General features: G+C 67.0%; 60 protein-coding genes and 1 tRNA gene (2 of these 61 only partly in view). 35 read left to right on the forward strand and 26 right to left on the reverse strand.

Annotated elements, in window-relative coordinates; all coding sequences use genetic code 11:
• Positions 1–87, reverse strand: partial view of a histidine phosphotransferase family protein gene (locus tag CRJ03_RS02260; RefSeq protein WP_104017290.1) — the 5' portion only. Its footprint begins 543 nt before the window's first position; 87 of the gene's 630 nt are visible here — the first part of the coding sequence; its start codon is at positions 85–87; its stop codon lies beyond the left edge, outside the window.
• Positions 88–113: 26 nt separating this feature from the next.
• Here CRJ03_RS02260 and CRJ03_RS02265 point away from each other — a divergent pair, with 26 nt between their 5' ends.
• From CRJ03_RS02265 to CRJ03_RS02315, 12 genes are all read left to right on the forward strand, one after another.
• Positions 114–296 (forward strand): DUF3553 domain-containing protein, encoded by a 183-nt coding sequence (locus CRJ03_RS02265; RefSeq protein ID WP_104017291.1) that lies wholly within the window; start codon positions 114–116, stop codon positions 294–296.
• A 121-nt stretch (positions 297–417) separates the two neighbouring features.
• Positions 418–1,185 carry an L-ornithine N(alpha)-acyltransferase gene (gene olsB, locus CRJ03_RS02270; RefSeq protein WP_104017292.1) on the forward strand — a complete coding sequence of 256 codons (768 nt, stop codon included), beginning with the start codon at positions 418–420 and terminating at the stop codon, positions 1,183–1,185.
• Positions 1,182–2,018, forward strand: coding sequence for a lyso-ornithine lipid O-acyltransferase (gene olsA, locus CRJ03_RS02275; RefSeq protein ID WP_104017293.1), 837 nt, complete (start codon positions 1,182–1,184; stop codon positions 2,016–2,018). Before olsB ends, olsA begins: the two co-directional genes overlap by 4 nt.
• 136 nt (positions 2,019–2,154) lie before the next feature.
• Positions 2,155–2,451 (forward strand): DNA primase, encoded by a 297-nt coding sequence (locus tag CRJ03_RS02280; RefSeq protein WP_104017294.1) that lies wholly within the window; start codon positions 2,155–2,157, stop codon positions 2,449–2,451.
• Between the two features lie 40 nt (positions 2,452–2,491).
• Positions 2,492–4,456: a DNA primase gene (gene dnaG / locus CRJ03_RS02285; protein ID WP_104017295.1), complete on the forward strand. Its 1,965-nt coding sequence runs from the start codon at positions 2,492–2,494 to the stop codon at positions 4,454–4,456.
• A gap of 137 nt (positions 4,457–4,593) precedes the next feature.
• Positions 4,594–6,597, forward strand: a complete 2,004-nt coding sequence (gene rpoD / locus CRJ03_RS02290; protein ID WP_104017417.1) for an RNA polymerase sigma factor RpoD — start codon at positions 4,594–4,596, stop codon at positions 6,595–6,597.
• A gap of 47 nt (positions 6,598–6,644) precedes the next feature.
• On the forward strand, positions 6,645–7,064 hold the full coding sequence (locus CRJ03_RS19570) for a hypothetical protein (protein WP_129590223.1): 420 nt from the start codon (positions 6,645–6,647) through the stop codon (positions 7,062–7,064).
• Positions 7,065–7,178: 114 nt separating this feature from the next.
• Complete coding sequence (locus tag CRJ03_RS02295; RefSeq protein ID WP_104017296.1) at positions 7,179–7,451, forward strand: type II toxin-antitoxin system Phd/YefM family antitoxin; 273 nt, start codon at positions 7,179–7,181, stop codon at positions 7,449–7,451.
• A complete protein-coding gene (locus tag CRJ03_RS02300) occupies positions 7,448–7,702 on the forward strand; it encodes a Txe/YoeB family addiction module toxin (RefSeq protein WP_104017297.1) in 255 nt (84 codons plus the stop codon). The genes CRJ03_RS02295 and CRJ03_RS02300 overlap by 4 nt, the downstream gene beginning before the upstream one ends.
• 47 nt (positions 7,703–7,749) lie before the next feature.
• Entirely contained in the window at positions 7,750–8,037 is a 288-nt protein-coding gene (locus CRJ03_RS02305) for an HlyU family transcriptional regulator (protein ID WP_104017298.1), read from the forward strand.
• A gap of 90 nt (positions 8,038–8,127) precedes the next feature.
• Entirely contained in the window at positions 8,128–9,237 is a 1,110-nt protein-coding gene (locus CRJ03_RS02310; protein WP_104017299.1) for a Ppx/GppA phosphatase family protein, read from the forward strand.
• Positions 9,237–9,953 (forward strand): RlmE family RNA methyltransferase, encoded by a 717-nt coding sequence (locus tag CRJ03_RS02315; protein WP_104017300.1) that lies wholly within the window; start codon positions 9,237–9,239, stop codon positions 9,951–9,953. Before CRJ03_RS02310 ends, CRJ03_RS02315 begins: the two co-directional genes overlap by 1 nt.
• Positions 9,954–10,043: 90 nt before the next feature.
• Here CRJ03_RS02315 and CRJ03_RS02320 read toward each other — a convergent pair whose 3' ends face one another.
• Positions 10,044–10,238, reverse strand: coding sequence for a hypothetical protein (locus tag CRJ03_RS02320; RefSeq protein WP_104017301.1), 195 nt, complete (start codon positions 10,236–10,238; stop codon positions 10,044–10,046).
• A 181-nt stretch (positions 10,239–10,419) separates the two neighbouring features.
• On the opposite strand from CRJ03_RS02320, the gene CRJ03_RS02325 reads away from it, so the two are divergent.
• Genes CRJ03_RS02325 through CRJ03_RS02340 form a run of 4 tightly spaced genes read left to right on the forward strand, consistent with a single transcriptional unit; the run spans position 10,420 to position 14,253 of the window.
• Positions 10,420–11,283, forward strand: a complete 864-nt coding sequence (locus CRJ03_RS02325) for an FAD binding domain-containing protein (protein WP_104017302.1) — start codon at positions 10,420–10,422, stop codon at positions 11,281–11,283.
• Positions 11,280–11,759: a (2Fe-2S)-binding protein gene (locus CRJ03_RS02330; RefSeq protein WP_104017303.1), complete on the forward strand. Its 480-nt coding sequence runs from the start codon at positions 11,280–11,282 to the stop codon at positions 11,757–11,759. The genes CRJ03_RS02325 and CRJ03_RS02330 overlap by 4 nt, the downstream gene beginning before the upstream one ends.
• On the forward strand, positions 11,759–14,008 hold the full coding sequence (locus CRJ03_RS02335; protein WP_104017304.1) for a xanthine dehydrogenase family protein molybdopterin-binding subunit: 2,250 nt from the start codon (positions 11,759–11,761) through the stop codon (positions 14,006–14,008). The genes CRJ03_RS02330 and CRJ03_RS02335 overlap by 1 nt, the downstream gene beginning before the upstream one ends.
• On the forward strand, positions 14,008–14,253 hold the full coding sequence (locus CRJ03_RS02340) for a MoaD/ThiS family protein (RefSeq protein ID WP_104017305.1): 246 nt from the start codon (positions 14,008–14,010) through the stop codon (positions 14,251–14,253). Before CRJ03_RS02335 ends, CRJ03_RS02340 begins: the two co-directional genes overlap by 1 nt.
• Before the next feature lie 26 nt (positions 14,254–14,279).
• On the opposite strand, the gene CRJ03_RS02345 is transcribed toward CRJ03_RS02340, so the two are convergent.
• Both CRJ03_RS02345 and CRJ03_RS02350 read right to left on the reverse strand, forming a co-directional pair.
• On the reverse strand, positions 14,280–15,173 hold the full coding sequence (locus tag CRJ03_RS02345; protein WP_104017306.1) for a fructose bisphosphate aldolase: 894 nt from the start codon (positions 15,171–15,173) through the stop codon (positions 14,280–14,282).
• A 184-nt stretch (positions 15,174–15,357) separates the two neighbouring features.
• Positions 15,358–16,545: a phosphoglycerate kinase gene (locus tag CRJ03_RS02350; protein ID WP_104017307.1), complete on the reverse strand. Its 1,188-nt coding sequence runs from the start codon at positions 16,543–16,545 to the stop codon at positions 15,358–15,360.
• 134 nt (positions 16,546–16,679) lie between these two features.
• Here CRJ03_RS02350 and CRJ03_RS02355 point away from each other — a divergent pair, with 134 nt between their 5' ends.
• The 5 genes from CRJ03_RS02355 to CRJ03_RS02375 all read left to right on the forward strand — a co-directional run bounded on the left by CRJ03_RS02355 (position 16,680) and on the right by CRJ03_RS02375 (position 21,337).
• Entirely contained in the window at positions 16,680–17,186 is a 507-nt protein-coding gene (locus CRJ03_RS02355) for a peptidylprolyl isomerase (protein ID WP_104017308.1), read from the forward strand.
• Positions 17,179–17,754, forward strand: coding sequence for a peptidylprolyl isomerase (locus CRJ03_RS02360; protein ID WP_104017309.1), 576 nt, complete (start codon positions 17,179–17,181; stop codon positions 17,752–17,754). The genes CRJ03_RS02355 and CRJ03_RS02360 overlap by 8 nt, the downstream gene beginning before the upstream one ends.
• Positions 17,751–18,455 (forward strand): DUF4336 domain-containing protein, encoded by a 705-nt coding sequence (locus CRJ03_RS02365; protein ID WP_240611535.1) that lies wholly within the window; start codon positions 17,751–17,753, stop codon positions 18,453–18,455. The genes CRJ03_RS02360 and CRJ03_RS02365 overlap by 4 nt, the downstream gene beginning before the upstream one ends.
• A 90-nt stretch (positions 18,456–18,545) precedes the next feature.
• A complete protein-coding gene (locus CRJ03_RS02370) occupies positions 18,546–19,511 on the forward strand; it encodes a DUF3179 domain-containing protein (protein ID WP_104017310.1) in 966 nt (321 codons plus the stop codon).
• Positions 19,512–20,065: 554 nt separating this feature from the next.
• Entirely contained in the window at positions 20,066–21,337 is a 1,272-nt protein-coding gene (locus CRJ03_RS02375; protein ID WP_500690877.1) for a DEAD/DEAH box helicase, read from the forward strand.
• A 3-nt stretch (positions 21,338–21,340) separates the two neighbouring features.
• On the opposite strand, the gene CRJ03_RS02380 is transcribed toward CRJ03_RS02375, so the two are convergent.
• From CRJ03_RS02380 to rocF, 5 genes are all read right to left on the reverse strand, one after another.
• The gene (locus tag CRJ03_RS02380) at positions 21,341–21,877 is read right to left on the reverse strand and encodes an isochorismatase family protein (protein WP_104017311.1); all 537 of its coding nucleotides are present in this window, start codon (positions 21,875–21,877) and stop codon (positions 21,341–21,343) included.
• Between the two features lie 133 nt (positions 21,878–22,010).
• Positions 22,011–22,838 carry a glycosyltransferase gene (locus CRJ03_RS02385; RefSeq protein WP_165375220.1) on the reverse strand — a complete coding sequence of 276 codons (828 nt, stop codon included), beginning with the start codon at positions 22,836–22,838 and terminating at the stop codon, positions 22,011–22,013.
• 14 nt (positions 22,839–22,852) lie between these two features.
• Positions 22,853–23,734 carry a hypothetical protein gene (locus CRJ03_RS02390; RefSeq protein WP_104017313.1) on the reverse strand — a complete coding sequence of 294 codons (882 nt, stop codon included), beginning with the start codon at positions 23,732–23,734 and terminating at the stop codon, positions 22,853–22,855.
• 63 nt (positions 23,735–23,797) lie between these two features.
• The gene (ocd, locus tag CRJ03_RS02395) at positions 23,798–24,847 is read right to left on the reverse strand and encodes an ornithine cyclodeaminase (protein ID WP_104017314.1); all 1,050 of its coding nucleotides are present in this window, start codon (positions 24,845–24,847) and stop codon (positions 23,798–23,800) included.
• A 10-nt stretch (positions 24,848–24,857) separates the two neighbouring features.
• Positions 24,858–25,787 (reverse strand): arginase, encoded by a 930-nt coding sequence (rocF, locus tag CRJ03_RS02400; protein ID WP_104017315.1) that lies wholly within the window; start codon positions 25,785–25,787, stop codon positions 24,858–24,860.
• Between the two features lie 116 nt (positions 25,788–25,903).
• Between rocF and CRJ03_RS02405 the strand changes: the two genes are divergently transcribed.
• Positions 25,904–26,332 (forward strand): Lrp/AsnC family transcriptional regulator, encoded by a 429-nt coding sequence (locus CRJ03_RS02405; protein ID WP_104017316.1) that lies wholly within the window; start codon positions 25,904–25,906, stop codon positions 26,330–26,332.
• Positions 26,333–26,430: 98 nt separating this feature from the next.
• On the opposite strand, the gene CRJ03_RS02410 is transcribed toward CRJ03_RS02405, so the two are convergent.
• Both CRJ03_RS02410 and CRJ03_RS02415 read right to left on the reverse strand, forming a co-directional pair.
• Positions 26,431–26,892, reverse strand: a complete 462-nt coding sequence (locus CRJ03_RS02410; protein WP_104017317.1) for a disulfide bond formation protein B — start codon at positions 26,890–26,892, stop codon at positions 26,431–26,433.
• Positions 26,893–26,896: 4 nt separating this feature from the next.
• Positions 26,897–27,475 (reverse strand): YqaA family protein, encoded by a 579-nt coding sequence (locus CRJ03_RS02415; protein ID WP_104017318.1) that lies wholly within the window; start codon positions 27,473–27,475, stop codon positions 26,897–26,899.
• A gap of 121 nt (positions 27,476–27,596) precedes the next feature.
• Here CRJ03_RS02415 and CRJ03_RS02420 point away from each other — a divergent pair.
• Positions 27,597–27,680 (forward strand) — tRNA-Leu (locus tag CRJ03_RS02420).
• 113 nt (positions 27,681–27,793) lie between these two features.
• Here CRJ03_RS02420 and mepK read toward each other — a convergent pair.
• Positions 27,794–28,363, reverse strand: a complete 570-nt coding sequence (gene mepK / locus CRJ03_RS02425; protein ID WP_104017319.1) for a peptidoglycan L,D-endopeptidase MepK — start codon at positions 28,361–28,363, stop codon at positions 27,794–27,796.
• 332 nt (positions 28,364–28,695) lie between these two features.
• Here mepK and CRJ03_RS02430 point away from each other — a divergent pair, with 332 nt between their 5' ends.
• The 4 genes from CRJ03_RS02430 to CRJ03_RS02445 are packed head-to-tail and all read left to right on the forward strand — an operon-like array spanning position 28,696 to position 33,003.
• Positions 28,696–30,378, forward strand: a complete 1,683-nt coding sequence (locus tag CRJ03_RS02430; RefSeq protein WP_104017320.1) for a L,D-transpeptidase scaffold domain-containing protein — start codon at positions 28,696–28,698, stop codon at positions 30,376–30,378.
• Between the two features lie 27 nt (positions 30,379–30,405).
• Positions 30,406–31,497, forward strand: a complete 1,092-nt coding sequence (gene lpxD, locus CRJ03_RS02435; protein WP_104017321.1) for a UDP-3-O-(3-hydroxymyristoyl)glucosamine N-acyltransferase — start codon at positions 30,406–30,408, stop codon at positions 31,495–31,497.
• A gap of 37 nt (positions 31,498–31,534) precedes the next feature.
• Complete coding sequence (locus tag CRJ03_RS02440) at positions 31,535–31,795, forward strand: acyl carrier protein (protein ID WP_104017322.1); 261 nt, start codon at positions 31,535–31,537, stop codon at positions 31,793–31,795.
• Positions 31,792–33,003 (forward strand): beta-ketoacyl-[acyl-carrier-protein] synthase family protein, encoded by a 1,212-nt coding sequence (locus CRJ03_RS02445; protein WP_104017323.1) that lies wholly within the window; start codon positions 31,792–31,794, stop codon positions 33,001–33,003. The genes CRJ03_RS02440 and CRJ03_RS02445 overlap by 4 nt, the downstream gene beginning before the upstream one ends.
• An 18-nt stretch (positions 33,004–33,021) precedes the next feature.
• On the opposite strand, the gene CRJ03_RS02450 is transcribed toward CRJ03_RS02445, so the two are convergent.
• The gene (locus tag CRJ03_RS02450; protein WP_104017324.1) at positions 33,022–33,672 is read right to left on the reverse strand and encodes an invasion associated locus B family protein; all 651 of its coding nucleotides are present in this window, start codon (positions 33,670–33,672) and stop codon (positions 33,022–33,024) included.
• Between the two features lie 454 nt (positions 33,673–34,126).
• On the opposite strand from CRJ03_RS02450, the gene CRJ03_RS02455 reads away from it, so the two are divergent.
• Positions 34,127–35,665, forward strand: a complete 1,539-nt coding sequence (locus tag CRJ03_RS02455) for a helicase HerA-like domain-containing protein (RefSeq protein WP_104017325.1) — start codon at positions 34,127–34,129, stop codon at positions 35,663–35,665.
• 4 nt (positions 35,666–35,669) lie between these two features.
• Here CRJ03_RS02455 and CRJ03_RS02460 read toward each other — a convergent pair whose 3' ends face one another.
• Positions 35,670–36,593, reverse strand: coding sequence for a phosphotransferase (locus CRJ03_RS02460; protein ID WP_104017326.1), 924 nt, complete (start codon positions 36,591–36,593; stop codon positions 35,670–35,672).
• A gap of 102 nt (positions 36,594–36,695) precedes the next feature.
• On the opposite strand from CRJ03_RS02460, the gene CRJ03_RS02465 reads away from it, so the two are divergent.
• The 4 genes from CRJ03_RS02465 to CRJ03_RS02480 are packed head-to-tail and all read left to right on the forward strand — an operon-like array spanning position 36,696 to position 40,899.
• On the forward strand, positions 36,696–36,938 hold the full coding sequence (locus CRJ03_RS02465; RefSeq protein ID WP_104017327.1) for an exodeoxyribonuclease VII small subunit: 243 nt from the start codon (positions 36,696–36,698) through the stop codon (positions 36,936–36,938).
• A complete protein-coding gene (locus CRJ03_RS02470; RefSeq protein WP_104017328.1) occupies positions 36,938–37,825 on the forward strand; it encodes a polyprenyl synthetase family protein in 888 nt (295 codons plus the stop codon). The genes CRJ03_RS02465 and CRJ03_RS02470 overlap by 1 nt, the downstream gene beginning before the upstream one ends.
• Positions 37,826–37,846: 21 nt before the next feature.
• Positions 37,847–39,775, forward strand: coding sequence for a 1-deoxy-D-xylulose-5-phosphate synthase (gene dxs / locus CRJ03_RS02475; RefSeq protein ID WP_104017329.1), 1,929 nt, complete (start codon positions 37,847–37,849; stop codon positions 39,773–39,775).
• Positions 39,776–39,810: 35 nt separating this feature from the next.
• Positions 39,811–40,899, forward strand: coding sequence for a PQQ-dependent sugar dehydrogenase (locus CRJ03_RS02480; protein ID WP_104017330.1), 1,089 nt, complete (start codon positions 39,811–39,813; stop codon positions 40,897–40,899).
• 55 nt (positions 40,900–40,954) lie between these two features.
• On the opposite strand, the gene CRJ03_RS02485 is transcribed toward CRJ03_RS02480, so the two are convergent.
• Positions 40,955–41,710: an SDR family NAD(P)-dependent oxidoreductase gene (locus tag CRJ03_RS02485; protein ID WP_104017331.1), complete on the reverse strand. Its 756-nt coding sequence runs from the start codon at positions 41,708–41,710 to the stop codon at positions 40,955–40,957.
• Positions 41,711–41,864: 154 nt separating this feature from the next.
• Between CRJ03_RS02485 and CRJ03_RS02490 the strand changes: the two genes are divergently transcribed.
• The gene (locus CRJ03_RS02490) at positions 41,865–42,977 is read left to right on the forward strand and encodes an S-(hydroxymethyl)glutathione dehydrogenase/class III alcohol dehydrogenase (protein WP_104017332.1); all 1,113 of its coding nucleotides are present in this window, start codon (positions 41,865–41,867) and stop codon (positions 42,975–42,977) included.
• Positions 42,978–43,057: 80 nt separating this feature from the next.
• Complete coding sequence (trpB, locus tag CRJ03_RS02495) at positions 43,058–44,290, forward strand: tryptophan synthase subunit beta (RefSeq protein WP_104017333.1); 1,233 nt, start codon at positions 43,058–43,060, stop codon at positions 44,288–44,290.
• Positions 44,291–44,387: 97 nt separating this feature from the next.
• Here the strand turns inward: trpB and CRJ03_RS02500 are convergent, their stop codons facing one another.
• Together CRJ03_RS02500 and CRJ03_RS02505 are read right to left on the reverse strand one after the other, a co-directional pair.
• Positions 44,388–44,762: a DUF2237 family protein gene (locus CRJ03_RS02500; protein WP_104017420.1), complete on the reverse strand. Its 375-nt coding sequence runs from the start codon at positions 44,760–44,762 to the stop codon at positions 44,388–44,390.
• A gap of 64 nt (positions 44,763–44,826) precedes the next feature.
• Positions 44,827–45,246, reverse strand: a complete 420-nt coding sequence (locus tag CRJ03_RS02505; RefSeq protein ID WP_104017334.1) for a hypothetical protein — start codon at positions 45,244–45,246, stop codon at positions 44,827–44,829.
• Positions 45,247–45,389: 143 nt separating this feature from the next.
• On the opposite strand from CRJ03_RS02505, the gene CRJ03_RS02510 reads away from it, so the two are divergent.
• Entirely contained in the window at positions 45,390–47,018 is a 1,629-nt protein-coding gene (locus CRJ03_RS02510) for a winged helix-turn-helix domain-containing protein (RefSeq protein ID WP_104017335.1), read from the forward strand.
• A gap of 5 nt (positions 47,019–47,023) precedes the next feature.
• Here the strand turns inward: CRJ03_RS02510 and hmuQ are convergent, their stop codons facing one another.
• From hmuQ to CRJ03_RS02555, 9 genes are all read right to left on the reverse strand, one after another.
• Positions 47,024–47,344 (reverse strand): heme-degrading protein HmuQ, encoded by a 321-nt coding sequence (hmuQ, locus tag CRJ03_RS02515; protein WP_104017336.1) that lies wholly within the window; start codon positions 47,342–47,344, stop codon positions 47,024–47,026.
• A gap of 109 nt (positions 47,345–47,453) precedes the next feature.
• Positions 47,454–48,617, reverse strand: coding sequence for a serine hydrolase domain-containing protein (locus CRJ03_RS02520; RefSeq protein WP_104017337.1), 1,164 nt, complete (start codon positions 48,615–48,617; stop codon positions 47,454–47,456).
• A gap of 80 nt (positions 48,618–48,697) precedes the next feature.
• Entirely contained in the window at positions 48,698–49,372 is a 675-nt protein-coding gene (locus tag CRJ03_RS02525; protein WP_104017338.1) for a nitroreductase, read from the reverse strand.
• A complete protein-coding gene (locus tag CRJ03_RS02530; protein WP_104017339.1) occupies positions 49,369–49,548 on the reverse strand; it encodes a hypothetical protein in 180 nt (59 codons plus the stop codon). The genes CRJ03_RS02525 and CRJ03_RS02530 overlap by 4 nt, the downstream gene beginning before the upstream one ends.
• Positions 49,548–50,669 carry a TFIIB-type zinc ribbon-containing protein gene (locus CRJ03_RS02535; RefSeq protein WP_104017340.1) on the reverse strand — a complete coding sequence of 374 codons (1,122 nt, stop codon included), beginning with the start codon at positions 50,667–50,669 and terminating at the stop codon, positions 49,548–49,550. Before CRJ03_RS02535 ends, CRJ03_RS02530 begins: the two co-directional genes overlap by 1 nt.
• A gap of 187 nt (positions 50,670–50,856) precedes the next feature.
• Entirely contained in the window at positions 50,857–51,975 is a 1,119-nt protein-coding gene (locus tag CRJ03_RS02540) for an SPFH domain-containing protein (protein ID WP_104017341.1), read from the reverse strand.
• A 25-nt stretch (positions 51,976–52,000) separates the two neighbouring features.
• The gene (locus CRJ03_RS02545; RefSeq protein WP_104017342.1) at positions 52,001–52,945 is read right to left on the reverse strand and encodes a DUF2927 domain-containing protein; all 945 of its coding nucleotides are present in this window, start codon (positions 52,943–52,945) and stop codon (positions 52,001–52,003) included.
• Between the two features lie 7 nt (positions 52,946–52,952).
• The gene (locus tag CRJ03_RS02550) at positions 52,953–54,152 is read right to left on the reverse strand and encodes a toxic anion resistance protein (RefSeq protein WP_104017343.1); all 1,200 of its coding nucleotides are present in this window, start codon (positions 54,150–54,152) and stop codon (positions 52,953–52,955) included.
• A gap of 11 nt (positions 54,153–54,163) precedes the next feature.
• On the reverse strand, positions 54,164–54,502 hold the final stretch of the coding sequence (locus CRJ03_RS02555) for a 5-bromo-4-chloroindolyl phosphate hydrolysis family protein (protein ID WP_104017344.1). 558 nt of this gene lie beyond the right edge of the window; only the last 339 of its 897 coding nucleotides appear in the window; its start codon lies beyond the right edge, outside the window; the stop codon is at positions 54,164–54,166.

The raw sequence follows: 54,502 nt of genomic DNA on the forward strand, positions 1-54,502 counted from the left end.
AGTGAGCGCCGCGCCGACGGGGCTTGCGAGATCGTGGCAGATGCGCGAGCCTGTCAGGGCCGCGAAGTCGGGATCATCCTGTGACATGGCGGCAACCGGGATCGGGGCAGGAAATGACAGAACTGAACGCGCTGCTGGAGCCGGGAATGCTGGTGGAGAACCCCGCGCGCCCCGATTGGGGGGTGGGGCAGGTGCAATCCAATATCGGCGGGCGTATCACGGTGAACTTTCGCGAGGAGGGCAAGGTTGTGATCGACGGCAACCGCGTGACGCTGCTGCCCGTCCTTGATCACTGATTGCGGTTAGTAAAGGGTTAACAACCTTTGGTAGCATGATCGCCGGGCGCGGGCCAGCGTCACGTTGCAACCGAAGGCGCGGCTGCGTAGAAGCCTTGCAGTCGCAGCAGAGACGAGGCCGATGACCACATCCCCCCCCCGATTCCGTGTCGAGCTCGCGCGCGACGCCGCCGGTATCGAGGCCGCGCAGCGGCTGCGCTACGAGGTCTTTGTCGAGGAGCTGGGCGGCGACGGCCCGCTGGTCGACCACGCAGCACGGCTGGAGCGTGATCGGTTCGACCCGGTCTTTGATCACCTGCTTCTGCGCGACCTGCGCCGGGGCGGCGAGGTGGTGGGCGTCTACCGGCTGCTGCGCGAAGAGGGGGCGGCGCGCGCCGGGCAGTTCTACTCCGAGGACGAATACGACCTTGCGCCGTTACGCGCGAGCGGCCGGCGGTTGCTGGAGCTGGGCCGCTCCTGCGTGGCGCGGCCCTATCGCGGCGGCGAGGCGCTCTACCACCTGTGGCAGGGGCTGGCGCACTATGTCGATCGCCACGGGATCGAGGTGCTGTTCGGCGTGGCGAGCTTTCACGGCACCGACGTCGAGGCACTGGCGCAACCGTTGTCGCTGTTGCATCACCGGCATCTCGCGCCACCTGCGCTGCGGGTGCGGGCGTGGCCCGAGTGTTTTCAGCCGATGGACCTGGTGCCGGAGGCGGAGATCGACCGCGCCGGCGCGATGCGCGCGGTGCCCGCGCTCATCAAGGCCTATCTGCGGCTGGGTGGCTGCGTGGGCGAGGGGGCCTATGTCGATCACGCCTTCAACACGACAGACGTTTGCCTGGTGATGGATACGGCGCTTCTGAGTGAACGGCAGCGCGCGATCTACACCCGTGGGGGCGCGGGATGAGCGTCACCTGGCAGTCGCCCACGCCACCGCCCGATACCGGGCGCGCGCCGGGGCACTGGCGGCGGGTGCTCTGGCGCGGCGGGCGCATCGCGATGGTGATCGGGGCGGGCGTACTCGCCACGCTGGTGCTGCGGCTGGCGGAGCGACCCTTGCACGGCGTGGCGCGACCGTGGACGCAGCCGATCACCATCTGGGTATGCCGCCGGACCCTCGCGATCCTCGGGATCGCGCATGTGGTGGAGGGAACGCCGATGCGGGGCCCCGGCGCGGTGGTGGCCAACCATGTCTCGTGGCTCGACATCTTCGCGCTCAACGCGCGCAAGCGTGTGTATTTCGTGTCCAAGTCCGAGGTGGCGGGCTGGCCCGGCATCGGCTTTCTGGCGCGGCTTGTCGGCACTGTTTTCATAACGCGCGACCCGCGCGCGGCGCGGGCGCACACGGCGCTCTTGCGGGACCGGCTGGCGGCGGGACAGCGGCTGCTTTTCTTTCCCGAGGGCACGAGCACCGACGGGATGCGTGTGCGCCCGTTCAAATCGACCCTGTTCGAGGCGCTCTGCGAGCCCGGCGCCGGGCTCGAGGGTGCGCGGGTGCAGCCGGTGACGCTGGTCTACGAGGCCCCCGAGGGCGCTGATCCGCGGCTCTACGGCTGGTGGGGCGACATGGAGTTTGCTGGCCACCTGCTGGCGGTTCTGGGGGCTGTGCGGCAGGGGCGGGTGCGCGTGGTGTGCCATGCGCCGATCCCGCTCGATGGGGCCGGGGGGCGCAAGGCGCTGGCCGCCGCCTGCGAGGCGGCGGTGCGGGCGGGCATGCCGCCCGACCGGCGCGGGACATGAGGCGGGCTGCGTCTCGCGGGTCGGTCAGCCGTGTCAAACCACCCGGCGCGTGCACCGGGCAATCTGTCGTAACCTGCTGGCGTAGCGCGTCGGAATCGCCTAGCCTGCGCGCCGTTTGTGAAGGGAGACCGGACCGATGCGGATGATATCCTTGGGCCTTGTGACGCTGTGCGCGCTGTTGCCGTTTGCCGCCACCGCGCAGAACCCGATCTGCGAACCCACCGGCGAGATCGTCGCCGCGGCGGTGGAGGCGCGGCGGGACGGACAGTCGGCCGAGGCGGCGAAGTCGGGGATCAGCAACGGGCTGGATGCGTCGCAGGAGGGGTATGCGCCCGCTGTGCAACTCCTGGTCGATTGGGTCTACGACCTGCCCGACGAAGACCTGCAAAAGGACGTGGCCGGGGCATGGGTCGCGCAGTGCAAGACACAGTGAGCCTCTGGACAGACGGCCCGCCCGGCCCGATATATGGGGCATGAGCCTGCCCCCGGGATTTCTCGACGAATTACGGTCGCACCTGTCGCTGTCACAGGTCGTGGGCCGCAAGGTGATGTGGGACAACCGCAAATCCAACCAGGCCAAGGGCGACATGTGGGCTCCGTGCCCGTTCCACCAGGAAAAGACCGCGTCGTTTCACGTCGATGACCGCAAGGGATTCTACTACTGCTTCGGCTGTCACGCCAAGGGCGACGCGATCAGCTTTGTCCGCGAGACCGAGAACGTCGATTTCATCGAGGCGGTGCGCATCCTCGCCGCGGAGGCCGGGATGCAGATGCCCGAGCGCGACCCGCAGGCGCAGGAAAAGGCTGACCGGCGCGGGCAACTGACCGAGGTGATGGAGCAGGCGGCGCGCTTCTTCGGGATGCAGTTGCGCAGCGGGGCCGGTGCCGCGGCGCGCGACTACCTCACGGTTCGCGGCCTGAACCTGCAGGTTCAGGACCGTTTCGGGATCGGCTTTGCCCCCGAGGGCTGGCAGGGGTTGTGGGATCACCTGACCGGCAAGGGCGTGGATCCCGGGATGATCCTCGCCTGCGGGCTGGCGCGCGAGAGCGACAAGGGCGGACGGCCCTACGACGTGTTCCGCAACCGCATCATGTTCCCGATCCGCGACGCGCGCGGGCGCTGCATCGCCTTTGGCGGGCGGGCGATGGACCCCAACGACAATGCCAAGTATCTCAACTCTCCCGAGACCGAGATATTCGACAAGTCGCGTACGCTCTACCATCACGGCCCCGCGCGCGAGGCCACTGGAAAAGGCCACCCGCTGATCGTTGCCGAAGGCTATATGGATGTGATCGCGCTGGTCGCCGCCGGTTTCGAGGCGGCGGTGGCCCCGCTGGGCACGGCGGTGACCGAGCATCAGTTGCAGCTCTTGTGGCGGATGGCGGACGAGCCGATCATCATGCTCGACGGCGACCGCGCCGGGCTGGGCGCGGCCTACCGGGTGATCGACATGGCGCTGCCGCTGCTGGAGGCGGGGCGCACGCTGCGCTTTGCGCTCATGCCCGAGGGCAAGGACCCCGACGACCTGCTGCGCGCCGAAGGCCCAGGTGCTGTGCAGGCGCGAATCGACGCGGCGCTGCCCTTGGTGCGGCTGATGTGGCAGCGCGAGACAGAGGGGCGCGATTTCGACACGCCCGAACGCAAGGCGGCGCTCGAGCGCACCTGCCGCGAGAAGGCGGCGCTGATCCGTGACCCGTCGCTGCGCGGCTATTACGAGCGCGAGTTGAAGGACCTGCGCTGGCAGCTCTTCAATCCGCGCAGGCAGGCCCCGCAGGCCCCGCGCGGACGCGGTGGCAGCGGCAAGGGAAAATGGACCCCGCCGCCCGAGACTGCGCGCGCGGAGACGCGCAACTCGGCCCTGGTGTCAGGAAACGCCGAACAGGCGGTCCGCCTGCGCGAGGAGGTGATCCTCGCGACGCTGGTCTGTTGCCCGGAGGTGGCCGAGGAGTTCGAGGCCGAGATCGAGCGGCTGCGCTGTCGCGACCCAGATCTTGCCGGGCTGCGCGCGGCGATCCTGCGCCATGCAGGGGCAGGGGCCGAGACGCTGCGCGCGCAGATTGGCGCGGAGATGGGCGAGGATACCCTTGAAAAGCTCCTGGCGCTGCCCCATGTCGCGATCGCCCCGTCGGTACGCCACGCGGGTGATCGCGAGCGCGCGACGCTCACCCTGCGCGAGGAATTCGCCAAGCTGGCGGCGCGTGCCGGGATGGAGGCGGAATTGCGCGAGGCGGTCGAGGATATCGGCGGCCTGGCCGACGAGACGCTGACATGGCGCGTGGCGCAGGCCGCGGAGGCGCGCAACCGCGCTCAGCGCAGCGAGCAGGAGGACCGCACCGTTTATGACCTGGGCGAGAATGGCCTGCGCCTCGACCGCGAGGAGCGCGAGGCATTTGCGAAGCTGCTCAGGCAACTGGACCGCCCCAAGCCGGGGCAATAGGGAGCCGAACCGTGACCGAATCGCATTTCGATGCGGAAGAGGCAAGAAATAAACAGTAAACGGGTGTGCGAATCAGATGATCGCGCTATTGATTCGGGTCAACGAATCACATGCCCGAAACCGCCGAGGAGATGCGCATGGCCGCCAAGGACACCGACGAGCAGAAGCCCGAGGAGCAGGAGCAGGAAGTTTCGCTCGACATGTCGCAGGCTGCGGTGAAGCGAATGATATCGGCGGCCCGCGAGAAGGGCTTCATCACCTACGACCAGCTCAACCAGGTGCTGCCGCCCGACCAGGTGTCGTCCGAACAGATCGAGGACGTCATGTCGATGCTGTCGGAAATGGGCATCAACATCATCGAGGAAGAAGAGGGCGAGGAAGACGACGGCAAGACCACCGCCGTCGCCGAGATCGGCAAGAAGGGCGAGATCACCCTCGGGTCGGGCAAGGAGGAAAAGCTCGACCGCACCGACGATCCGGTGCGCATGTACCTGCGCGAGATGGGCTCGGTTGAGCTTTTGAGTCGCGAGGGCGAGATTGCCATCGCCAAGCGCATCGAGGCGGGCCGCAACACGATGATCGCCGGGCTGTGCGAGAGCCCGCTGACATTCCAGGCGATCACCATCTGGCGCGACGAGCTTTTGGGTGAGGACATCCTCCTGCGGGACGTAATCGACCTCGAGACCACGTTCGGCAACCAGCCGGGCGAGGAGGGCGAGGAGCCCGTGGTCGCCGCCAACGTGCCTACCCCGCCGGGGCAGGAGACGCGCGAGGACAAGGGGACGCGCGAGGACAAGGGCGAGGAGCTCGACGCCGACGGCAACCCGATCAGCAATACCGAGGACGACGAGGAGGAGGACGAGCAGGCCAACATGAGCCTCGCCGCGATGGAGGCCGCGCTCAAGCCGCGGGTGCTCGAAACGCTCGACCGCATCGCCGAGGATTTCACGCAACTGAGCGAGATGCAGGACAACCGCATCTCTGCCACGCTCAACGAGGACAGCTCTTTTTCCGCGGCGCAGGAGGCGAAATACCAGAAGCTGCGCGCCGAGATCGTCGAGCTGGTCAACTCGCTTCACCTGCACAACAACCGCATCGAGGCGCTGATCGACCAGCTTTACGGCATCAACCGCCGGATCATGCAGATCGACGGCGCGATGGTGAAGCTGGCCGACCAGGCGCGCATCAACCGCCGCGAGTTCATCGAGGAATACCGTGGGCGCGAGCTTGATCCCGTGTGGCTCGAGGACATGGCGCAAAAGCCCGGGCGCGGCTGGCAGATGTTTATCGAGCGCTTTGCCGACAAGGTAGCCGAACAGCGCGCCGACATGGCGCAGGTGGGCCAGTATGTGGGCCTCGACATCAGCGAGTTCCGCCGCATTGTCGGACAGGTCCAGAAGGGCGAGAAAGAGGCGCGCCAGGCCAAGAAGGAGATGGTCGAGGCAAACCTGCGTCTGGTGATCTCGATTGCCAAGAAATACACCAACCGCGGGTTGCAGTTCCTCGATCTCATTCAGGAAGGCAATATCGGCCTGATGAAGGCGGTGGACAAGTTCGAGTATCGCCGCGGCTACAAGTTCTCGACCTACGCGACGTGGTGGATCCGGCAGGCGATCACCCGCTCCATCGCCGACCAGGCGCGCACGATCCGCATCCCCGTGCACATGATAGAGACGATCAACAAGCTGGTGCGCACGGGGCGCCAGATGCTCCACGAGATCGGCCGCGAGCCCACGCCCGAGGAGCTGGCCGAAAAGCTGCAGATGCCGCTGGAGAAGGTCCGCAAGGTGATGAAGATCGCCAAGGAGCCGATTTCCCTCGAGACGCCCATCGGTGACGAGGAAGACAGCCAGCTTGGCGATTTCATCGAGGACAAGAACGTGATCCTGCCGCTGGATTCGGCGATTCAGGACAACCTGCGCGAGACGACGACGCGGGTGCTGGCCTCGCTCACCCCGCGCGAGGAGCGGGTGCTGCGCATGCGCTTCGGCATCGGGATGAACACGGATCACACGCTGGAGGAAGTGGGCCAGCAGTTCAGCGTGACCCGTGAGCGGATTAGGCAGATCGAGGCCAAGGCGCTGCGGAAGCTGAAGCATCCGTCAAGGTCGCGCAAACTCAGGAGTTTCCTGGATCAGTGAAGAGTTCTCGGATGCGTCATTTCTATAATTGAGATCGGATCAATAGGATGAATGTATTTTTCGTCGTCTTATCTGGAACTCTCGTTTTCGTTCTTGGACAAATTGCGCTTCGGCTTTTCATAGAGCCTTGGCAGCGTTGTCGCGAATCTATTGCGCGCGTTGCGTACGTTTTGGATCGTTATCCTGCTGTGTATTCAAATCCCGGTGTGGGCACTCGAGAAAGCCAGGATGTCGCAGCAAAAGAGATCAGAGAGTGCGTAGCTGAATTAACTTACTGCGCGCATGGAGTGCCACTCTATCGAGTGTTCGTGACGCTCGGCGCACTTCCCAGAAAAACAGACATATTCGCTGCGCAACAACAGCTAATCGGATTGTCAAACACGGTCCACAACGGCTCCACGGATGGATTGCCGGGAAGACTTCGTACAATCAAAGAAAGCTTGGGGATTTCACCACTTGCTGAGTGATAGCTTATTTCTTGGAGGCTGGGAGATTATGTGGACTGAGCCAATCGGTCACTTATCCGTCGGGTAAGACGGCACACCCTTGTCTTCACGTACACAATCACGTACATTCTTTCCATGAAACACACCACCTCCACAGATCTGCGCAAATCCCTCTCGGCCATGATGGACCGGGTGAACGAGGATCACGAGCCGGTCCTCGTCACCCGCGCCAAGGGCAAGCCGGTGGTGATGATCTCGCTCGACGATTATCAGGCGATGGACGAGACCGCCTATCTGCTGGCGTCCCCCGCCAATGCGCGCGCGTTGCGCGACGCCATCGCGCGGGTGGAGCGCGGTGAGGGTGTCACACGCACGCTTGCCGATCTCGAGGCGATGGACGGCGAATGAACCTCACCTTCGATCCCGAGGCGTGGGATCACTATGTGCACTGGCAGCGGGTGGATCCCAGGATCGCCCGCAAGATCAATGCCCTGATAAAGGAATGCCTGCGCCACCCCTTCGAGGGCACCGGCAAGCCCGAGCCGCTCCGGGGCGATCTGGCGGGGTATTGGTCGCGGCGGATCGACCGCGAGCATCGACTGGTCTATCGTGTGACGCAGGATGAGATCGTCATCCTGCAATGCCGGTATCATTATTGAGCGCGGCCCAGCTTGTTGCTGCGCCCGGACCATAAAGGAGGCCCACCATGTCCATCCTGTCACGACTGTTCGGCGGCGGAGGCGGTGGCGCAAAGCGCGAAGCGGCTGAGGCCCCTGTCGAAGAGTACAACGGATATCTCATCACGCCCGCCCCGCAGGAAGAAAGCGACGGCTATCGCGTGGGCGCGCGGATCGAGAAGGAGCTGGACGGCGAGGTGAAGGTGCATCATTTCCTGCGCGCCGACATGCTGCGCGATCGTGACGAGGCGGCGGCGGTGTCGCTGCGCAAGGCGAAACAGGTCATCGACGAGCAGGGCGAGCGGATTTTCCGCTGACCGCCGGGTGCGGCACCGCGGCGCGAGCCCTTGCGCGGGGGCGCGGATGCGCCTACTCTCGGGGTAACTTGAAATGGAGGGCGTGTTGTCATGGCGCCCAAGCGTCCGATTGGTGCGGGCGCTATCCCGAAACCGGTCGAGAGCCCCGCGCCGAGCCTGCCGGATCGGACGCCGCTCTACGCGGCGCTCGATCTTGGCACCAACAGTTGTCGCATGCTGATCGCCCGCCCCGAGGGCAGGACGTTCCGCGTGGTCGACAGTTTCTCGAAATCGGTTCAGCTCGGGGCCGGGCTGGAGCGGTCGGGGCGTTTGTCGCGCGCTGCGATCTACCGCACCATTCAGGCGCTGCGCGTGTGCCGGCAGAAGCTGCGCCGCCACAAGGTCACGCGGATGCGGCTGGTGGCGACGGAGGCGTGCCGCCGCGCCGCCAACGGCGCCGAGTTCATGGCGCGGGTGGAGCGTGAGACCGGCCTGACGCTCGACGTGATCCCCACCGAGGAAGAGGCGCGGCTGGCGGTGATTTCCTGCGCGCCGCTGGTGAGTGCGCGCACCGAGCAGCTTCTGGTGGTGGATATCGGCGGCGGCTCGACCGAGCTTGTCTGGATCGACCTGCGCGGCGTGCCCGAGCCCGAGCGCAAGCGCGCCATCATGCGGATGCATATGGGATTCCAGCACAGCGGCGAGGGACCCGCTGCGCGGGTGGTGGACTGGATCAGCGTGCCGCTCGGGGTGGCGACGCTGCGCGAACAGTTCCGCGATGTCGAGGACGATGCCGCGCGGTTCGCGCTGATGAGCTGGTATTTCGAGGAGAACCTCGCCGAGTTCGCCCCCTACAAGGACGAGCAGAGCCGGGATGGATTCCAGATCGTGGGGACCAGCGGCACCATCACCACCGTGGCGGCGAGTCACCTGGGCCTGCGCCGCTATGACCGCAACAAGGTGGACGGGCTCACCATGACCAGCGACGAGATCGACCGGGTGATCCGCTCCTACCTCGCGCTCGGCCCCGCCGGGCGGCGGCGCGACCCGCGTATCGGGCAGGACCGGCAGACGCTCATCATGTCGGGCGCGGCGATCCTTCAGGCGTTGCTGCGGTGCTGGCCAACGGACCGGCTCAGCGTGGCCGACCGGGGGCTGCGCGAGGGGATGCTTTATGCGCAAATGGCCGCCGATGGCGTGCTCGAGGACGGAGAGGACTGATGGCGAAAGGGCCGGACGGCAAGAATACATCGGGGCGCGGTCAGCGCGACCTGACGGTGAAGGTCAAGACCGCGAGGGGGCGGCGCTCGTCCTCGACGCGGTGGTTGCAGCGGCAGCTCAACGACCCGTATGTGAAGCGCGCGCAGGCCGAGGGATACCGGGGCCGCGCGGCCTACAAGATCATGGAGCTTGATGACAGGTTTCGCTTTCTCGTGCCGGGCGCGCGGGTGGTCGATCTGGGCTGCGCGCCGGGCGGCTGGTTGCAGGTGGCGGTGCCGCGCATCAACGCGCTGGGTGACCGGCCCGGCAAGCGGCAGGGCCGGATCATCGGCATCGACCTGCAGGAGGTGGAGGCGATCCCCGGCGCCGAGATTCATCAGCTCGATTTCATGGAGGAGGGCGCCGACGCGCAGGTGAAGGCGTGGCTCGGGGGGGGCGCCGACGTGGTGATGTCGGACATGGCGGCGTCAAGCTCGGGGCACAAGCAGACCGACCATTTGCGTATCATCGCGCTGTGCGAGGCGGCGGCCTATCTGGCCTTCGACGTTCTGGAGGAGGGCGGCACCTTCGTGTCGAAGGTGCTGGCGGGCGGGGCCGAGGGCGATCTTCAGAAGGTGCTCAAGCAGCGATTCGCCAAGGTCGCCAACGTGAAGCCGTCCGCCTCACGCGCCGACAGTTCCGAGAAATTCGTGGTGGCAACCGGGTTTCGCGGCTGAGGGGCGCAGAGACACGACGGGATCGCGGGGGCGGGATTTGGTCTGGAGCGGTCGTTGGGGCGAGCCGCACAGGTCTTGCCCCGGACCGCCTCAGCCATGCGGAGCCGCGCTGCCCATGAGGCTGTGGCCGTTCAGCCGGGCGAGGGGGGTGATCGCCGCGTCATTATCCGTCGGGCGCGCGGCGAGGCGGGCAGCGACGGCGCGGGCCTGCTCCTGCTGGCGCAACAGTTCGAACAGGCGCGCGTGGCGTCGGGGTGTGACCTGGCTGGCGGGCGATTCTGGCAAATGCAGTCTCCGGTCCTTTGCCGGTGGGGTGATAGCGCGGAAAGATGGATTTTCCGTTGCCGTTTGCGGGCAGGATCGTGGCGTGAACCGGTTTGCACACGGGTCCCGTTTGCGGGATAGTCGCGGACGAAATGGTCTGTGCGGAGTCGCCGCGCGGACAGCAGAGCGAAAGGATGAAGCCATGCGATACGAGGCGCCTTTGAGCGTGGAGGACGCGGTCGCTGCCCTTGCCGGGCAGTCGGGCGCGCATGTTCTGGCGGGCGGCACCGACCTGCTGGTGAAGCTGCGCTCGGAGATGATCGAGCCGGAGGTGATCGTCGATATCAAGCGCATCGACGGCATGAAGGACATCCGCGCCGAGGAGGGCGGCTGGCGAATCGGGGCCGCCGTATCGGGGGCCGAGATGTCCGAGCACGAGGCGCTTGTCGCCGACTGGCCCGGCGTGGTCGAGGCGGCAGGACTCATCGGCTCGACGCAGGTACAGGGGCGCGCGACGCTGGCGGGCAACCTGTGCAATGCCTCGCCGGCTGCCGATTCGGTGCCTGCGATGGTGGCCGCCGGGGCGGTGGCGCGGATCGTCGGGCCGAACGGCACACGCGACCTGGCCGTGATCGACGTGCCGCAGGGGCCGGGCAAGACGGCGCTTGAGCCGGGCGAGTTCATCGCGTCGATCCTGCTGCCCGCGCGCGGGCAGCGGTCGGGTGACGCCTATCTGCGCTTCATCCCGCGCACGGAAATGGATATCGCGGTGGTGGGCTGCGGCATCTCGCTGAGCCTTGACGAGGAGGATCGGGTAACAGCGGCGCGGGTGTCGCTTGGCGCGGTCGGTCCCAAGGTGATGCTGGTCGAGAAAGCGGCAGAGGCGATCAAGCGCCGCGTGCTCGACGAGGCGGCGCTGGATGACCTGGCGGCGGCCTGCTCGAAGGCGGCAACACCCATAGACGACAAGCGCGGCACGGTGGATTTCCGCAGGCACGTGGCGGGTGTATTGGCCCGCCGCGCCGCGGTGATCGCGGTAAACCGCGCGAAAGGAGATACGGCATGAGCCAGATACACGTCACCACAAAGATTAACGGCGATGAGACCGAGTTCCTCTGCGAGCCCGAGGACACGCTGCTCGACGTGCTGCGCGACAGGCTGGGGCTGACCGGCACCAAGGAGGGCTGCGGCACTGGCGATTGCGGGGCCTGTTCGGTGGCCGTGGATGGCCGTCTCGTCTGCTCTTGCCTGATGCTGGGGGCCGAGGCCGAGGGGCGCGAGGTCGCCACCATCGAGGGTATGGCCAAGGGCGATCAGTTGCACCCGTTGCAGCGTAAATTCATCGAGATGGCCGCGCTGCAATGCGGCATCTGCACGCCGGGCATCCTCGTGGCGGCGCAGTCGCTCTTGGAGCGCAACCCGGACCCGAGCGAGGAGGAGGTGCGCTATTGGCTGGCGGGCAACCTGTGCCGCTGCACCGGCTATGACAAGATCATCCGCGCCGTGATGGAAACGGCGGCGGACATGCGGAGGGCGTCGTAATGGCACTGGATGACACCAAGAAAACCCGGGACTTCAAGGTCGTGGGCACGCGCCCCGACCGCCCCGACGGGATCGACAAGGTGACGGGGCGCGCACGGTTCGGCGCCGACATGGTCCTGCCGGGCATGCTGACGGGGCGCATTCTGCGCAGCCCGCATGCCCATGCGCGGATCAAGCGGATCGACACGTCGAAGGCCGAAGCGCTCTCAGGCGTCAAGGCGGTGGTGACCCGTGCCGATTTCGGCGAGGTGCCTGCGGACGTGGCCGACGTGATGGATAATTGCATGGCGGGCGACAAGGCTCTCTATGACGGCCACGCTGTGGCCGCCGTGGCGGCAAGCAGTCCGGCGGTGGCGCGCAAGGCGCTGAAATTGATCGAGGTGGAGTACGAGGTACTGCCGCACGTCACGGACGTGGACGAGGCGATCAAGCCCGACGCGCCTGTGCTGCACGAGGGGCGGCAGCAGGAAACCGTGCCCGGGGGCATGTCCGCCAACGTGATCGCGCGCTCGGAATTCGGGCATGGCGATATCGAGGTGGGGCTGAAACAGGCCGACCGCGTGGTCGAGCGCAGCTATCGGACGGCGGCCACCCATCAGGGCTATATCGAGCCGCATGCGTGTCTTGCCACCATGGGGCCGGACGGCAAGGCCGATCTGTGGGTTTGCACCCAAGGGCACTACATGGTGCGCAACACCTGTGCCGCGATCCTCGGGATGGAGCAGGGGCAGCTGCGCGTCACCGCGTCGGAAATCGGTGGTGGGTTCGGCGGCAAGACGGTGGTGTTTCTGGAGCCGGTCGCACTGATGCTGGCCCGCAAGTCCGGCCGTCCCGTGAAGATGGTGATGAGCCGCTCCGAGGTGCTGCGCGCCACCGGACCGACATCCTCGACCTCTATCGACGTCAAGATCGGCATGACCAAGGAAGGCCGCATCACCGCCGGCTTTGCCGAGTTGCGCTACCAGGGCGGGGCCTATCCCGGCTCTCCGGTCGATATGGGCGCGATGTCGGGGTTTGCCCCCTATGATCTGGAGAACGTCAAGACCGTGGGCTGGGACGTGGTGACCAACCGGCCCAAGGCCGCCGCCTATCGCGCGCCGGGCGCGCCGATGGCGGCGTTCGCCATCGAGAGCGCGATTGACGAGGCGGCCAGGGGCTTTGGTCTCGACCCGCTGGAGGTGCGGCTGATGAACGGGGCGGATGAGGGAACGAAAGCGTCCTACGGTCCGACCTATCCCGCCATCGGCCTCAAGGCGACGCTGGAGGCGGCGAAATCGCATCCGCACTGGTCCGCGCCCTTGGGCGAAAATCAGGGCCGGGGCGTGGCCTGCGGCTTCTGGTTCAATTTCGGCGGCGATACCTGCGTGAGCCTCAACATCACGCCGGACGGCACGGTGACCGTCTCGGAGGGCAACCCCGATATCGGCGGTTCGCGTGCGTCGATGACGATGATGGCCGCCGAAGAGCTGGGCATCCCCTATGATCAGGTACGCACGATCATCGCCGATACCGGATCGCTCGGGCAGAACGAGGTGACAGACGGCTCCCGCGTGACCTTTGCCGTGGGGCTGGCGACGATTAAGGCGGCCCGCGCGGCCAAGACGGAAATGTGCCGCCGCGCCGCGATGGTCTGGGGCATCGACGAAGAGGCGGTGGAATGGGAAGACGGGGCCGCGCGCCCTGCCGGCCCCAATGCCGGGAAATTCCCGCCCATGACGCTCAAGGAGATCGCCGCCATCGCCTCCAACACCGGCGGGCCGATTGCCGGACACCACGAGGTGAATGCCGAAGGGGCGGGGGTGAGCTTTGCCACGCACATGGTGGATGTGGAGCTCGACCCCGACACCGGCTCGACGAAAATCCTGCGCTACACGGTGTTTCAGGATGCCGGCAAGGCGGTGCATCCCTCCTACGTCGAAGGCCAGTTCCAGGGCGGGGCTGTGCAAGGCATCGGCTGGGCGCTGAACGAGGAATATATCTATGGCAAGGATGGCATCCTGCAGAATGCGGGATTCCTCGATTATCGCATCCCGGTGGCCTCGGACCTGCCGATGATCGACACCGTGATCCTTGAGATCCCCAATCCGGGGCATCCCTACGGCGTGCGCGGGGTGGGGGAGACCTCCATCGTGCCGCCACTCGCGGCCATCGCCAACGCGGTGTCGGCGGCGGCGGGCGTGCGGATGACGCAACTGCCGATGTCGCCGCCGCGCGTGCTGGCGGCGTTGCAGGCGCAAGCGGACGGCTGATGGTCGAAGTTGTGCTCTGGGGGTCGCTGGCCGATCAGGCCGAGGGCGCGCGCAAGGTGGAGATCAAAGCGGCCACCTTGCGCGAGTTGCTCGACGGGCTGGGGGAGAAATTCCCCGGCCTGCGCCCGGAACTGAAGCGCGGCGTGTCGGTCTCCATCGACGGGCGCATCTACAATGACAGCTGGTTTCAGCCCATTGCGCCCGACAGCGAGGTGGTGCTGCTCAAGCGGCTCAAGGGGGGGTGAGCGGCGCCTCCCGTCGCCGGCGTCTATTACCCCGCGCGCGAAGCGGCGCGGATGCTGTCGATGGAGGATGCGAGGGTGGCGTTGAACGCGTCGTCGGACTGATCCGCCGACAACCCCTCGGTCAGCGCGCGGCTGAAGCTGGCAATCACGCCCCGGTTCTGCGCCAGCCGCGCATTCGCCTCGTCGCGGCTGTAGCCGCCCGAGAGCGCTACGACGCGCAGAACGCGCGGGTGATTGACCAGCGCCTCGTAGAGATTGGGTGCCTCCGGCAGGGTCAGCTTGAGCATCACCTCCTGATCCTGTGGCAACGCATCGAGCTGTGCCAGGATGGCGCTGCGCAGCACCTCTTCGGCCTCGGCCTTGTCGGGAATCGAGATGGTCACTTCCGGCTCGATGATCGGCACGAGGCCGTGGCCAAGGATCTGGTGCGCCACCTCGAATTGCTGGTTCACGTTGGCGGCGATCCCGGTGGCATCGGCGGCGTCGATGACCGAGCGCATCTTGGTGCCGAAGATGCCCGCCGACACACCGCGTTCCAGAAGCGCGTCGAGATCGGGCATCGGCTTCATCAGGCGCACGCCGTTTTCCGCCTCGGCAAGTCCCTTGTCCACCTTGAGGAACGGCACGACGCCGCGCTCTTCCCACAGGTAGCGGGCCGACGGTTTGCCGCCGATCTCGCGATCCATCGTCATCTCGAACAGGATCGCGCCCAGCACCTTGTCGCCGGTAAAGGCCGGGGCCTGCGCGATGCGCGCACGCATGGCGTGCACGAGGTCGAACATCTCGGCCTCGGTGGCATAGCGGTCCTCGGGAATGCCGTAGAGGCGCAGCGCCTTGGGGGTGGAGCCGCCGGACTGGTCGAGCGCGGCGATGAACCCCTTGCCGGTGGCGATCTTGTCTCTCTGCGCGGCCTGCGACATGGTGGCGACTCCCTCGATGTTCGTGATGTGTCGCCCTCTTAGGCGAGGGGCGCGCGCCCTGCAATCGTGGTGGCGCTAACAGGCAGGCTTCGCCCTCGATTCCGCACGCAGCCCCTCGGCGGCCCCGGTGATGAGGGTCCAGCCTGTCATCCGCTCAGGCCGCGCCCCGCGTGGTGGTGGCCCATCAAGCGCCGTGAAGCGCCGCAACGCCGGGCAGGTCCTTGCCCTCCATCCATTCGAGGAACGCGCCGCCGGCGGTGGAGATGTAGGTGAAATCTTTCGCCGCCCCGGCGCGGTTGAGCGCCGAGACGGTGTCACCACCGCCGGCCACGGAGATAAGCCGCCCTTCGCGGCTGAGCCTGGCCGCGTGGCGCGCGGCGGCGTTGGTGGCGGCATCAAAAGGCGCGATCTCGAACGCGCCAAGCGGGCCGTTCCAGATCAGCGTTTTGGCGGCGTCGAGAGCCGTGGTGATGCGCGCCACCGCCTGCGGGCCCGCGTCGAGGATCATCGCATCGGGCGGGCAGGCATGGGCCCCCGTCACCTCGTGCGGTGCGCCCTCGGCGAATTCGCGCGCGACCACCACATCGGCGGGCAGCAGGATCTCGCAGCCCGCCGCCCCGGCCTTGCGCATGATGTCGCGCGCCGTGGCACCCATGTCGCGCTCGCAGAGTGAGCGGCCCACGTCGAGCCCCATCGCGGCGAGGAAGGTGTTGGCCATACCGCCGCCGATCACGAGGGTATCGACCTTTTCCACGAGGTTGCCCAGCAGATCGAGCTTGGTCGAGACCTTGGCGCCGCCCACCACCGCCACCACCGGGCGGGCGGGATTGCCGAGCGCCGCCTCGAGCGCCTGCAACTCCGCCTGCATCAGGCGGCCCGCGCAGGCGGGAAGCAGGTGCGCGAGCGCGGTGGTCGAGGCGTGCGCGCGGTGCGCCGCCGAGAAGGCATCGTTGCAATAGACGTCGCCGAGCGCGGCGAGACGGGCGGCGAAATCGGGATCGTTCGCCTCTTCGCCGGGGTGAAAGCGGATGTTTTCCAGCAGCAGCACGTCGGCGGCGCGGGCCTCCTCGGTGAGGTTCTCGGCCCCCTCCAGCGTCTCGATCAGGCGCACGGTGCGGCCCAGGGTCGCCTCGAGCGCGGGCACCGTGACGCGCAGCGACATGCCCGGCACGACCTTGCCCTTGGGTCGGTCGAAATGGGCGATCAGCATGGGCTTGCCGCCGCGGTCGAGAATGTCGCGGATCGTCGGTTTGATGCGCTCGATTCGCGTGGCGTCGGTCACCGTGCCGTTTTCGACCGGCACGTTGATATCCACGCGCACCAGTACGCGCTTGCCCGCGATCTCCATCTCGTCGAGGGTTTTCCAGCTCATGGCGCGGGCGCCTCCCTGATGATCGGTATGTCGCGCCCCTATTGGCGCGGGGGGGCGGCGGCGTCAACCTGCGCGCTTGGCATCGGCACGCGTTCGTCTTAGGTAACGGGGAAGTTTACAAAAAGGAGCGCCCGATGGCCGAGATCAAGGACCCCGAGAACACCATCCTGATGGAGCTGAAGGACGGCACCGTCACTGTCGAGCTCATGCCGGCGATTGCACCGGGGCATTGCGAACGGATGAAGGAGCTGGCGCGCGCGGGGAAGTATGACAACGTCGCCTTTCACCGCGTGATCGACGGGTTCATGGCGCAGACCGGCGACGTGCAGCACGCCAACATGGAGAATGACTACAACCCGCGCCGCGCCGGGACCGGCGGCAGCGAGTTGCCCGATCTCAAGGCCGAATTCTCGAAGATCCCGCATGACCGCGGCACGCTGGGGGCGGCGCGCAGCCAGAATCCGAATTCCGCGAACAGCCAGTTCTTCATCAATTTCAAGGACAACCATTTCCTCAACGGGCAATACACGGTCTATGGAAGGGTGATTTCCGGCATGGAGCATGTCGATGCGATCACCAAGGGCGAGCCGCCCGCCAACCCCGACCGGATGATCAGCGTGAAGGTGGCCGCCGATGCGTAAACTCGCCCTTGCCTTCACCCTGGTGGCCGGCCCTGCGCTTGTGGTCTTTTCTGGCGCGCCGACAGGCGCGACCGGCCTCAAGATCGAGGTGGCCGGAGAGGCCAACGGCACCGTTACCGTTGATCTCTTTGAGGACGTGGCCCCGAACCACGTGGCGCAGATCACCGCGCTGGCCGAAGAGGGGGCCTATGACGGCGTGGTGTTTCACCGCGTGATCGACGGCTTCATGGCACAGACCGGCGATGTCGAGTTCGGTCGGCTCGAGGATGGCGACATGCGCGCAGCGGGAACGGGCGGGAGCGCCAGGCCCGATCTGAAGGCCGAATTCTCCGAGGAGCCGTTCGAACGTGGCGTGATCGGCATGGCGCGCTCGCGCGATCCCGACAGCGCCAATTCGCAGTTCTTCATCATGTTCGCCCCGGCCCCGCATCTGAACGGTCAATACACCGTCGTCGGGCGCGTGACCGACGGGATGGACGTGGTCGATGCCATCAAGCGCGGGCGCGGACAGAACGGCGCGGTGATCGGGCGGCCCGACGCGATGACCAAAGTCACCGTCACCGAGTGAGCCTGTCGGTGCCCATCCCCGCGCCGCGCGCGCTCGCGCCTGGGCTCTGGGCGCTGGAGGGCGCGCATGTGGCGTGGCGGATGGGCGTGCCGATGCCGTTGCGCACGGTGGTCGCGCGGCTATCGGGCGGGGCGCTCTGGGTTCATGCGCCGGGGCCGCTTACGCCCGGCGACGCGGCGTGGCTGGAGGGTGAGGGTCGCGTGGCACATCTCGTGGTGCCCGCCGCGCCGGACTTGCCGTGGCTGGACGACTGGCAGGCCGCGTATCCGGCGGCGCGGGTGTGGCGCGGGGCGGAGATGTCCGAGGCCCCATGGCGACGCGAGATCCGGCCGCTCAGCGCCTCGGGCACCGATTGCGAGACCGTGTTCCTGCACCGCGAGAGCCGATCGGTGATCCTGTCGCGGCTGGTGATGGCGGTCGAGACCGCGCCGCTGCCGCCCTGGGCGCGGGTTCTGGTCTGGCTCGCGGGGATCGACGACAGCGATGGCAAGCCACCACCCGGCCTGACGGGGCGCCTGGGCGGGCGTGGAGCGGTAGGCGATCTGGTCGACAAGGTGCTTGACTGGGGGCCGGAGCGGCTGATCCTCACGCATGGACGCTGTTACGAGACCGACGCGGCAGGCGAATTGAGGCGCGCAATGCGCCGAATCATGCGTGACCGGCTCTGGGACCGGGCGCTGACCGAGGCGAGGCGACGCTGACGGGTAGTCACATTCGCGTGGGTGGGGCTGGTCCCAAGCCTGCGAAGTGCACATCCTTTTGTTAACGTCCATGCGTGGAGGAGCGCCCCGATGCCCCGCCTTTTTACCCTTCTCGCGGTCTTGTTGCTCGGTGCACCGCTCGCCCATGCCAACCCGTCGCAATGGCAGGCCGAGTGGCCGCAGACCGATTTCTCGCGAACCAGCATCGACGACTGGTCCGAGATCATGTCGGGCGGGCCGCCCAAGGACGGCATCCCCGCCATCGACGATCCGCAATTCCGGCGCGCGGATGATGCAGGCGGCTTGCGGGGGCGCGAGCCGGTCATCACGGTCGAGATCGAGGGGGCCGAGCCGCGCGCCTACCCGATCCGCTACCTGATGTGGCACGAGATCGTCAACGACACCGTCGGCGGCGTGCCGGTGGCTGTCACCTATTGCCCGTTGTGCAATTCCGGCATGACCTTTGACCGGCGGGTGCAGGGCCGGGTGCTGAGCTTCGGCGTCTCGGGCAAGCTGCGCCATTCCGACATGGTGATGTATGACCGCCAGACCCAGAGCTGGTGGCAGCAGGCCGTGGGCCGGGGGATCGTCGGCGAGATGACCGGGGTCGAACTGCGCCATCTGCCCACGTGGATGGAAAGCTGGGACCAGTACCGCGCGCGCAATCCGCAAGGGCTGGTGATGGCCGAACCCGCCCATAACCGGTCCTATGGGCGCAATCCCTACCGCGGGTATGACAGGTCCACGCGGCCCTTCCTCTACAACGGCGAAAACCCACCGCACGGTATCCCGCCGCTGGAACGCGTGGTACGGGTGGGCGACCGGGCCTGGCCGCTGACGCGCATCCGCGACGAAGGCGGCGTGCGCGAGGCGGGCGTGGCCATCAGCTGGGAAGAAGGACAGGCCTCGGCGCTGGATCGTGGCGTCATCTCGGAGGGTCGCGAGGTGGGCACCGTGCGGGTGAGCGACGGGCAGGGGCGCGACGTGCCCCATGACGTGATGTTCGCCTTCGCCTTTCATGCGTTCTGGCCCGATGGCAAGTGGATGGTGCGGTAAGGTGCAGGGCGCGCGGATATTGGTCTATTCCTGCCATTCGCCTCCTGCCCCGCGCGGAACAAGGCGTGCTTGCACGCCGCCGCGCGAGCGCCAGCCCGCCCCCCGGGCTGGCGATTGGGTGACGCTGGCGCAAAGCTTTCATCTCTCTCGGGAACTCAGGAATAAAGCACGATAGACCAGCCGGCGCATCGCCATCCCGCGGGCTGGCGCTCGCGCGGCTCGTCACCGGATGATTCAAGGTCCCCTTCAGGCCATTTCGCTTCCCTTCTTCCCTGCAGACGGAAACGTGGCGCTTGACTTCCCGCCGCCCCGCCGCCATATGCATCGCAACCGACATTTCCTGCCGCGTGAGCAGCACGGCCCCGAGGGGGCGTTCTTCATGAAATGTCGCGGATATGTTCCCAAAATCACGCGTGGGGCCAAACACCTGTCGGAAGTCGGGGGGCAATCGGCCCGTCGTCTTTGCTCGGCAGGTGCAACCACGACGACCGGGCGGTGTTCGCACCGCCTGCACCGGGCTTTGGGCACATGCCCCGGCCCCGAAAGGACACGAATTGAACCTCTTCGACGAAATGGGCCTGCCCAAGTCGCTGACCGCCAAGCTGGCGGCGCAGAACATCACCGAGCCGACGCCAATCCAGACCCACGCCATCCCCCATGCGCTTAACGGCCATGACGTGATGGGGCTGGCGCAGACCGGCACCGGCAAGACCATGGCCTTTGGCCTGCCGCTGGTCACGCGGCTGATGGAGGCGCCGGGCCGGCCCGAGCCCAAAGCGGTGCGCAGCCTGATCCTCGCGCCGACCCGAGAGCTGGCCGGCCAGATCCGCGACGCGCTGATGACGCTGGTCAAGGACAGCCCGATCAAGATCGGCCTCGTGGTCGGCGGCGCCTCGATCAATCCGCAGATCAACCGACTGGCGCGCGGCACCGATATCCTGGTGGCGACGCCCGGGCGGCTGCTCGACCTCATCGACCGGCGCGCGCTGCGCCTTGATGCGGCGGAGTTCCTGGTGCTCGACGAGGCCGACCAGATGCTTGACCTGGGCTTCATCCACGCGTTGCGGCGCATCGCCGGGCTGTTGCCCGCCGAGCGCCAAACCATGCTGTTTTCAGCCACCATGCCCAAGCAGATGGAAGAGATCGCGTCCAGCTACCTGCGCAATCCCCGCCGCGTGCAGGTGAGCCCGCCGGGCAAGGCTGCCGACAAGGTCTCGCAGGCGGTGCATTTCGTCGCCAAGGCCGCGAAGCCCGACCTGCTGATCGAGTGCCTCGACAAGCATCGTGACGAATTGGCGCTGGTCTTCGGCCGCACCAAGCACGGCTCTGACAAGCTTGCCCGCAGGCTTGAACAGGCCGGCTTCGCGGTGGCGGCGATCCACGGCAACAAGAGCCAGGGCCAGCGCGAGCGCGCGCTTGCCGCGTTCCGCGACGGGCGCGTGCGGGTGCTGGTGGCGACGGACGTGGCGGCACGCGGGCTCGATATCCCGGCGGTCACCCATGTCTACAACTACGAACTGCCCAACGTGGCCGAGAACTACGTTCACCGCATCGGGCGCACCGCGCGCGCCGGGCGCGAGGGCACGGCGATCGCGTTCTGCGCCCCCGACGAGATGGGCGAGCTGAAGGACATCCAGAAGGCCCTCGGCACCACCATCCCCGTGGCCTCTGGCCGTGCCTGGGAGGTGTTGCCCGACCCCAAGGCCAAGCCGTCGGGTCGCGGCGGTGGGCCGCGCCGGGGCGGCGGGTCCAAGCCCGGTGCCCATGCGGGCGAAGGTGCCAAGCCGGGCGGCCAGCGCCGCAGACGGACGCGCCGCGCCGCCTGAGCGCTACTTGATCAGGGCGATCACCTCGCGAAAGCGTGGGTGGTCGGCCCCGCCCAACCATTCGAATATCGCCATCTCGGTGGTCACGAGCGCGGCGCCTTGCTGGGTCATGCGCGCCAGCGCCGCCTCGCGGTCGGCGGGTGCGCGCGATCCGGTGGCGTCCGCGACCACCGCCACCTCGCGCCCCGCCGCGATCAGCCCCAGCACAGTCTGGAGCACGCAGACATGTGCCTCGCATCCCGCCACGACGATGCGCCTGTCGGGCGCGATCCGCGTGGCGAGCCCGGTCTCCGAGCACGCGTCGAAGCGGGATTTCATCAGAACCTCCTCGCCCGGCTGCGGAGCGAGGTCCGGCACGGTGTGGCCCAGCTTTTCGGGGATCTGCTCGGTATAGCTGCGCGGAACATCCATAAGCCGCGCCCCGCGAAGCAACTTGGACGCCCGCGCGGTTACCTCCGCGCCATCGTGGATGGCGGGCATGAGCCGCGCCTGGAAATCAATGAGCAGTAGATGCGCGCGGGAGGAGGAAAGGATCGACATGCAAGCGATGATAGGGCACTGCGCGCGTGGTCGGCAAGGTGAGGCGTGAGCAGGCGCGGTGGCTTGCGGTGTGAGTCCGCGTCAGGGCCAATGAGCGAAAGGCGGGAACGGGCCAGACGTGACCCAGCCCCGTTCAGTGCCCCGTCAGCCGCCATTCGCCCGTGCCGTGGTCGAACCTGACGAGGCGGCGCGCGCGCCGTCCGGGACGGGTGCGCTTGACGTATTGGCGATAGAGCAGCGCGGCGAGCCGCTCCCACAGGGCGGGGCGGCGGCGCAGGGCGCGCAATTCGCGCCGGTAGGCGCCGGGCTCCTGCTTGGACAATTGTCCCGGCTCGACGGTGAAGGAGCCGATATGGGTGTCGATCACGTAGAGCTCGTGATCCCGCGCGAAGCTGCGCCACAGAAGGTAATCGCCCGCCAGACGGCAGGCGGCGAGGCGATCGCGATCAACCTCAGCGTTGAGCGCGCTGCGCCATAGCGTGCTTTCCTGCTGAAGCACGGTGAGCCGCGTGCCATACATGCCGCAGTCGAAGAAACGCCGCAGGAACGGGTGGGGCAGACGGCAGTTGATGATCTGCCCGGCGGCATTGCGCGTCACCTCCTGCCCGGTGATCCACGCGATATCGGGGTAGCGCGTGAGCACCTCCGCCGACACGGCAAAGGCGTGCGGATCGAGCGCCTCGCCCGCGGGTAGATAGCCGGTCACGTCCCCGCCCGCGCGTGCCAGCCCCCGCGCCAGCGCGTCATACATGCCGCCATCGGGCGCGGAGACGATCTCGATGCGCGGATCGTCGAGGGCCGCGACCCGTGCGCAGGTATCGTCGGTCGATGCCCCGTCCATGACCAGCACCGACAGCCGCGCCGTGCCCTCGGCCAGCGCGCTCTGTGCGCGCAGGCTCTCGATGGTGCGGGTGATCTTGTCGCCACCGTTGAAAACGGGAATCACGATGAAAAAATGCATTCCGGCGCCTCCGTTCATCCGGTGCCGGCGATGCGGTCGAGCAAGGCCGTGTTGCTTTGCGATGCTGCACGCAGCACGCGGCGGATATGGGTGCGTGAACCCGGCAAAAGCAGTGCGAGAACGCGCGCCATGATCCGGCGCTGTAACGTGTCGCCGTACTGTCCGCGCCCGATGCGCGAGAGCGCGGCGACGTGATCGCTGACCCACGGGTCTTTGCGCATCTCTGCCGGCGTCTCACGGAGCAGCCTCAGGAATTCCCGCCCCGCGCGGATGTGGTGTCGCTTGTCCCAGCGCCCCTCGTGGTCGAGGTGCCAGGCGGTCACGCCAGTGCCAGAGACGGGCTGTGCCCCGCGCCAGAGCAGCGCCAGCGGCAGGTAGTGATCCCACCACGGCATGCCGAAGATCAGCGCGCCCGTGTCCAGACCGTCGAGCGCGTCGCGGCCCGCCCCCAACAGGTCGATCCCACCATCGTAGCGCGCGGCCGAGGGACGCTTGTCCCCGTCGTGATCGCACCGCCGCACGCCCACGGCCTGCATCGGGCCGAGCGCGGCGAGCCGGTCGCGCGCTGCGTTGGTCATCTCGAGCTCGATATCGGCGTTGACGATGAACACGCGCTCGGTCGAGACGCGGCGCGCGGCATCCAGAAGATCGGAGAGGAACACGTGCGGGCGGCCCGTGATTGCGGCTGCGTCGCACGGTACGCGCACCACCTCCACCCCAAGTTCGGCGATGAGCGGGTGCAACTCCTCGGCCTCGGCATTGACGGTGACGGGATCGAAGCCGCAGTCGCGCCAGGACTGGACGCAGCGCGCAAGGTAATCGTTGCCGATTTCATGCCCGTCCCTGTCCTTGCGTGAGAAGACCGGCGGAATGGACGTGACGATGGGTGACGGCATGAAACGTATCCGATCGGTGCCCTCGTGCCTATGCCAGAACGCGGCGCCCCGTTCAAGCCGCGCTCAGGGAGCCGCGCGCATCAGCATGCCAAAGAGGTCGCGCGGGTCGTCGGGGTCGGCCAGCAGGTCGAGATCGCGGTAATAATCGGTGCCGCCGATATGGTCGCGGATATAGCGCAGGGCGCTGAAATCCTCGATGGCGAAGCCGACGCTGTCGAAGAGCGTGATCTGTTCCGCGCTCGTGCGCCCCGGAACCTCGCCCGCCAGCACGCGCCAGAATTCGGTCACCGGGTGATCGGCGTCGAGCTGCTGGATCTCGCCCTCGATGCGGGTCTGCTCGGGGTATTCCACGAAGATCGACGAGCGGTGCAGGATCGCCGGGGCCAGCTCGGTCTTGCCCGGGCAGTCGCCGCCGATGGCGTTGATATGCACGCCCGAACCGACCATGTTATCGCTGAGGATGGTGGCGTATTGCTTGTCGGCGGTGCAGGTGGTGATGATCTGTGCGCCTTCCATCGCGGCCTCGGCGCTGCGGCATGTCACCACCTCGAGCCCCATGCCCGAGAGGTTGCGCGCGGCTTTTTCGGTGGCGGCGGCGTCGATGTCGTAGAGCCGCACGGATTTCAGCCCCACCAGCGCCTTCATCGCGAGACTCTGGAATTCGGACTGCGCGCCCGCGCCGATCATCGCCATCGTGTCGGTGCCCTTGGGTGCCAGGTGGCGGGCCACCATCGCCGAGGTGGCCGCCGTTCTGAGCGCGGTGAGCACGGTCATCTCCGACAGCAGCACCGGGTAGCCGTTGCCGACATTCGCCAGCAGCCCGAAGGCGGTGACGGTCTGCAATCCGGCCTTGGTGTTCTTGGGGTGACCGTTCACGTACTTGAACCCGTAGACCTCGCCATCGGAGGTCGGCATCAGCTCGATCACCCCTTCCTCGGAATGCGAGGCGATGCGGGGGGTCTTGTCGAACAGGTTCCAGCGGCGGAAATCGGCCTCGATATACTCGGCCAGACCGCGCAGCATTGGCTCCATGCCGATATGGTGGACAAGCTTCATCATGTGATCGACCGAGACGAAGGGCACGTAGGCCTTCTCGGAGGGGGCAATTGTCATGGGTCTCTCCTCAGCTATAGGCGCGGGTCACGCGGTCGAAGACGCGGCGACCGAGCGCCGAGGCGGCGAGATCGACCATCACCTGTGCGGTGCGGCCGCGCTCATCGAGAAACGGGTTGAGCTCTACCAGGTCGAGCGAGGTGAGAAGGCCGCTGTCGCAGACCATCTCCATCACCAGGTGCGCCTCGCGGATGGTGGCACCGCCGGGCACGGTGGTGCCCACGGCGGGCGCGAAGGAGGGATCGAGGAAATCCACGTCGAGCGAGACATGGAGCGCGCCCTGCGCCTTTTCGACATCCTCGAGGAACTCGGTCAGCGGGCGGGCGATGCCGCGTTCGTCGATCTCGCGCATGTCATGAGTGCGAATCGCGGTCCCGGCGAGGGTCTCGCGTTCCGCGCCATCGACCGAGCGCAGCCCGATCATGCAGATATTTTCCTGCGGCACAGGGTTGGCCACGGACGGGAAGCCGTGAAATCCCTCGCGCCCGGTGACATAGCCGATGGGCGTGCCATGCAGGTTGCCAGAGCCGGTAGTTTGCGGTGTGTGGATGTCGCTGTGCGCGTCGAGCCAGAGGATGAATTGCGGGCGTCCATCCGCGGCGGCGTTGTTGGCCACGCCGGCGATGGAGCCGAGCGACAGGCTGTGATCCCCACCCAGAAAGATGGGCAGCCCCTGCGCGGCGGCGCTTTCTCCGGCCTGCGCGAGTGCCGCGGTCCAGCCCGCGGTCTCGGCGGGGGCGTGCACATGGGGGGGCATCTGCGGCGAGGCGGTGGCGTCGGCGGGCTTCACGTTGCCCAGATCGCGCACGGTGAGGCCAAGCTCGGCAAGCTGTTCGGCGAGCCCTGCGGTGCGGTAGGCATCCGGGCCCATCAGGCAGCCGCGCCGGGCCTTGCCACTATCGACCGGCGCGCCGACAAGCAGAATATCCTTGGGTGGCATGAGCGTCTCCTTCCGTGTCTTTGAGAAGGGTTTGGCTCCGAATCGGGTTGATTTGAAGCGGGTATTTTGCACTTATCGGGCGTAGTTCTTGCGAAACGAATGCAAAAGGCTTCGATATGGACGATACAGACCGGCGCCTGCTATCGGCGCTGCGCCACGATGCGCGCGCCTCGCTCTCCGATCTTGCGCTCGGCCTTGGCGTGTCACGAACCACCGTGCGGGCGCGGATCGAGCGGCTTCAGGCGAAGGGCGAGATCGTCGGCTTTACCGTGGTGCTCCGCGGCGACACGCTACGCGACCCGGTGCGCGGGCTGATGATGCTGGGGATCGAGGGGCGCGGCACCGAGCGGATCATCCGCCAATTGGGCGGGCTTGCGGCGGTGCGTGCAATCCACACCACCAACGGGCGCTGGGACCTGATCGTGGAGATCGGCACCGACACGCTGGAGGCGCTCGACCGGGTGCTGGCGCAGATCCGCCGCTTCGACGGGATCGCGAGTTCCGAGACGAGCCTGCTGCTCAATACGTGGAAATCGGGGGGGTAGGGGGCGTCGGATGGCTTCGAGCGGACCCTTGCAGCCTGGTCCCAATGCGCGGCCTGCCCGACGCTGCATCAGACCAGCCGCCCTCTTTATCCCGACATTCAGCGCGCGCGCAGCGCCAGCACCCAGATCGCGGCGAGGCCCAGCGACACCACCATGTTCCAGCTTGCCATCGACAGGCCCCACATCTCCCACGGCACCTCGTCGCAGCGTACCAGTGGCGCGGCCATGATCTGGTCGAACAGGTCCTCGCTGCTCATGCCGCCCACCGGGCCGCCCGTGCAATCCGAGGGCCCCGGCCACCAGCCGCGCTCGACGCCCGTGTGGTATCCGCCGATTCCGGCGGTGGCGAGCGCCGCCAGCGCGCCGAGCGCCGCCATCAGCGTGGGCCATGCGACCAGCGCCACCAGCCCGAGGCCAATGGCGATTCCGTGTGGCCAGCGCTGCCAGATGCACAGCTTGCACGGCGCCATGCCGCCCAGGTGCTGGAACGCCAGCGCGCCCAGCAAGAGCGCGGCGGAGCCACCGGCGGCGAGGAGGATGAGGGTTTTCTGTCGGGTCATGGCATCACAGATAGCGCGTAAGGAGAAAGCCGCCAAACAGCAGCACGACAAAGACGATGGTCAGAAGCCCGAGTCGGCGCTCGATGAAATCGCGGATCGGAGCGCCGAACTTCCACAACAGCCCCGCCACGAGGAAAAAACGCACCGCGCGGGCGAGGATCGAGGTGGCGACAAAGGTGCCCAGCGGCATCCCCGTCCAGCCCGACATGATGGTGATGACCTTGTAGGGGAAGGGGGTGACGCCCGCCGTCAGCACCGCCCAGAAGCCGAAATCGTTGAACCGCGTGTTGAACGCGTCCATCGCCTCGCCCTTGCCGAGGGCGGCGAGGATCGGCTGTCCGATGCTGTCGTAGGCGAAGGCGCCGATGGCATAGCCCAGCATCCCCCCCAACACAGACGAGACCAGCGCAACGGCCGCGATGAGCCACGCCCGCGAGGGTCGTGCGAGGATCATCGGAATCATCAGCACATCAGGCGGGATCGGGAACACCGAGCTTTCGGCGAAGGAGATGACGGCGAGCACCCACAGCGCGCGCGGGTGGTCCGCCATGTGGATCGTCCAGTCGTAGAGCGCGCGCAGCATCGGCTGTCCTCGGGATCGGGTTGCGCCGAAACAGCATGGCCGCCCGGTGCGGTCAAGCCCTTTCACAGGCGCATGCAGCCTCTGGACGCGGGCCGCAGGCTCGGCTAGAGACAGGTCGGACGCGGGTGTGGCGGAATGGTAGACGCGAGGGTCTCAAACACCCTTTCCGCAAGGAGTGTCGGTTCGAGTCCGACCACCCGCACCAATCCTTTGGGGCCTACCGCCTTCGGCTACCTGAGACTAGGTGATCGCGTTCCGCTCAAACGAAAAAGGCGGCACCTGTGCGCCGCCTTGCCGTCATTTCAGACCTGTGATCGCCTACCGGCCCCAGGTCCGCACGGGGCCGCAATCCATGTGCACGAAATTCGACCGCGAATACCGGCCCACACCGCCACCCCGACAGGCCAGCGCGGCGCGGTACACCTGTTCGACCGAGCGGCTGCCGAGGCGCAGATCGGCCGCTTGACCGATGATGTGGCGCGAATTCTTGGCCACCCCGCTCGATCGGCGGCGCAGCATGGCGTTGGTCTGCGGGCTGCGGTACCCACTGAGCAGGGTGTAGGATTCGTTCACATCGAGCAGGTTGTGGCTGGCGGCCATGATGTCGACGGTGCGGCGGTCGATCACGCGGGTCTGATCGGTGCGCCAGTCGCGCATGAAAAGCGTGATTTCATTGAGCGCTTCGGGGATGTACTCGCCCTCGACCCAGTAGATCGTGTCGAGCCGTTCGCCCGTGCGTGGCGACACCATCCGAAGCCGCCGGATATCGCCGGCACCCCGTAGGAAACCGGCCGCATTGGTGAAGGTCGGGGCTGCGGTAATCGCCGTCGCGGCGAAAGCCGCGAGCAAGCCGCGCCGTGAAATTCCAGTCGAGCTGAAGTCTGTCATTGATAAGTGCGCCTGTCCCGTCGCCTGCTTTGAGCCGCTTTAGCGCGACCCGTGCTGTCCCCAGATGTACGGATTTTATGGCATATCGAGAATCATCAACCAACCCCCGATTCGAAATATTGTGTCACGCGCAAGGGTTTCGGCGGGATTTCGCGCATCTTTGCGAAATGCGTGGCCAAAATGCGACCCCGCCGCCCGATCATCCCCGCTTCACGCCGATTTTCTCCACTGTGACGCGAAAGTGTTAGGGAAGAATTGAGATATTTCCATATTCTTGGCTATAATTTCGTTGGCTAACATGAAGACGATTGGTTTGTTTGAAGGGGGTTGAGATGTCAGAGGGTTTGTCTCGCACGTGGCTCGGGATCGGGCTCGGCCTGTGGCTGGCGGGAGCCGCCGGCGCGCCGGTGGCGCGGGCCGAGGGCGCGCAGACTGCGGTGCCGACGGTGATCCCGGCGGTGATGGCAGGGGCTATGGCCAAGGCGCTCGACGCCGCACGCGACTCGGCCTTCCGTCAGGCTGTGGCCGAGGCGGCGGGCAGCGACCGCGACCTCGCGGAATTCTACAGCGAGACCGACTATCGCCCGGTCTGGACCGGCGATGACGCCACCCACCGCGCGCGGCGTGCGGCGCTCTTGCGCGCGCTGGACGATGCGGCGCTGCACGGGTTGCCCGAGGGGCGGTACGGTCGCGCTGCGTTGCTGGCGCGCATGGCCGATATCCGCTCGACGCGCGAGATGGGCGAGGTCGAGGTGGCGCTGAGCCGCGCGTACCTCGCCTATGCGCGCGACGTGCAGTCGGGTGTGCTGGTGCCGGGCCGCGTGGACAGCGACATCAAGCGTAGCGTGCCCCGTCGGGCGGCGGGCGCGCTGCTGGCCGACATGATGCAGGGCGACCCGCGCGCGGTGTTGCGCGGGCTGCCGCCACAGACCAACGCGTATCGCCGCCTGATGAAGGAACGGCTCCGGCTGGAAGGGGTGATCGCACGGGGCGGCTGGGGCCCGGTCGTGCCCGGCGGCAAGCTCGAGCCGGGCGACGCCGGCGCGGCGGTGATCGCGCTGCGCGATCGGCTGGTCGCGAAGGGCTTTCTCGCGCGGAGCGCGACCGCGCGTTTCGACGGACGGATACAGGCCGCCGTGCAGGCGTTCCAGGCCGATCACGGGCTGGAGACCGACGGGATCGCCGGGCCCTCGACGATCGCCGCGCTCAACGTCTCACCCGAGGAACGGCTTGCCTCGGTGCTCGTGGCGATGGAGCGCGAGCGCTGGCTGCCCGCCGAGCGCGGTGCGCGCCATATCCTTGTCAACCTCGCCGATTTCAGCGCCCGCATCCTCGATGACGACAGTGTCACCTTCGAGACGCGGGCGGTGGTCGGCAAGAACGCGGGCGGACGGCGCAGCCCGGAGTTTTCCGACGAGATGGAGCACATGATCGTCAACCCGACCTGGCATGTACCCCGGTCGATCACGGTCAAGGAATACCTGCCCAAGATGCAGGCCAACCGCAACGCTGCCGGGCACTTGCGGATCTATGACAGCCGGGGCCGCGTGGTGCCCCGCAGCGCGGTGAATTTCAACGCCTATTCGGCGCGCAGCTTTCCCTTCCGGCTCAAGCAGCCGCCGTCGACGCGCAACGCCTTGGGGCTGGTGAAGTTCATGTTTCCCAACAAGTACAACATCTACCTGCACGACACGCCGCAAAAGCACCTGTTCGACCGCGAGAAACGCGATTTCAGCCACGGCTGCATCCGGCTCCAACAGCCCTTCGATTTCGCCTACATGCTGCTCGCCCCGCAGGAAGCCGATCCCAAGGGCCGGTTTCATGCCGTGCTCGACACCGGGCGCGAGACCCGGATTAACCTCGAACAGCACGTGCCGGTGCACCTGATCTACCGTACCGCGATCACGCGTGCAGGTGGACGCACGCAGTATCGCGACGATGTCTACGGACGCGATGCGCGGATCTGGCAGGCGCTGGAACGGGCAGGGGTTTCACTGCGCGCGCATCGGAGCTAAATACCTCTCCGACAGAAGAGGTGGCGCATGTCCTACAGTATAGAAGAGGTGGCCCGGGCGCTCGGCGCGCGCGCCTTCGGGGCGACGGAGATCGCGGTGGACGGCGTGGCCGAGCCTGCCGATGCGGGCCCTGCTGATCTCGCCCTGGCGATGAAGCCCGACTATGCCGAGGGACTGGCGAAGGGTCGTGCGCGCGCTGCGGTGGTTTGGGACGGGGCCGACTGGCAGGCGATGGGGCTTGAGGCGGCGCTGGTTGCGCCGCGCCCGCGCTACGTGATGTCCGGGCTGACGAAACTGCTCGATCCCGGGCAGGGTTGGGGCGGCGGCATCCATCCCTCGGCGGTGATCGACCCGGAGGCCGAGCTTGCCCCCGACGTGGCGGTGGGGCCGCTCGCCGTGATCTGCGGCGGTGCGCGCATCGGCGCGGGATCGGTGATCGGCCCCCAAGCCTTTGTCGGCACCGACGCGGTGCTGGGCGAGGGCGCGCTCCTGCGCGAGGGCGTGCGCATCGGCGCGCGGGTGCGCATCGGCGCGCGGTTCATCGCGCAGCCGGGCTGCGTGGTGGGCGGCGACGGGTTCTCCTATGTCACCCCCGAAACCTCGGCGGTGGAGCAGGGGCGCGCCACGCTGGGCGACATCGACGGGGCGCAGGCGCAGAGCTGGACCCGCATCCATTCGCTGGGTGGCGTCACCATCGGCGACGACGTCGAGCTTGGCGCCAACTGCACCATCGACCGCGGCACCATCCGCGACACCGCCGTGGGCGACGGCACCAAGATCGACAACCTGGTGATGATCGGCCACAATGTCATTATCGGGCGCGATTGCCTGCTATGCGGGCTGGTGGGGATCGCCGGATCAACGCGGATCGGCAACAACGTTGTGCTCGCCGGCAAGACCGGCGTGAGCGACAACATCTTCATCGGTGACAACGTCATCACCGGCGGTGGCACGATCGTTCTGTCCAATATCCCCGCCGGACGAATGATGCTTGGCTATCCGGCGATGAAGATGGAAACCACGGTAGAGGTGTTCAAGGGCTTTCGCCGCCTGAAAAGATTGTTCGAGGATGTCTCTGGTCTTAAAAAAACCGTTACAGACCTGTCGCAGAAGAGCTGAGACAGCCCACTTGGGGCGCTAACGGAAAGACCACGCCATGAGCAGTATTCAGGATCGTGTCATAGAGATCATCGCCGAACAGGCGGTGCTGGAGCCCGCCGACGTCACCCTAGACAGCACGCTGGAGGATCTGGGCATCGACAGCCTCGGATTGGTCGAGAGCATCTTTGCCATCGAGGAGGCGTTCGACATCTCGGTGCCGTTCAACGCCAACGAGCCAAAAAAGAGCGGTTTCGACATCTCCTCGGTCCGCGCCATCGTCGCGGGCATCGAGCGGTTGATCGCGGAGCAGACGTGACGCGCGTCGTCATCACCGGGGCGGGCACGATCAACCCCCTCGGTGCCGATGTGCCCGCCACGCTGGAGGCCATGCGCGAGGGGCGCTGCGGTATCGGCGAGCTGGAGTTCCGCGATGTCGAGCGATTGTCCATCCGCATCGGCGGGCAGGTGCGCGGCTACGATCCCGAAACGGTATTCAACCGCCAGCAACTCGCGCTCTACGACCGGTTCACGCAGTTCACGCTCGTCGCCGCCCGGCAGGCGATCACGCAGGCGGGGCTCGAGTTCAAGGGCGAGCTGGCGGCGCGGGCGGGCGTGATCCTGGGCAACTCGGGCGGCGGCATGACCACGCTCGACGACAATTACCGCTCGGTCTACGAGGAGGGCAAGAACCGCGTCCATCCCTTTGTTGTCCCGAAGCTGATGAACAACGCCGCCGCTTCGCACCTGTCGATGGAGTTCAATCTCAAGGGGCCGACCTTCACTGTTTCCACCGCCTGCGCGTCGTCCAACCACGCGATGGCGCAGGCGTTCCAGATGGTGCATGGCGGGATCACCCCGGTGATGGTGACGGGTGGCTCGGAATCCATGCTGTGTTTCGGCGGGGTCAAGGCGTGGGAGGGGCTGCGCGTCATGAGCCGCGACGCCTGCCGCCCGTTCTCGGCCAACCGCAACGGCATGGTGCAGGGCGAGGGCGCGGCGGTCTATGTCTTCGAGGAACTGGAACACGCCCGGAAACGCGGCGCGGAAATCCTCGCCGAGGTGATCGGCTTTGCCATGACCTCGGACGCCGCCGATATCGTCATGCCGTCGAAACAGGGTGCGGCGCGGGCGATGGCGGGCGCGTTGCGCGATGCGCGGGTGGACCGCGAAGAGGTGGGCTACATCAACGCCCACGGCACCGGCACCGCCGCCAACGACAAGACCGAGTGCGCGGCGGTGGCCGACGTGTTCGGTGCCCATTCCGACCGGCTGATGATCTCGTCCACCAAGTCGATGCACGCGCATCTCATCGGCGCGACTGGCGCGGTCGAGCTTCTGGCTTGCATCATGGCGCTGCGCGACGGGGTGATCGCGCCGACCATCGGCTACGAGGAGCCGGACCCCGAATGCGCGCTCGACGTGGTGCCCAACGAGGCGCGCGAGGCCCACGTCGAGGTGGCGCTATCGAACGCCTTTGCCTTTGGCGGGCTGAACGCGGTGCTGGCGCTCAGGCGGTTTGCCTGAGCGCCATCGCCTGGCGGGTCACTTGTCGAGCGTCGAGGCGGCATTATACGCCGCGGTAAACCCCGAGAGCGAGACGTCGATGCTGACGTTCTGGTCGGGTGCCTGCGCCGGAACAATCTCGATCTGGGCTTGCGCGCCTTTCTTGAGCGCCTCGACCTCGGGCCCCGTGAACCCGATTCGCGAGAAGCAGCCACCCATCGTGCAGAACGAGTACGCGTAGCTCTTGGCCTTGCCGCCATCGACCGAGAGCTTCACCTCTTCGGTGAGCAGCGTGCCGAGCGGCACGGCGATGGTGGCCCCCGCCACGATGTTGCCGGCCCCCTCAAGGCGGTAGAGCGTGAATTCGGCCACCGGGTTGCCCTCGGACTCGGTCAGGAGCTGATACATCTGACACAGATCCTCGCTGCCTTCGGTGGGGAAGCAGCGCACGGACCAGTCGCCATGGGTTTCCTTGATATAGGCTTCGTTCTCCTGGGCGACCTCGCGCCCGGTATCGAGCCCCGCCACGGGAGCCGTCGGCCCGTCCGCGTTACCGGCTGCGGCCGCGCCATCGGTGGTGGTCTCGCCGTCCGTTGTGACCGCGCCGTCGGTGGCAGTCTCTTGCGCGCCCGCGGCGGTCGAGAGCGCCAGAAGCGCGGTCAGGGACAGGTGGAGCAGGGTCTTGGTCATGTCTTCCCCTTCGAGTCTGTACAGAGTCACGATGTCGCCTCTAGCACGGCGATGTGGGACTGTCAGGGCGAAATCGCGCGCGGTGGCAGCGGCGCGTTGCCGAAAACCTCGCCGGAACACCGTGATCTCGAAGGTATGATTGCAAAGCAGGGGCTACCTGAAAAAACAAGAAAGAGGCCGCAAGGCCTCTTTCCGGTTTTCTCCCCGTCGGACTGGCCGACTTAGTCATTGATCGAAACGCTAGGGCACAAGCGGCAATCCGTCAACAGTCCAGTTGCCGAGGCTTGGAAAAACCTGCGGAAAAAAGGCCGCACCCGGGGCGCGGCCAGTCTGACAGGGAGGAAGTGCCGGCGCCAGAGGACATTCGGCGCCGGACATGCTTTCAGACTGGCACGAAAGGGTTAATTTTGTATGGTCACGGCGTGACGATTTCTGGACGGGGAGTGCAGGGCACGTGAGTGAGACGATTTTCACCGGGGGCGGCGGGCCGGAATATGCCACGCCGCAGGAGATGCTGCTGAAATACGGCAATCGGCACGGGCTCATCGCCGGGGCCACCGGCACCGGCAAGACGGTGACGCTGCAGATCCTGGCCGAGGGGTTCTCGGACGCGGGCGTGCCGGTGATCCTGTCGGATATCAAGGGCGACGTGTCGGGTATGGCCGTGCCGGGTAGCCCCAATCAGAAGCTGCACGCGGCGTTCACGTCGCGGGCCGAGAAGATCGGCTTCGACGCCTACCGCTATGACAGCTTCCCGGTGATCGTCTGGGACATCTTCGGCGAGCAGGGCCACCCGATGCGCACCACCGTTTCGGAGATGGGCCCGCTGCTGCTGTCGCGGCTGATGAGCCTCACGGATGCGCAGGAGGGCGTGCTCAACATCGCCTTTCGCGTCGCCGACGAGGAGGCGCTGCCGCTGCTCGATCTCAAGGACTTGCAGGCGCTCCTGACCTTCGTGGGCGAGAGCGCAGACGACCTGTCGTTGCACTATGGCAACGTGGCCACCGCATCAGTGGGGGCGATCCAGCGCGCGCTTCTTGTGCTCGAAAACCAGGGCGGCGCGTATTTCTTCGGCGAACCGGCGCTCGACCTGGCCGATCTCATGCGGGTCACGCCCGAGGGGCGCGGCCATGTCAACATCCTCGCCGCCGACAAGCTGGTCCACTCGCCCCGGCTCTATGCCACCTTCCTCTTGTGGCTGTTGTCGGAACTGTTCGAGCAACTGCCCGAGGTGGGCAACCCCGACAAGCCGCGGCTCGTGTTCTTCTTCGACGAGGCGCATCTCTTGTTCGACGACGCGCCCAAGGCGCTCGTTGACAAGGTCGAGCAGGTGGCGCGCCTCATCCGCTCCAAGGGGGTGGGGGTGTATTTCATCACCCAGAACCCAGATGACGTGCCCGAGGACATCCTCGGCCAGCTCGGCAACCGCTTCCAGCACGCGTTGCGCGCCTTTACCGCGCGCGACCAGAAGGCGCTCAAGCGCGCCGCCGAGACCTACCGCCCCAACCCGCGCTTCGACACTGTCGAGGCGATCCGCGACGTGGGCACCGGCGAGGCGGTGACCTCGCTCTTGCAGGACAAGGGCGTGCCGGGGGTGGTCGAGCGCACGCTCATCCGCCCGCCCGCCACCCGGCTTGGCCCCTGCGATGCGGGGACGCGCCGCGACGTGATCGCCGCCTCGCCGGTGGCGGGGAAATACGAGGCCGCGCTCGACCGGCGCTCCGCCTTCGAGATACTCGCCGCCCGCGCCGAGGCTGCGGCGAAGTCGGCCGAGGAGGCGGAAACCGCCGAAGCCGAAGCGGAGGAGGAGGCGCGCGAGTTCCGCGCCGCACGGCGCTATTCGGGCAGCGCACGCGCCGGGCGTACCCGTCGTGGTGCCGCGACCGAGAGCCTCGGCGGCGCCATCGCCTCGGCGGTGGTCAAGGAACTGAGGGGCACCACCGGACGACGCATCGTGCGCGGCATCCTCGGTGGGCTGTTTCGCGGGCGCTGAGGGCTCAGGTCAGGTCGCGCGTCGCCAAGTCGTCGCGCAGTGCGGCATAGACCCGCTCTGCGATGCGGATGCGCCGGGGCCGCAGCGCTGGCGTCTCGACCCGGATCAGCGCCTCGATCCCGACAAAAAACGGCAGCACCAGCCGCCGCTCGGCCTCGGTGAGGGCAAATGCCTCGACGAAGGCATCGCGCATCCCCTCGTCCACGCCGCACCACATGCGCCCCGAGGGGCAGACGCCGCGCCGCGCCATGTGCATCAGAAACCGCGCAATATCCTTGAGCACGGGCATCCGCCCCGAGCCGCCGGTGTCGATGCCGGTGAGTGTTCTGCCGTTCACCAAAAGGTTGCTGGGGTGAAAATCGCCGTGGCAGATCGCTACCCGCCAATCGGCCCCGTCGATGCGTCCGGCGATCCGCTCGATTCCAGAGAGGATTCCTGCCTCGATCCCGCGCAATACCGGGAAGGGCTGGCCTTGTGTCGCCCGTTCGGCGCGGGCGAGCCAGCCTGCGCAGCGCGCCGCGCGCCAGCCCTCCGACACATCCGTGTAACGCCGCAGCCACGCGGCGGCGGGCGCGAGCCGTGCTGCGCGCCGGTCCGCGCGCAGCCGCGCGATACGGTCGAGCAGTGGTGTCCCGGGCGCACGCTCCATCACCATCAGGTGTATCTCGGGCAGAAAGGCCAGCGGTTCGGCGGTGCGGAACCGCGCACCCTGCATGTAGGGCCAGATGCGGCACGCCTCCTGCCATTCACGCGCTTGCATCTCGGCGGTCTCGGGTGTGGCGAGGCGAAAGATCGCGTCGCGCCCTTGCCAGGTTCCGGCATGGATGCGGCGCTTGCCCGGAATGTGGCGGATGAGCGCGCCGATCTCTGCACCGTCTGGCAGATCGCTCTCGGCGGGTAGCTCGGGTAGGGAGGCGGGATCGCTCATACGGTCGAGTTTTTCCCACCCCCGCGGGGGCGTCAACCGAATTGCACCGCCGCCCGCCCACCGCTATGGTCGAGCCCTGAAATCAGGCAGCGGGAGCAAGGCATGGCAGAGACACCGGTCACGGAGCTGAGCTTCGAGCAGGCGATGGCCGAGCTCGAGGATGTGGTCGGTCGCCTCGAACGGGGCGATGTTGCGCTCGACGAGTCGATCGCCCTCTACGAGCGGGGCGCGGCCCTGAAGAAGCGCTGCGAGGCGAAGCTGAAGGAAGCCGAGGAGAAGGTGGCCGCCATCACGCTCGATGCCGAGGGCAACCCGACGGGCACGGCGCCGGTCGAGGGACCGTGATGTCCGACGGCCTCGCGGATCACCGCGCGGCGCTCGCACTCGACGCCGAACTTGCACTGGCCCCGATCGAGACCGCCCTCGCCGCGCAGGAGGGGCCGGTCGCGGATGCGATGCGCTACGCGGTGCAGGGCGGCAAGGCCATTCGTGCCGTTCTGGTGATGGAGGGCGCGCTGCTCTTCGGGATAGATAGGGCCATGTCCGCGCCCGCCGCGGCGGCGATCGAGGCGATCCATGCCTACTCGCTCATTCATGACGACCTGCCCTGCATGGACGATGACGACATGCGACGCGGCAAGCCCACCGTCCACCGCAAGTGGGACGAGGCGACGGCGGTGCTGGCCGGCGACGCGTTGCAGGCGCTGGCGTTCGAGCTGATATGCGACGCAGTCTGCCCCGATACCGCCCGGCTTGCGTTGGTGCGGGGCCTCTCCCGCGCTGCCGGTGTCGGCGGCATGGTCGGCGGTCAGGCGCAGGATATCGCCGCCGAGAGCGCGGCCGCGCCCCTTACGCTCGACGAGATCACCGGGCTTCAGGCGGGCAAGACCGGCGCGCTCATCTGCTGGGCGGCGACGGCGGGGGCGGTGATGGCGCAGGCCCCGGCGTCGCGTGTCCGCGCGCTCCAGACATATGGCGAGTGCCTCGGTCTCGCCTTCCAGATCGCCGATGACATTCTCGATGTCGAGGGCGACGCGGTGATGACCGGCAAAGCTGTGGGCAAGGACGCCGCCGCGGGCAAGGCCACCTTCGTGTCGCTGCTCGGCCTCGACGCGGCGCGCCACCGCGCCACGAGCCTTGTGGACACCGCCTGTGACGCCCTATCTGTATTCGGCGAGGAGGCGCAAAGCTTGCAGGCGCTCGCACGCTTCGTTATCTCGCGCCAGAACTGATGAACCCCGGGGAGGGGCCCGATGTCCGACACTCCGAGCACACCGCTTCTCGACCAGGTACACATACCGTCCGACCTCAAGCGGCTGAGCGACGCGGAGTTGCAGCAACTTGCCCGCGAGCTGCGTGCCGAAACCATCGCAGCAGTGTCGGAAACCGGCGGCCATCTCGGTGCGGGGCTCGGGGTGGTGGAATTGACGGTGGCGCTGCACCACGTGTTCGATGCGCCGCGCGACAAGATCATCTGGGACGTCTCGCACCAGAGCTATCCGCACAAGATTCTCACCGGTCGCCGCGACCGCATCCGCACCCTGCGCCAGAAGGGGGGGCTGTCGGGCTTCACCAAGCGGTCGGAAAGCCCTTATGACCCGTTCGGTGCGGCGCATTCCTCCACCTCGATCAGCGCCGCATTGGGCTTTGCCGTGGCGCGCGACCTCGGCGGCGCCTGCGATACCGGTCACGGCGATGCCATCGCGGTGATCGGCGACGGCGCGATGTCGGCGGGCATGGCCTTCGAGGCATTGAACAATGCGGGCCACCTGCAAAAGCGGCTCATCGTCATTCTCAACGACAACGAGATGTCCATCGCACCCCCGGTGGGGGCACTGTCGTCCTATCTCTCGCGGCTCTACGCGGGCGCGCCGTTCCAGGATTTCAAGGCCGCCGCGAAGGGCGCGATCTCGATGCTGCCGCCGCCCTTCCAGGAGGGCGCGCGCCGCGCCAAGGACATGCTCAAGGGACTTGCCGTGGGCGGCACGCTGTTCGAGGAGTTGGGCTTCAGCTACGTTGGTCCCATCGACGGCCACGATCTCGATCAGCTCCTGCCGGTGCTGCGCACCGTCAAGGCGCGGGCCACCGGGCCGATGCTGATCCATGTGCTGACAAAAAAGGGCAAGGGCTATGCTCCCGCCGAGAGCGCGCGCGACGGCGGCCACGCCACGGCCAAGTTCGACCTCGTCACCGGCAAGCAGAAGAAGACGCCGTCGAACGCACCCAGCTACACTCGCGTCTTTGCCGAGTCGCTCCTGTCAGAGGCCGCCGACGATCCGCGCATCTGCGCCATTACCGCCGCCATGCCCGACGGCACCGGGCTAGACCTCTTCGCCGAACGCTACCCGTCACGCTGCTTCGACGTGGGTATCGCCGAGCAGCACGCGGTAACTTTTTCCGCCGGGCTCGCGGCGGGGGGGATGCGGCCGTTCTGCGCGCTCTATTCCACCTTTCTGCAACGCGGCTACGATCAGGTCGTGCACGACGTCGCGATCCAGCGCCTGCCGGTGCGCTTCGCCATTGACCGCGCCGGGCTCGTGGGCGCCGATGGCGCGACCCATGCGGGCAGCTTCGACATCACCTTTCTCGCGACCCTGCCGGGCTTCGTGGTGATGGCCGCCGCCGACGAGGCCGAACTCAGGCACATGGTCGCCACCGCGGCGCGGCACGATAGCGGCCCCATCGCGTTCCGCTATCCGCGTGGCGAGGGCACCGGCATCGAGATGCCCGAGCGCGGCACCCCGCTGGAGATCGGTCGCGGCCGCATCATGCAGGAGGGGGCCGATGTGGCAATCCTGTCCTTCGGTACGCGGCTGTCCGAGGTCATGACCGCCTGCGAATCCTTACGCGCGCGCGGCATCACCCCCACCGTGGCCGATGCCCGCTTCGCCAAGCCACTCGACACGGAGATGATCCTCGACCTTGTGGCAAGGCACGATGCCATGATCACCATCGAGGAGGGTTCCATTGGCGGATTCGGCAGCCATGTCAGCCACCTGCTGGCCGAATCCGGCGTCTTCGACAACGGGTTCAAATTCCGTTCGATGGTGCTCCCGGATATTTTCATCGACCAGGCGAGCCCCGCCGACATGTATGCCACCGCCCGGCTCTCCGCCTCCGATATCGAGGCGCGGGTGCTGGAGGTGATGGGCCTGGGACAGGTGCGCGACAAGCGCGCCTGACGGCCTGCGCCCGGTCACAGGAAAGGAGCGTTCCAATGATCCGTCTCCTCGCCCTCTGTCTCGCCCTCACGCTCGGCGCGCCCGCCCATGCGCTCGAAACCAGCGCCGGGCCGGTCACCGTCACCCGCATGATCGCCGGGCTTGACGAACCCTGGGCACTCGGCTTCCTGCCCGGCGGCGGCGTCCTCGTGACCGAGCGGGACGGGCGGCTGCTCCTTCACCGCGACGGCGAGACGCGCATAGTCGCCGGTGTTCCGAAGGTGGCCGCAATCGGGCAGGGCGGGCTACTCGACCTCCTGGTGCCGCGCGATTTCGCGACCACCCGCACGCTGTTCTTTACCTATGCCAAGCCTCAGCGAAACGGCGCTGGCACGGCGGTGGCGCGCGCCCGGCTCTCGCAGGACGGCCAGAGGCTAGAGGATTGGCGCGTGATCTTCGAGCTGACGCCGGGATCCTCGGGCGGGCGGCATTTCGGCTCGCGCCTCGTCGAGGGCGAGGACGGCACTCTCTTCGCCACCATCGGCGAGCGCGGCGACCGTCCCTCGGCGCAAGACCTCTCGCGCGAGAACGGCTCGGTGATCCGCATCGCCCGCAACGGCACGATCCCCGAAGGCAACCCCTTCACCGATTCGCAAGGCGCAAAGCCCGCCATCTGGTCCTACGGTCACCGTAACCCGCAGGGCGCGGCGCGCGGCACGGACGCCGCGATCTGGGTGGTCGAGCACGGGGCAAAGGGCGGTGACGAGATCAACCGCATCCGCCGCGGCGCCAATTACGGCTGGCCGGTGATCTCCTACGGGCGCCACTACTCGGGGGCAAAGATCGGCGAGGGCACCCACAAGGCGGGCATGCAACAACCCGCATTCTACTGGGACCCGTCCATCGCGCCCTCGGGCATGATGATCTACTCGGGCCGCCTCTGGCCCGAATGGCGCGGCCACATCTTCGTGGGCTCGCTCAAGTTCGGGCTGATCTCGCATCTCGCGGGCACGCCGCTGCGCGAGGTCGAGCGGCTGAAATCGCCCGAAACCGCGCGCGTCCGCGACATCCGCGAGGCCCCCGACGGCTCGATCTGGTTTCTGAGCGTCGGCAACGGTGCCGCCTACCGGATGACGCCGCGCTGATCTTCTTCTTGGCCGAAATACCCCGGGGGTGTGGGGGCTGGCCCCCACGGGGGCGTCACTGCATCCTGAGCGCCCCATCGAGGCGGATCACCTCGCCGTTGAGATAGCCGCACTCGACGATGAACCGCGCCAGCCGCGCATATTCGTCGGGATCGCCCAACCGCTTGGGGAATGTCACCTCGGCGGCGAGGCTATCCTGTACGTCCCCAGGCAGGCCGCGCATCATCGGCGTGGCGAAGATGCCCGGCGCGATGGCCATCACCCGGATGCCCTCGCGCGCCAGATCGCGCGCCATCGGCAGCGACAGCCCCACGATCCCGCTCTTCGAGGCGGCATAGGCGGCCTGGCCCTTTTGCCCGTCGAAGGCGGCGATGGACGCGGTGTTGACGATCACGCCGCGCGCACCATCGTCGCCGGGGGCGTTCCCGGCCATCTCTGCGGCGGCGAGACGGGCGACGTTGAACGTGCCGACGAGGTTGATGTCGACGGTGCGGCGAAAGGCATCCAGCGGGTGCGGGCCGTCGCGGCCCAGCGTCTTGGCCCCGGTGGCGATGCCGGCACAGTTGATCGCCGCCGTGATCCGGCCCATAGCGGATTTGGCGGCGGCGATGGCGTTGGCGACCGACGCCTCGTCGGTCACGTCCATCTCGGCGAAATGTGCACCGATCTCGGCGGCGACGGCCTGCCCGCGCTCCGCATCGCGGTCAAGCAGCGTCACCTGCGCGCCTGCGCCGCGGAAATGGCGGGCCGTTGCCTCGCCGAGGCCCGAGGCCCCACCGGTAACGATCGCGGCTGTGTCTGTCATGCGCATGAGGGGCCTCCCGCAGTAAATGAACAATTGTTCAGATACAGCGCCCCGCCGCGCCTGTCAAAACACTTCGGCCAACCCTGAGCGCACTCCGAGATTGCCTTTGACGCCATGTCCGACTACGCCTGAAAACAGCGACAACACAAGGGAGGCGACGATGCGCACGAAAGCGGCGGTAGCGATGGAGGCGGGCAAGCCTCTGGAAATCATGGAGGTCAATCTCGACGGCCCAAGGGCAGGCGAGGTGCTGGTCGAGATCAAGGCCACGGGCCTGTGCCACACCGACGAATTCACCCGCTCGGGCGACGACCCCGAGGGGATTTTCCCCGCCATTCTCGGCCACGAGGGCGCGGGCGTGGTGATCGAGGTAGGCGAGGGGGTGACAAGCCTCGAAGTGGGCGATCACGTCATCCCGCTCTACACCCCCGAATGCCGCGAATGCGAGTACTGCCTCAACCCCAAGACCAACCTGTGCCAGAAGGTCCGCGCGACCCAAGGGCAGGGCCTGCTGCCCGACGGCACGACGCGGTTCTCCATGCTCGACGGCACGCCCATCCATCACTACATGGGCTGCTCGACCTTCGCCAACCACACCGTGGTCCCCGAGATCGCGCTCGCCAAGGTGCGCAAGGATGCCCCTTTCGACAAGATCTGCTACATCGGCTGCGGCGTGACCACCGGCATCGGCGCGGTGGTCAACACCGCCAAGGTCGAGCTGGGCAGCCGCGCCATCGTGTTCGGCCTCGGCGGTATCGGCCTCAACGTCATCCAGGGCCTGCGGCTCGCGGGCGCGGCGCAGATCGTCGGCGTTGATCTCAACCCGACCAAGGCCGATATGGCGCGCCAGTTCGGCATGACCGATTTCGTCAATCCCAAGGACGTCGAGGGCGACATCGTCGCCCATCTCGTCGAGCTGACCGGCGGCGGGGCGGATTACACCTTCGACGCCACCGGCAACGTCAACGTCATGCGCACCGCGCTCGAAGCCGCGCACAAGGGGTGGGGCGAGAGCATCATCATCGGCGTGGCCCCCGCAGGCGCCGAGATCAGCACCCGGCCCTTCCAGCTTGTCACCGGTCGGGTCTGGCGCGGCACCGCCTTCGGCGGCGCGCGCGGGCGCACGGACGTGCCCAAGATCGTCGACATGTACATGTCGGGCATGATCGAGATCGACCCGATGATCACGCATAAACTCACCCTCGAGCAGATCAACGAGGGGTTCGAGCTGATGCACAAGGGCGAATCGATCCGCGCGGTGGTGGAATACTGACACCCCCCGCGCGCCTGCGCCTTGCCCTCCGGGGCGGGGCGCACTAGGACGTGGCGCAGGCAACAAGGGGTGCGCGAGACATGGCCAACGACCTTTTCAACTCCTTCATGACCGGCCCCGACGAAAAGGGCCGGTTCGGCGATTTCGGCGGGCGTTTCGTGTCCGAGACGCTGATGCCGCTCATCCTGGAACTCGAAGAGCGCTACGAGTACGCCAAGACCGACCCGGATTTCTGGGCCGAGATGCATTTCCTGTGGAAGCATTACGTGGGCCGCCCCAGCCCGCTCTACCATGCCGAGCGGCTGACCGAGCGGCTGGGCGGTGCGAAGATCTATCTCAAGCGCGACGAACTCAACCACACCGGCGCGCACAAGATCAACAACGTGCTGGGCCAGATCATCCTCGCCCGCCGCATGGGCAAGAGCCGGATCATCGCCGAGACGGGGGCGGGCCAGCACGGTGTCGCCACCGCCACCGTCTGCGCCAAGTTCGGGCTGAAATGCGTGGTCTACATGGGCGCCACGGATGTCGAGCGGCAGGCACCCAACGTGTTCCGCATGCGGCTCCTGGGGGCCGAGGTGGTGCCCGTCACCTCCGGGCGCGGCACGCTCAAGGACGCCATGAACGACGCGCTGCGCGACTGGGTGACCAACGTGCGCGACACGTTCTACTGCATCGGCACGGTGGCGGGGCCGCACCCCTACCCGGCGATGGTGCGCGATTTTCAGTCGATCATCGGCAAGGAAACCCGCGAACAGATGATGGAGGCCGAGGGCCGCTTGCCCGACACGCTGGTCGCCGCCATTGGTGGCGGGTCGAACGCGATGGGGCTGTTCTACCCGTTCCTCGATGACAAGGAGGTGGGGATCATCGGTGTCGAGGCCGGGGGCCACGGCGTCGATGACCGGATGGAGCATTGCGCAAGCCTCACCGGCGGGCGCCCCGGCGTGCTGCACGGCAACCGCACCTACCTGTTGCAGGACGATGACGGGCAGATCCTCGAAGGGCATTCGATCTCGGCAGGGCTCGACTATCCCGGCATCGGACCCGAGCATAGCTGGCTGCACGAGACGGGGCGCGCGCAATATGTCTCGATCACCGACAAGGAGGCGCTGGCGGCGTTCCAGCTCTCCTGCGAGACCGAAGGCATCATCCCGGCGCTGGAGCCCTCCCATGCGCTCGCCCATGTCACCAAGATCGCGCCCGACTTGCCCCGTGATCACCTGCTGGTCATGAACATGTGCGGGCGTGGCGACAAGGACATCTATACCGTCGCCAAGCATCTCGGCTTCGACATCGAAAGCGGCGGCTGAACCGCCCGTCGGCACAAACGCCACGTTGCGCATGCGTAAAAGCCCCGGCCAAGTCGCCGGGGCTTTTCCTTGCGCGCTCACGGTGCGACCGCCCCGCTCAGGCGGCGGCGTGCTGCTCCAACACCTCCAGCGGCACGATGTCGAGCGCGCGAGCATGGGTGGCCGCGAGCCGCACCTGCGGCGCGCAGCCCTCCTCGTGGGCCTGAAGGAACCGCGCGGCGCAAAGGCACCACTGATCCCCCGCTTTCAGCCCGGCAAAGCCGAATTCCGGGCGCGGCGTGCTCAGGTCGTTGCCGACATACTTGGAGAAGGCGAGGAACTCTGCCGTCATCAGCGCACAGACCGTGTGGCTGCCGCGATCCTCGGCACAGGTGTTGCAATGCCCGTCGCGAAAGAACCCGGTCACGGGATCGGACGAGCAGGGCGAAAGAGCCCCGCCCAGCACGTTCTCGGAAGTGTCCATCGTGGTCATGCGCGCGATCTCCTCCGCAGGATCGTAGCGCATACCGCGAGGCCGTCAAACCCTCCATCAGGCATCAGAGGCCCGAGGCCGTCGTCGTCTCGAGTAGGTCAAAGGTCTTGTCACCCCGCGCGTTGAATTTCTGAAGACTGTCGCCGTGGCGCAGGACCGTCAGGCAGCGATAACGCCCCGCGTCCTGTGCCATCGACACGCAAACCTCGTTGCCATCGGTGATCGCATAGTGGCCCGTCCCGGACCAGCCACCGCCCTGCAATTCGCCTTTCAGCACATTCGTCGGCGCATAGTGGAAGTTGAAGACCTTGTCGCCGGCACGCGCAACCACGCGCTTGCCCACGAGCAGCTCGGCGATCTCGTCCGAGCTGAGCCTTTCGGCCCCGCCTGCGAGCGCCTCTTCGAGCGCCGTGCCGGCGCTCGCGCTTGTTGCGGCCATGAGCGTGCAGCACGCCGCGATGACAACTGGTGTCGGGTAAGTCATGGATCTACTCCTTGCTTGTCCATCCCGCCCGGCATTCAGGTACGCCGGACCAGCACAGCTTGCCCCCGGCAACGTCGGAAAGCTTGATTTCCGGATGACAATTCCTGACACTTCCATGATATCTGCCCGAAAGGCGTGACGTCATGGCGTATCGTTTCGGCGAGTTCACGCTCGATCGCTCGGCCGGTCTTCGGGCGGGGAACGCGCCTGTGGCGCTCGAGCCGCAGGCGCTCCGGTTGCTGGAATTCCTGATCGAGCACCGCGCGCGGGTCGTGACCAAGCAAGACCTGATCGAGGAGATATGGCAGGGCCGGGCAATCACCGACGCGGCGCTGGCAACGCGCATCCGGGCGGTTCGGCGGGCGCTCGGGGATGACGCGGCGCAGCAGGCCTATATCCGCACCTATCCCAAGCGCGGCTTCCAGTTCGTGGCCCCGGTTCGGGACGCGAATTCCGCGATCCGCCTGCCAAGGCTCAAAGCGGTCGCACTTGTGGCGGTTTTTGCACTCGCGTTATTCGGCGCGTGGTTCGTGCTTCGGGTTCCCGGTGTCGACGGCAGCACGGTCGGCAGGCCGTCGGTCGCGGTGCTGCGGTTCGATAATCTCGGGGAGGGGGCCGGCGACCGGTCCTTCGCAGATGGCCTGACCGAGGACCTGACCGCGCACTTGTCGCGCTACAAGGAATTGTTCGTCATTTCCGCCGGGACGGTCTTTGCCTATGGCGACGGGGCGCTTCGCCCGCTCGATGCTTCCCGCGAGTTCGGTGTCTCTTACGTCGCGCGCGGCAGCGTGCGACGGGATGGCGGGCGCATACGGGTCACCAGCGAGCTGATCGAGATCGCCACAGGCCACACCCTGTGGGCCGAGCGCTACGACCGGGCGCTGACGGACATATTCGCCGTGCAGGACGATATCAGCCGCTCGATCGCGGGCACCCTTGTCCCGCAGATCCTGAAGGATGGCGGACAGCGCGCCACCAGGGTGCCGACCGCTGACATGGGCGCCTGGGAACTCTACCTCGAGGCGCGCCTCCGGCAGGGCCGCTACAGCCGCGCCGATCAATCGGAGGCGGTGCGTCTTGCCCGGCGTGCGGTGGCCAAGGATCCCGGTTTCGCGGCGGCGCATTCGCTGATGGCGCGGGCGCTCGGGACACTGTTCTTCTTTGGCTGGACGGAAGAGCCGGGCGACACCATGGCCGAGGCGCGGGCCGCCGCGAGGCGCGCGATTGCGCTCGACGACAGCGATCCGCAGGCCTATGCCGCGCTTGGCTATATCCAGCGCTTTGCCGGGCAGGCGGAGCCCGCGATCGCCAATCTGGAGCGCGCCGTCGCGCTCAACCCCAATGACGCCCGCATCCGGCTGGAATTGGCCCACACGCTCGATTGGTTCCGCCTACAGGCGCGCGCGCTGCCGCAGATCGAGCTTGCCATCCGGCTCAGCCCGCGCGACCCGCTGATCCAGAACATGTATTTCTACAAGGGGCACATCCTGTTCCACCTCGGCAGGCACGACGATGCGCTCGCGGCGGCGCGGCAGCTTGGCAGCGTCGCAAGCAGCGCTACCTGGCGGGTTTTCCACCACCTGCTGCGCGCCGCGAACCTCGCGCAACTCGACAGGGTGGAGAACGCAGCGGCGGCCATCGCGGATGCGCTGGCGGTCAATCCGTCACTGTCGCTCTCGGCAATGCGCGCACAATTCGAAAAGAGCCGCAACCACCCGGAAAACCGCCGCGCCTGGCTGGCCGCGCTCGAACGGGCCGGGCTGCCGCAATAGCCCGATCAGCTTTCCTCGAGCACCGTCTCGAATCCCTCGAATTCCGGCGGGCCCAACAGCGCGTCCTGCGTGCCTCGGTTGCCCGCGTCCTTGTGCGCAGCACGAAAGGCGTCGGATTTCGTCCATGCCTCGAACGCCGCGCGGCTTTCCCAGATGACATGGCTGGAATAGAGCCGGTGGCCATCACCCTCGGGCCCCTTCAGCAAGCGAAACTCGCGAAAGCCGGGGACGCTGGCCAGGTGGCTTTCGCGCTTGGCCCACATTCTTTCGAAACCGTCCTCGAAGCCCGGCTTTACGCGGAACCGGTTCATGGCGATGAATGTCATGTCGTGCCCTTCCTTGTATCGGTGTGAAAGGCTGGCTTGGGCCGCGCGTGCGAGCGCTCCCGGCTCGCCCTGCGATCATAGCGCCCCGGCGCGCACAGGCAAGCCGCGCTCAGAGCGCCGCTGCGATGCTGCGCAGCGCGTCGATATTGGCCTCCCGCACCCCGTCCTTGCGAAAGCCGCGATCGGCAGAGGTGACCACGATCACCACGTCGCGGGCGCGGTCGATATAGATATACTGGCCATAGATGCCGTGGGCATAGAATTCGCCGTCGCGCGCGTCGGCGGGCATCCACCAGTGCAGCCCGTATTGCAACGCGCCCTCGGGCGTCGGCGCGCTCGGCACGGTCGAGGCGGCGATCCAGCCTGTGGGCACGATCTGCTGCCCGCCATAGCGGCCCATCTTCGCCACCATCAGCCCGAAGCGGGCATAGTCGCGCGTCGTCAGGTTGAGCCCGCCCAGCGCAAAGGCCACACCCTCGCCATCGGTGATGTAATCGGGCTCCGCCTCGAGCCCCAACGGCGCGATGATCCGCTCCGACAGCAGGCCTGGCAGGGCGCGCCCTGTGGCCCCCCGCAGCGCCATCGCCAGCGCGTGCGTGTCGATGGAGACGTATTTCCACCGCGTCCCCGGTGGCGCGGCGCGCGCGCTCAGCCCGGCGGCGAAGCCGTCCATGGAGCCGCCCAGCGCCAGCACACGGCCCATGCGGTTGATGTCGGAATCGTAGTCCAGATAATCCTCGTCAAACTCCAGCCCGCTCGTCATCTGCAAAAGCTGCCGCAGCGTCACCCCGTCATAGGCGCTGTCGGCGAGCGCGGGCGCGTAGCGCGTCACCGGATCGTCCAGCGAGTCGATCTCGCCGCGTTCAAGCGAAATGCCGATGAGCGCGGCAAGAAAACTCTTTGCCACGGACCAGCTTATCCGCCGGTCCTGCGCGGTGGTGCCGAGGTGATAGCTCTCATGCGTGATGCGGCCGTTACGCAGCACAAGGAGCGACGTCACGTTGCGCGACCCGATCCAATCGGTCACATCGGCGGGCAGGGTCATCTCCGGGCCTTGCGGCAGGTCCGATACCGGCCCGTTCCCACGCGGCACGGGCACGGTGAGAAACGCGCGCCCCATTCCCGAGAAATTCGCAACGATCTTTTCCTCGGAAAACAACGTGTTGACGGCCATGAGCCGCGCGATTTCTTCGCGCTTCCACAGCCCCACAACCGCTGCCGCCAGGACGAGGGCCAAAAGGACTCGTCCCGCCCATTTCAAGATTCTGCGCATACCGTCCCTCCTGTTTCCCCGCGGCAAAGCCAGCGCGGCGCGCGAATGCAAGCTTGACGCGGCGGCGTGCACGCCGCTCTCTACCCTCTGAGGTCGAGCACCTCGTCGAGCGCCGCCCGCGTGGTGCGGAAGCGGTTGGCGGGGTGGTCCGGATCGGGTCGCCCGAACGAGATCGCGCACAGGATCAGCCGCGTTTCCGGCAGGTCGAAATGCGCGCGGATGAATGGCGCATAGGCCGCCACCGAGGCCTGCGCGATACTGCCCACGCCCAGGGCCGTCGCCGCCAGCATGAAGGCGGTTACGAACCCGCCCGTGTCCATCGCGCCGTAGGGGCCCAGCGCGGCCTCGGAATGCACGATGGCCACGTGCGGCGCGCCGAAAAGGCGATAGTTCTCCATGCTTTGCTCGGCCCGCGCGGCGCGATCCTCGCGGGCGATACCCACCGCCTCGTAGAGTTGCAGCCCGCATTCGCGCCGCCGTGCGCCATGCGCTCCCGGATAGCGCTCGGGCCACGGCAGGTCGGGGCTTGGCGTGTCATTGTGCACGGCGTCAAGCAACGCGCGGCGGAACCGCTCGGTCTGCGCCCCGCGCGTCACCGTCACCTGCCAGGGCTGCGCGTTGCACCACGAGGGCGCGCGGCCCGCCGCCTGCACGATGCGCGCGATCACCTCGTCCTCCACCGGGTCGGACAGGAAGGCCCGGCAGGAATGGCGCGCGTCCAGCAGGCCGCGCAGCGTGTCGAATTGGTCTGTCATGCGGGATCCTCTGTGCCCGGCCGGGTGTCCGAGAGGCGACCGCCCCCGGGCCACGGGTTCTCGGGATCGAACATAGGCATGGATTGCCCGGCGATCCATGCCCGACCGGTGATGACCTCGCGCGCCGCGCCGTCGGCATGGGCGCGGGTAATCTTGATCGCCAGGGATGTGCGCATCAGAACCCGCCCTGTTCGAGCGCCACCAGGTAGCCGATCCCGCCGGCCACCGCCGCGCCGATCACCACGGCGACCGCGATCTTCCACGCCGACCACGGCCGCTCGCCCTGCACCCGGCCGGTGCGGGCGTTGACCACGAACCTGTAGGTTCGTCCCCTGAACCTGTAGGCTGCGAGCCAGACCGGCAGCAGGATGTGCTTGAAGGTGGTGTCCCGCACCTCGGTGTCGATGTCATGGATGCGTTGCCGGTCGCCGCCGATATCGAACCGAACGTCCCGGGCGATGATCGCGTCCATCTTATCGCGCGCCTGCGCGAATCCTTGTTCTAGATCAACGCTGTATCCCTCGGCGCGAAACCCCGCGAGGTACTCCGGCGCGTAAGGAACCAGCGCCGACAGGTCCCACGGCTCCAGCGCGTCGGTATAGCGTTTCGGCAAGGCGGTGGACGCAAGCACCAGCACATCGTCGAAGAACCGCGCCACCCGCCCCGATACCGCCCTCCACCTAACCTTAGCAACCTGAATTTGCTGGCGTTTTCCGTTTCTCGTGACAGTGCGTGTCTCGTAGTAGACGGTGCCACGCTCGCCGCGGTACTGTGACTTGGTGTCGGCGTCGAAGGTCCAGTAGGGCACGTAAATGCCCTGCATTTTCCGGCCCTTGCGGGCGTAGTCCTGCAACCCGTTCGGCGCGAACCACAGCCGCCCCAGCCAGTCGCTCATCGCTTTGCGGGCCTGCTCTTCGCCCAGCGAAAAAGGCAACAATGCCCGTGGCTTGATATGCCGGTGCGTGCCGGTATCGGTGACCACCGGCGAGGCGCAGAACGGGCATTCGGTGGCGTGGGTGTCGGTGCCCAGCTCCACCTGCGCGCCGCAGCTTGTGCAGGTGGTGACGCGGGTCTCCTCCATCTCCTGCGCGGGGAGTTGGTCGCCCAGCGCGGCGGCGAAATCGAGTTCCCTGATGCCACCCTGCCAGGGTCCGCCGGTCTCGATCCCGGCGACGTCGCCGCAGTGATCGCAGATCAGCCGGTCGCCGCCCGGATCATAGCGGTAATCCGCCCCGCAGCTGGCGCAGGGGAAGCGATGTTTGATCTCGACAGGGGCAGGCGGCGGGGTATCTGACATGGGGCTTTCAGAAGATTTATGGAACAATTCCAGGGTGATACGGCGCAGAGTTCAGGCGCCCATGGCGCGCGCTGAGGCCGCGTAGAGCAATCACAGCCATGTCGTCAGCCCGCCATCACGACGCATCAACAGCAGGCGCGCGGCAGTGAACTCGTGCAGGGTAATGGTCGCGCGGCGGCGCATCTGCTCAGGCGCCCGGCGGCGGGGGCGGCATGACGGTGAAGAGCTGCGCCAGTTCGGCGACGTCCTCGGCGCGCTTCCAGCCATCCTGCCCGGCGGTCCAGACGAGCGTGTCGCGCGTCAGGCCGCCCTCGGTCACCATGCGCCCCAGCCGTGCCTTGGAATAGGGGCCGTGGGTCTGGCCGCCCTCGGCGATGTGCCAGACATGTTCGACAGGCGGGGGCGGCGGGGCTGCCGGCGCCTGTTCTTGTGCGGGACGTGCGCCCCATGGCCCCTGATCGGCCATCTGCTGCGCCATCGCCATGCCCATTCCCATGCCAAGACCCGCGCCAATGCCGCCGCCTCCGCTCGGGTTCTTGGCCGCCGCGGTCATCGCCTCGGCAGTCGAATACTGGGTGAAGCGCGACAGGTCGCCCGCGATCCCCATCGAGGTGCGTTTGTCGAGCGCTGCTTCAACAGTGGGCGGCAAAGATATGTTTTCAATGTAGAATTCCGGGATTTCCAGTCCATATTCCGCCACGATTCCGGTGATCTCTCCGGCCACCAGTTTGCCCAGGTCGCGCGTGTTGGCCGCCATGTCGAGCACCGGGATGCCGCTTCCTGCGATGATGCGGCTGAACGCCTGCACGATGATGTTGCGGATCTGGTAGCTGATCTCGTCCATGGTGAATTCGCCGTCGGTGCCGACGATTTCGGAGAGGAACTTGGCCGGTTCCGACACGCGCACGGTATACGTGCCATAGGCGCGGATGCGGGTGGGGCCGAATTCCGGGTCGCGCAGCATGATCGGGTTCTTGGTGCCCCATTTCAGATTGGTGAACCGCGTCGTGGCGATGAAGTAGATTTCCGACTTGAACGGCGAGCGAAAGCCATGATCCCAGTGCTGGAGCGAGGTCATCACCGGCATGTTGTTGGTTTCCAGCATGTAGAGACCGGGGGTGAAAACGTCCGCCAACTGCCCCTCGTGGACGAACACGGCGGCCTGCCCCTCGCGCACGGTGAGCTTGGCGCCGTACTTGATCTCGTGGCCCTCGCGCTCGAACCGCCAGACCATCGTGTCGCGCGTGTCGTCGGTCCAGTGGATGACGTCGATGAACTGGCCGGAGAGGAAATCGAAGATGGGCATATGGGAAGGCTCCTTTGCGAACGGGTCAGACCGGCCCCGCCTGCCATTCATCCAGCAGGCGGCGGAGGATGGGGCGGGCTTCGTCTGGGGTCATGCCGGGGGTGAGGTCTGGATGGTAAAGCAGGCGCAGCAGCATTTCGTCATGGGTGGTCAGCCACGCGAACTCGTCATCGTCGTTGAAGATCGAGGGTCGCGCGCGGGGACTGTCATTGGCCAATCCCAGCCCCTGCGCCAGCTCCTCGTGGAAGCACGATTCGCGCATGAGTGGCGGGTGTTCGGCGCGGACCCAGGCGATTGCGAGATCGTAGGTATACGGGTTGCCCCGCTCTGAGAAGGCCACGACGAGGCAATGGATGCTGCGCGGCATGTCGCGAAAGACGCCAAGGGTTGCCGCGTCGATATCGGGGGCGAGGGCGCGCACGCGGGCGAGACCATCGGCGCGGTCGTCCTCGCCCATGACCAGAACGTGGAAGTTGGCCCCGCGGCGCACCATCGAGACCGGATGGCGCGCTGCCTCTGCTAGCCGCTTGACATAGTCGTCGAGCGTGGCGCGATCCGCCGCGCGCTGTTCGTCGGGCACCGAGGTGCCGAATTCCATCCCGACGCGCACCGGCGACGTCCATTTCCGCAGGCCCCCGGCGCGGCCCGAGGACGAGCGAAATCCGGCACCGGGCGCGTATTCGTCGAAGAATACGATACGCTCGAAATTGCGCATCAGATCGGTGTCGGTAAAGGGCGTGTCGGGCCCGCCGCCATCGACACGCAGGAGGCCACGACCCTTGAGGTCGCGCTCGGTGCGCGCGTAATGAGCGACGAGTGCCTTGCTGCGGGCAGACGGGCCGTCGTCGCCTTGGGGGGGCGGACGCGGGGCGGAGGGTGCGGGCGCATCAGGCACCGGCATGTCGCAGGCCGATAGCGCCAGCGCCAGCACCAGCCCCGCGAGGACGCGCAGCCCTTGTCCCGCCGTCATCGCCGCCTCAACCCTTCGGCACGGCGGTTGCGGCGGTGTCGCCCACCCCGTCGCCCCGCGACTTGGCCGAGGCGAGCGTGTCGCGCAGTTCGGCCTCCATTTTCTTGAGGTCTTCCTCGGCACGGGCGCGTTTCGCCTTGCCCTCGTCGGCGATGGTGAGGCTTTCCTCGATGGTGCCGATGAGATCGGCATTGGCCTGTTTCACCGCTTCAATGTCGAACACGCCGCGCTCCATCTCCTGCCGGATCATCTTGTTGCTCTCGCGCAGGTTGGCGGCGTTGGCGGTCAGCAGCTCGTTGGTGAGGTCGTTGGCGTCGCGCACCGCCGTCGCGGCCTCGGCCGAGCGTTGTATGGTGACCGCCTGCGCCAGTTGGGTTTCCCACAGCGGCACGGTGTTGACGAGGGTGGAGTTGATCTTGGTCACAAGCGACTTGTCGTTTTCCTGCACCAGCCGGATCGAGGGCAGGGATTGCATGGTCACCTGGCGGGTGAGTTTCAGGTCGTGCACCCTGCGTTCGAGGTCGTCGCGGGCGGCGCGCAGGTCGCGCAACTCCTGTGCCTTCATCACCTGGGCGTTTTCCGGCGCGGCCTCCATCTCGGCCTCCTTGGCCGGGATGTCCTTGCCGTCCAGATCCTTGAGCTTGGCCTCGCCCGCCGCGATGTAGAGCGCCAGTTCGTCATAGAAGGCGAGCGTCTTCTCGTAGAGCATGTCGAGCGACTTTATATCCTTCAGCAGGGCATGCTCGTGGCCAAGCAGGCTCTCGGTGATGCGGTCGATCTGGCCCTGTACCTCTTCGTAGCGGGCGGTGAACTTGGCGAACGGCGCGGCGCGGCCCAGCAGTTTTTCCCACCAGGACCGGTCGCGCCGCACGTCCAGTTCGGAGACCGAAAAACCGCGGATCGTGGTGACGATGCCGCGCAAGGAGTCACCCGCCGGGCCCACGTCCTTGTTGCGCACGCCTTGCAGCATGGATTGCGAGATTTCCTGCAATTCCGCCTGTGCCGCCGAGCCGAAAGAGACGATGGACTGTGTGTCGGCCATGTCGATCTCGGCCATGCGGCGCGCGATCTCGGCGCTCTGGGTTGCATCGGCCTTCTCCAGCGGAACGATGGCATTGGCATCCGTGGGTTCGGGCAGCACCGCGCGGCTCACGGATTCGATATCGGCGAGCACGGCCTCGGCCTTTTGGCGGGTGGCGTCTGACATGGGGGATCCTCTTAAGCTGTCTCTGTGGTCTCAAGATGCACGCCCTCGCGCTCGAGTCGGTCGCGCAGCACCTCGATCTCGATATCGAGATCGGTACTGCTGCCGGCCATGAGCGCGCGGGTCTTGGCGGTGAAATTCTGTTCGAGGTCCGAGAGCAGCACGAGGTACTTCTCGCGCGCCTGCGGGTTCGGGGCGCGGGTGGCGAGATCGGCGTATTTCGCCGAGGCGTCGCGCGCACCCATCAGGTAGACGCTGAGATACTTACGCGCCGCCGTCAGGTCGCGCGGGTCGTCCTCGACGGTGCGCAGCATGTCGCGCACCGTGACCTGGAACCGCTCCAACCGCGCCTC

It is taken from the genome of Roseovarius nitratireducens, assembly GCF_002925845.1.
Classification (GTDB): Bacteria; Pseudomonadota; Alphaproteobacteria; order Rhodobacterales; family Rhodobacteraceae; genus Roseovarius; species Roseovarius nitratireducens.

Coding starts and splice junctions, on each gene's coding strand:
- CRJ03_RS02265 (WP_104017291.1), top strand. CDS start 114: ATGACAGAACTGAACGCGCTGCTGGAGCCGGGAATGCTGGTGGAGAAC.
- olsB (WP_104017292.1), top strand. CDS start 418: ATGACCACATCCCCCCCCCGATTCCGTGTCGAGCTCGCGCGCGACGCC.
- olsA (WP_104017293.1), top strand. CDS start 1,182: ATGAGCGTCACCTGGCAGTCGCCCACGCCACCGCCCGATACCGGGCGC.
- CRJ03_RS02280 (WP_104017294.1), top strand. CDS start 2,155: ATGCGGATGATATCCTTGGGCCTTGTGACGCTGTGCGCGCTGTTGCCG.
- dnaG (WP_104017295.1), top strand. CDS start 2,492: ATGAGCCTGCCCCCGGGATTTCTCGACGAATTACGGTCGCACCTGTCG.
- rpoD (WP_104017417.1), top strand. CDS start 4,594: ATGGCCGCCAAGGACACCGACGAGCAGAAGCCCGAGGAGCAGGAGCAG.
- CRJ03_RS19570 (WP_129590223.1), top strand. CDS start 6,645: ATGAATGTATTTTTCGTCGTCTTATCTGGAACTCTCGTTTTCGTTCTT.
- CRJ03_RS02295 (WP_104017296.1), top strand. CDS start 7,179: ATGAAACACACCACCTCCACAGATCTGCGCAAATCCCTCTCGGCCATG.
- CRJ03_RS02300 (WP_104017297.1), top strand. CDS start 7,448: ATGAACCTCACCTTCGATCCCGAGGCGTGGGATCACTATGTGCACTGG.
- CRJ03_RS02305 (WP_104017298.1), top strand. CDS start 7,750: ATGTCCATCCTGTCACGACTGTTCGGCGGCGGAGGCGGTGGCGCAAAG.
- CRJ03_RS02310 (WP_104017299.1), top strand. CDS start 8,128: ATGGCGCCCAAGCGTCCGATTGGTGCGGGCGCTATCCCGAAACCGGTC.
- CRJ03_RS02315 (WP_104017300.1), top strand. CDS start 9,237: ATGGCGAAAGGGCCGGACGGCAAGAATACATCGGGGCGCGGTCAGCGC.
- CRJ03_RS02325 (WP_104017302.1), top strand. CDS start 10,420: ATGCGATACGAGGCGCCTTTGAGCGTGGAGGACGCGGTCGCTGCCCTT.
- CRJ03_RS02330 (WP_104017303.1), top strand. CDS start 11,280: ATGAGCCAGATACACGTCACCACAAAGATTAACGGCGATGAGACCGAG.
- CRJ03_RS02335 (WP_104017304.1), top strand. CDS start 11,759: ATGGCACTGGATGACACCAAGAAAACCCGGGACTTCAAGGTCGTGGGC.
- CRJ03_RS02340 (WP_104017305.1), top strand. CDS start 14,008: ATGGTCGAAGTTGTGCTCTGGGGGTCGCTGGCCGATCAGGCCGAGGGC.
- CRJ03_RS02345 (WP_104017306.1), bottom strand. CDS start 15,173: ATGTCGCAGGCCGCGCAGAGAGACAAGATCGCCACCGGCAAGGGGTTC.
- CRJ03_RS02350 (WP_104017307.1), bottom strand. CDS start 16,545: ATGAGCTGGAAAACCCTCGACGAGATGGAGATCGCGGGCAAGCGCGTA.
- CRJ03_RS02355 (WP_104017308.1), top strand. CDS start 16,680: ATGGCCGAGATCAAGGACCCCGAGAACACCATCCTGATGGAGCTGAAG.
- CRJ03_RS02360 (WP_104017309.1), top strand. CDS start 17,179: ATGCGTAAACTCGCCCTTGCCTTCACCCTGGTGGCCGGCCCTGCGCTT.
- CRJ03_RS02370 (WP_104017310.1), top strand. CDS start 18,546: ATGCCCCGCCTTTTTACCCTTCTCGCGGTCTTGTTGCTCGGTGCACCG.
- CRJ03_RS02380 (WP_104017311.1), bottom strand. CDS start 21,877: ATGTCGATCCTTTCCTCCTCCCGCGCGCATCTACTGCTCATTGATTTC.
- CRJ03_RS02385 (WP_165375220.1), bottom strand. CDS start 22,838: ATGCATTTTTTCATCGTGATTCCCGTTTTCAACGGTGGCGACAAGATC.
- CRJ03_RS02390 (WP_104017313.1), bottom strand. CDS start 23,734: ATGCCGTCACCCATCGTCACGTCCATTCCGCCGGTCTTCTCACGCAAG.
- ocd (WP_104017314.1), bottom strand. CDS start 24,847: ATGACAATTGCCCCCTCCGAGAAGGCCTACGTGCCCTTCGTCTCGGTC.
- rocF (WP_104017315.1), bottom strand. CDS start 25,787: ATGCCACCCAAGGATATTCTGCTTGTCGGCGCGCCGGTCGATAGTGGC.
- CRJ03_RS02405 (WP_104017316.1), top strand. CDS start 25,904: ATGGACGATACAGACCGGCGCCTGCTATCGGCGCTGCGCCACGATGCG.
- CRJ03_RS02410 (WP_104017317.1), bottom strand. CDS start 26,892: ATGACCCGACAGAAAACCCTCATCCTCCTCGCCGCCGGTGGCTCCGCC.
- CRJ03_RS02415 (WP_104017318.1), bottom strand. CDS start 27,475: ATGCTGCGCGCGCTCTACGACTGGACGATCCACATGGCGGACCACCCG.
- mepK (WP_104017319.1), bottom strand. CDS start 28,363: ATGACAGACTTCAGCTCGACTGGAATTTCACGGCGCGGCTTGCTCGCG.
- CRJ03_RS02430 (WP_104017320.1), top strand. CDS start 28,696: ATGTCAGAGGGTTTGTCTCGCACGTGGCTCGGGATCGGGCTCGGCCTG.
- lpxD (WP_104017321.1), top strand. CDS start 30,406: ATGTCCTACAGTATAGAAGAGGTGGCCCGGGCGCTCGGCGCGCGCGCC.
- CRJ03_RS02440 (WP_104017322.1), top strand. CDS start 31,535: ATGAGCAGTATTCAGGATCGTGTCATAGAGATCATCGCCGAACAGGCG.
- CRJ03_RS02450 (WP_104017324.1), bottom strand. CDS start 33,672: ATGACCAAGACCCTGCTCCACCTGTCCCTGACCGCGCTTCTGGCGCTC.
- CRJ03_RS02460 (WP_104017326.1), bottom strand. CDS start 36,593: ATGAGCGATCCCGCCTCCCTACCCGAGCTACCCGCCGAGAGCGATCTG.
- CRJ03_RS02465 (WP_104017327.1), top strand. CDS start 36,696: ATGGCAGAGACACCGGTCACGGAGCTGAGCTTCGAGCAGGCGATGGCC.
- CRJ03_RS02470 (WP_104017328.1), top strand. CDS start 36,938: ATGTCCGACGGCCTCGCGGATCACCGCGCGGCGCTCGCACTCGACGCC.
- dxs (WP_104017329.1), top strand. CDS start 37,847: ATGTCCGACACTCCGAGCACACCGCTTCTCGACCAGGTACACATACCG.
- CRJ03_RS02480 (WP_104017330.1), top strand. CDS start 39,811: ATGATCCGTCTCCTCGCCCTCTGTCTCGCCCTCACGCTCGGCGCGCCC.
- CRJ03_RS02485 (WP_104017331.1), bottom strand. CDS start 41,710: ATGCGCATGACAGACACAGCCGCGATCGTTACCGGTGGGGCCTCGGGC.
- CRJ03_RS02490 (WP_104017332.1), top strand. CDS start 41,865: ATGCGCACGAAAGCGGCGGTAGCGATGGAGGCGGGCAAGCCTCTGGAA.
- trpB (WP_104017333.1), top strand. CDS start 43,058: ATGGCCAACGACCTTTTCAACTCCTTCATGACCGGCCCCGACGAAAAG.
- CRJ03_RS02500 (WP_104017420.1), bottom strand. CDS start 44,762: ATGACCACGATGGACACTTCCGAGAACGTGCTGGGCGGGGCTCTTTCG.
- CRJ03_RS02505 (WP_104017334.1), bottom strand. CDS start 45,246: ATGACTTACCCGACACCAGTTGTCATCGCGGCGTGCTGCACGCTCATG.
- CRJ03_RS02510 (WP_104017335.1), top strand. CDS start 45,390: ATGGCGTATCGTTTCGGCGAGTTCACGCTCGATCGCTCGGCCGGTCTT.
- hmuQ (WP_104017336.1), bottom strand. CDS start 47,344: ATGACATTCATCGCCATGAACCGGTTCCGCGTAAAGCCGGGCTTCGAG.
- CRJ03_RS02520 (WP_104017337.1), bottom strand. CDS start 48,617: ATGCGCAGAATCTTGAAATGGGCGGGACGAGTCCTTTTGGCCCTCGTC.
- CRJ03_RS02525 (WP_104017338.1), bottom strand. CDS start 49,372: ATGACAGACCAATTCGACACGCTGCGCGGCCTGCTGGACGCGCGCCAT.
- CRJ03_RS02530 (WP_104017339.1), bottom strand. CDS start 49,548: ATGCGCACATCCCTGGCGATCAAGATTACCCGCGCCCATGCCGACGGC.
- CRJ03_RS02535 (WP_104017340.1), bottom strand. CDS start 50,669: ATGTCAGATACCCCGCCGCCTGCCCCTGTCGAGATCAAACATCGCTTC.
- CRJ03_RS02540 (WP_104017341.1), bottom strand. CDS start 51,975: ATGCCCATCTTCGATTTCCTCTCCGGCCAGTTCATCGACGTCATCCAC.
- CRJ03_RS02545 (WP_104017342.1), bottom strand. CDS start 52,945: ATGACGGCGGGACAAGGGCTGCGCGTCCTCGCGGGGCTGGTGCTGGCG.
- CRJ03_RS02550 (WP_104017343.1), bottom strand. CDS start 54,152: ATGTCAGACGCCACCCGCCAAAAGGCCGAGGCCGTGCTCGCCGATATC.